Here is a 55,323-nt window from a genome sequence, read left to right as displayed (position 1 = left end):
CACAGTTGATCCGCCGGGGCCGAGCCGCCCTTGGACAGGATCGTCTCCTCCAGCCGCCGCGCGGTCGCCGGATCGAAGATGTCGCCGGTCTCCTGGAAGGCGGCGAAGGCGTCGGCGTCCATCACCTCGGACCACATATAGCTGTAATATCCGCTGGCATAGCTGTCGCCGCTGAAGACATGGCTGAAATGCGGCGTGGCGTGGCGCATCGGGATCGCGGCGGGCGCGGCCAGGTCCGCCAAAGCCCGGCCTTGGGCGGCCAGGGGATCGGCGGGCGGGTCGCCCCGGTGGAAGGCCAGGTCGACAAGCGCGCTTTCCAGGTATTCGGTCGTGGAAAAACCCGCATCCGCCTTGCCCGCCGCCAGCAGCCGGTCGCGCAGGTCGGCGGGCAGCGGTTCCCCGGTTTGGTAATGCCGCGCATGGGCGTCCAGCACGGCGGGCTGTTCCAGCCAGTGTTCGTAAAGCTGGCTGGGCAGTTCCACGAAGTCCTGCGCGACCGAGGTGCCCGAGATCGACGGCCAGGTCACGTCGGACAGGATGTGATGCGTCGCATGGCCGAATTCATGGAACAGCGTGCGGGCGTCGTCCCAGGACAGGAAGGCGGGCGCGCCCGATGCCTCGGGCGGGGTGAAATTGCAGACATTGACGACGATGGGCCGCTGGCCCGCGCCGATCTTGTGCTGAACTTGCAGCGACGAACACCAGGCCCCCGACCGTTTCGAGGGGCGGGCGAAGTAATCGCCCACGAAGATCGCCATCAGCCTGCCGTCACGGGTGATGCGCCAGGCGCGGGCATCGGGCGACCAGAGCGGCGCTTCAAGGGGCTGGAACTCCAGCCGGAACAGGCGGTGCGCGACATCCATCATCGCGCCCAGCATCGCGTCCAGCGTCAGATAGGGCTTGACCTGGTCGGCGTCGAAATCGTGATCCTGCCGCCGCAGCCGTTCGGCGTAATGCCGCCAGTCCCAGGGTTCCAGGGCGCCGTTCACGCCGTCGTCGCGCAGCATGGCGGTCAGCCGGGCTTCGTCCGCAGAAGCGCGGGCGCGGGCGGGTTCCCAGACCTGGCTCAGCAATTCGGCCACACGGTCGGCGCTGCCCGCCATTTCGGGTTCCAGCTTGTAGGCGGCGAAATCGGCATAGCCCAGCAGCCGGGCGCGTTCGTGGCGCAGGGCCAGGATCTCGGCCACCAAGGGCAGGTTGTCGGTCGCGGCGCCGCCCGCGCCCTGCCCTGAGCCGCGCGCGGTCCAGGCCCGGAACGCCACCTCGCGCAGCGCCCGGTCACCCGCATGTTCCAGGAACGGCACGATCAGAGATCGGTTCAGCGTCACGATCTGCCCGTTCAGCCCCCTCGCCTTGGCCGCCGCGCGCAGGGACGCGATCAGCCAGTCGGGCAGCCCCGCCAGCCGGTCGTCGGGGATGGGCAAGACATAATCGCGTTCATCGGCCAGCACGTTCTGGGAAAACTGCGTGGTCAACACGGCCATCCGGGCGCGGATTTCGGCCATGCGGTCGCGCGCCGCGCCGTCAAGCCCGGCGCCGGATCGGGTCAGGCCGCGCAGCGCCAGTTCGGTGATGCGCCGGTCCTCGGGCGGCAGGTGGTCGGCCGTGGCCGCCACCGCCCTGACGCGGGCATAAAGGCGGGGGTCCATGCCGGTCTTGCTGTTATAGGCGGCAAGACGCGGGGCGAAGTCGCGTTGCAGCGCCTCTCTCGCGGGGTTCGAATCGACATTCGCCAGCGTATAGAAGATCGACAGGACGCGGTTCAGCCCGTCCTCGGCCGTTTCCATCGCGGCGACGGTATTGGCGAAGCTGGGCGGTTCGGGGTTGGCGGCGATCGCCTCCATCGCGGCTTCGGCGGCGGCCAGTTCGCGGTCGAAGGCGGGGGCGAAGTCGTCGTCCGCGATCAGATCGAACCGGGGCAATCCCTCGGGGCCGGTCCAGCGGGTCAGTTCGGGGTTCATGGCGCCTCCTTGGTTGCAACGAACCTAAGGGGCAGAGGCGCCGCCTTCCAGACCCGATCCGCAGACCGGGCAATCCGGCCGCCGCGCGGTGCCGATCATGCGGCTTTCGCCGTAAAGCCCGTCGAAGATCAGCATCCGCCCGCGCAGGCCCTGCCCGGCGCCGGTCAGGTGCTTGACCGCCTCCATCGCCATCAGGCTGCCGACGACGCCCGGCAGGGGGCCGATCACGCCGGCCTCGGCGCAGGGCGGGGCAAGGCCGGGCGCGGGGGCGGTGGGGAACAGGCAGGCCAGGCACGGGCCGCCGCGCGCCGGGTCGTAAATCGTGACCTGCCCTTCCCATTGCGCGATGGCCCCGGCGATCAGCGGTACGCCCGCCGCGACGCAGGCGCGGTTGATGGCCTCGCGCGCGGCGAAGCTGTCGGTGCCGTCCAGGACCAGATCGTGTTCGGCAACCAGTTCCACGTCATCCGCCGCGATCCGGCGCGGCAGGGGTGTCGCCTGCACATGCGGGTTCAAGGCGCGCATCGCGGCGGTGGCGGCCTGGGCCTTGCCCTGCCCCTGCTGGTCGCTGCGAAAGATCACCTGGCGTTGCAGGTTGGACAGGCTGACCGTGTCGTCATCGGCCACCGTGATCCGCCCCACACCCGCCGCCGCAAGATACAGGCAGACCGGCGACCCCAGCCCCCCGGCGCCCACCACCAGCACCCGCGCGTCGCGCAAGCGCATCTGGCCCGGCCCGCCGATCTCTCGCAGCACCAGATGGCGGGCATAGCGGTCCAGCTCGGCATCGCTGACCGCAGGCGGCGGGGACGCGGCTTGGTCAACCGGCAGCGCGCGCGCCCGCAGCCAGGACAGTCCCGCGCGATAGGCCAGGATCAGCGCCGCAAGCCCGCCCGCGACCAGCCAGCCGCGCGCCGATCCGCCGAACAGGCCGATCCCGGCCAGATGCGACAGCACGATCCCCACCCAGGCCAGCGCCAGCACCGCCAGCAGCCAGCGGCGCGGCAGGCCGAAGACCCAGCCCCCTGCGGCAATCGCCGCCAGCAGCCAGACCCCCGTCACCGGATCACGCCCCGGTCGAGCCGAAGCCGCCCGCCGCCCGTGCCGTTTCCCGGCTGAAACTGTCCACCACCGTGAAGGGGGGCCGCAGCACCGGGACGAAGATCATCTGCGCGATCCGCTCACCCGGCTGGACGGTGATGGGGGGGCCTCCGGCAAGGTTGCGGTTCCAGGTGCTGATGAGGATTTCGCCGGTATAGTCGGCGTCGATCAGCCCGATCGAATTGCCCAGCACCAGCCCGCGCTTGTGACCCTGCCCCGACCGGGGAAGGATCAGCCCGGCAAAGGAGAAATCGCCGAAGGACAGCGCGATCCCGGCGCTGATCAGCACGGCCGGCGCCTGGGGGGCGATGTCCAGCGGTGCGTCGACGCAGGCGAACAGATCCACCGCCGCCGATCCCGCCGTCTGGTAATCGGGGATCCCCCAGTCGCGAATCCGCGGGTCCAGTATCCTGACTTCCATGACGCCCCCTTTCTTCCGGGTCCGCCATAGCGGATGCGGGTCAGACCTGCCAGCGCGGCTTGCGCTTGTCGAAGAAGGCCGCGATGCCTTCCGGGGCCTCGTCCCCTTCCCAGACGGCGACAAGGCGGTCGATGCTGTCCTCGATCACGGCCTGGTCGATGCGCGGGCCAAGGGCGCGGCATTGCGCCTTGGCCGCCGCCACCGCGCCGGGGGCCGCCAGCAGGAAGGGCGCGACCTCGGCTTCCACCGCCGCGTCCAGATCGCCGGGGGCGACGGCGCGGGCGGCAAGGTTCAGCGCCACCGCCTCGTCCGCGTCAAACAGCCGGGCCGAGAAGAACACCCGCCGGGCCTTGTCCTCTCCCATCCGGGCCAGGACATAGGGGCCGATGGTGGCGGGGATCAGGCCCAGCTTCACCTCGGTCAGGCCGAAGCGCGCGGCATCGGCGGCAATGGCGATGTCGGCCACCGCCATCATGCCCACGCCGCCGCCGAAGGCATTGCCGTGGATCCGTGCGATCAGCGGCTTGGGCAGCAGGTTCAGCGCCGACAGCATCCCCGCCAGCACGCGCGCGCCCGCCCTGCGGGTGTTCGCATCGGCGTCCATCTGCGCGCGCATCCAGGCCAGGTCGCCGCCCGCGCAGAAGCTGGTGCCTTCGCCCGCCAGCACGACGACACGCACCGCCGGATCAGCGCCGAGTTGCGCGGCCGCCTGAGTCAGTTCCTCCATCATTCGCTGCGACAGGGCGTTGTGCTTGTCGGGGCGCGCCAGCCACAGGGTCGCAACCCCCCGCGGGTCCGTGTCGATGCGGATCGTTTCAAACATGGGCCGTCCCCCTGAGGCTGCGGGCGAAGGCGGCGGCCTTGTCGATCATCGCCATGTCGAGCCCATGCACATATCCCCGCGCAGCCAGATGCGCGGCGACCTTTTCCGTGGCGACATTGCCCGCCGCGCCCGGCGCATAGGGGCAGCCGCCCAAGCCCCCCACGGCGGCGTCGAAGACCCGCAGCCCGCGCGCCAGGCTGGCGTCGATATTCTGCAAGGCCCGGCCCGCCGTGTCGTGGTAATGCCCCGCCAGCCGGTCTGCGGGCAGTTCATCAAGCACGGCGGCCAGCATGGCGTCGACGGTCTCGGGGCGGCCCTGGCCGATGGTGTCGCCCAGGCTGATCTCATAGCAGCCCATGTCGCGCAGCGCCGCCGCCACCCGGGCGACATGGGCGGGGGGGGTGGGACCATCGAAGGGGCAGTCCGTCACCACGCTGACATAGCCGCGAACCGGGATGCCGTCATCCCGCGCCGCCGCCGCGACCGGAGCCAGCCGTTCCAGGCTTTCGGCGATGGTGGCGTTCAGGTTGGCGCGGCTGAACCCTTCCGAGGCGCTGGCGAAGATCGCCACCTCGCTGGCGTGCGCGGCCCTGGCGCCCTCATAGCCCTTCATGTTCGGCGTCAGCACGGCATAGCGGACGCCGGGTGCGCGATGGATGCCCGCCATGACCTGCGCCGCGTCGCCCATCTGCGGCACCCATTTCGGGGACACGAAGCTGGTGACTTCTATGCGCCGGAAACCGGCCTGCGACAGCAGGTCGACCAGGGCGATCTTGTCCGCCGCCGGGATCAGGCGCTTTTCGTTCTGGAGGCCGTCGCGCGGCCCCATCTCGAAGATTTCGACGGTGTCAGGCATCGGGAAGCTCGTAGAAATCGCGTTCGTAAAGCTGCGGCTCGCCTTCCTGCGGCAGAGCGCGCTGAAAGGCAGGGCGCCCGGTGCAGCGGTCGGCATAGGCTTGCAGCGCGGGCGTCAGCCGGGTGAAGCGGCCCGCCGTCCAGACCGACCAGCCCACGGCGCAGTCCACGCCCGAAAATCCCTGCCCCATCAGCCAGTCCTGCCCCTCGACCGCCTGTTCCACCAGCCGCAGCGCGCGGGCCAGGCGCGCGGTTTCCAGCTTCATCACGGTCAGCGACCGCGTGGCAGGATCGCGCAACATCAAATGGCTTTGCGTCAGGTTGGCGATATGCTGGCCGATGGTTTCGGCGAAATGCAGCCAGTCGAGCCAGCCCAACCGCCCCTCGGCCCCCGGCGCGCGCCACAGTTGCGGGCCGCGCGTTTCGCACAGGTATTCGACCATGGCGCCGGATTCGTGGATCACGCTGCCGTCGATCTGCAAGGCGGGGGCGCGGCCGACCGGATGGATGGCCGCGTATTCGGCGGCGCGCATGTCCTTGCCGCGCAGGTCCATCACGCGCAGGGTGAAGGGCAGGTCCAATTCGTTCAGCAGCCACAGGATGCGCATCGACCGCGACAGGGGGACGTGCCACAGGATGATCTCGGCCGTGTTGTCCTTGACCGGGCCGCCCCGGGCCGGGGGCGGCGCGTCGGTAGGGGTGGGATCAGGCATCCTCGTCCTCCAGCCGGATCAGGGGGGCGCCGGCTTCGACCTGATCGCCCGCATTGGCCAGCACCTCGGCCACCACGCCGTCGCGGGCGGCGGTCAGGCTGTGTTCCATCTTCATCGCCTCCAGCACGGCCAGCCGGTCGCCCGCCTTCACCGCCTGGCCCGCCTCGACATGGACGGATTTCACCAGCCCCGGCATGGGCGACAGGGTCAGCGCCGCCCCTGCCCCGGCATCCGCCTGCCGGTCCAGCGGATCAAGCGGCGCCAGATGCAGGCTGCCCGCGCCGAAGGTGCTGACGCCCGCCTCATGCGCGGTGATGCGGTGGCGGCAGAGGGCGCCGTCCACCCACCAGCGGTCGCCCTGCCAGCGGACATCAAGCGGCTGACCGTCCAGCGTGACCCGCGCGGCGCCAGGGCCAAGCACCTCCAGCACGGCCTCTCCGCCCTGCCAGGCGACGGTGCGGCGCAGGGGCTGCCACAGGGTCATGCCGCCCTTGACGGCCGGATCGGCCAGCCCCGCAAGCCCGATCACCGCCAGAGCGCGCGCGGCCGCATCGGACCCCGAGGCCGCCACCAGCGCATCCAGATCGCGACCGATCAGGCCGGTATCGACCTGGCCCGCGCGGAATCCCTGATGCCGGGTCAGGGCGATCAGGAAGTCGATATTGGTGACGGTGCCCGCGACCTCGGTATCGACCAGGGCGGCCTCGAGCTTGCCCAGGGCGATGGCGCGGGTCTTGCCCCAGGTGACGACCTTGGCGATCATCGGATCATACCAGGGGCTGATCGTATCGCCCTGCCGGACGCCGGTCTCGTTGCGAGCATCCTCGGCGAATTTCAGATGGGCCAGCCGCCCGGTGGCGGGCAGGAAACCGGCGGGCACGTCCTCGGCATACAGCCGCGCCTCGAAGGCGTGGCCGTGGATGGCCAGATCCTGTTGCCGGGCGGGCAGCCCCTCGCCACTGGCGACGCGCAGCTGCCATTCAACCAGATCGACGCCGGTGATGGCCTCGGTCACGGGGTGTTCGACTTGCAGGCGGGTGTTCATCTCCATGAACCAGAAGCCGTCGGGGCGCAGGCCGCGGCTGCCATCCACGATGAACTCGATGGTGCCCGCGCCGGAATAGCCGATGGCTTCGGCGGCACGGACCGCCGCGTCGCCCATAGCCTGCCGCATCTCGGGGGTCATGCCGGGGGCGGGGGCTTCCTCGATCACCTTCTGGTGGCGGCGTTGCAGGGAACAGTCGCGTTCGAACAGGTGGACGGCGCGGGCGCCGTCGCCGAAGACCTGGACCTCGATATGGCGGGGCTGCTGGATGTATTTCTCGACCAGCACGGCGGGGTTGCCGAAGGCGGTCGCGGCCTCGCCCTGCGCGGATTGCAGAGCGGCGGCGAAATCGGCCGGGCGTTCGACAAGGCGCATTCCCTTGCCGCCGCCGCCCGCCACGGCCTTGATGAGGACGGGATAGCCGATCCGGCCCGCCTGTTCCTCCAGATGGGCGGGATCCTGGTTGTCGCCGTGATAGCCGGGCACCACCGGCACGCCCGCGTCGGCCATCAGCGCCTTGGCCGCGTCCTTCAGCCCCATCTTGCGGATGGCGCTGGCGGACGGACCGATGAAGACCAGCCCCGCCGCCGTCACCGCATCGACGAAATCGGGGTTTTCCGACAGGAAGCCATAGCCCGGATGAATGGCTTGGGCGCCGGTATCCAGCGCCGCGCGGATGATCGCGTCCCCGCGCAGATAGCTGTCCTTTGGCGCGGGTCCGCCGATATGGACAGCCTCGTCCGCCATGGCGACATGGCGGGCGGCGCGGTCGGCGTCGGAAAACACAGCGACCGTGCGCACACCCAGCCTGCGGCAGGTGTCGATGACGCGGCAGGCGATCTCGCCCCGGTTGGCGATCAGGATTTTCTGGAACATGGCGGCACCTGCATGTGGCGGGCCAAGCCGGGGGCTTCGCGCCCCCGGACCCCCGCGGGATATTTGGACAAAGGTGAAGGAGCCATCGGCTCTACATCCTGAAGACGCCGAAGCGAGTCGGCTCGATGGGCGCATTCAGGCTGGCGCGCAGGGACAGGGCCAGCACCTCGCGGGTCTTGCGAGGGTCGATGATGCCGTCGTCCCAGAGCCGGGCCGAGGCGTAGAGCGGATGGGACTGGCGATCGAACATTTCTATGGTGGGGCGCTTGAATTCGGCCTCTTCCTCGATCGTCCAGGTGCCGCCCGCGCGTTCGATGCCCTCGCGGCGGACGGTGGCAAGGACGCCCGCCGCTTGTTCGCCGCCCATGACGCTGATGCGCGAGCTGGGCCAGGTCCACAGGAAGCGTGGCGAATAGGCGCGGCCCGCCATGCCGTAATTGCCCGCGCCGAAGCTGCCGCCCACCAGCATGGTGATCTTGGGGACATTCGTCGTCGCCACCGCCGTGACCATCTTGGCGCCGTGGCGGGCGATGCCTTCGTTTTCATATTTCCGGCCCACCATGAAGCCTGTGATGTTTTGCAGGAACACCAGCGGGATCGACCGCTGCGAACAGAGTTCGATGAAATGCGCGCCCTTCTGGGCGGCTTCGCTGAACAGCACGCCGTTGTTGGCGACGATGCCGACGGGGCAGCCCTCGACATGGGCGAAGCCCGTCACCAGCGTTTCACCGAAGCGGGCCTTGAACTCGTCAAAGCGCGAGCCGTCAACGACGCGGGCGATCACCTCGCGGATGTCATAGGGGGTGCGCAGGTCGGCGGGGACGACGCCCAGGATTTCCTCGGGGTCAAAGGCGGGGGGTTCGGGGGACTGCCAGAGGACCGTCTCGGGCAGGCGGCGGTTCAGGTTGGCGATGGCGCGGCGGGCCATGGCCAGCGCATGGGCATCATCCTCGGCCAGGTAGTCGGCCACGCCCGAGAGCCGGGTGTGGACATCGCCGCCCCCCAGATCCTCGGCCGTCACGACCTCGCCCGTGGCGGCCTTGACCAACGGGGGACCGGCCAGGAAGATCGTGCCCTGGTTGCGCACGATAATCGTCACGTCGGACATGGCCGGGACATAGGCGCCCCCTGCCGTGCAACTGCCCATCACCACGGCGATCTGCGGGATGCCCTTGGCGCTCATCTGCGCCTGGTTGAAGAAGATGCGGCCGAAATGGTCGCGGTCGGGAAAGACCTCGTCCTGGTTGGGCAGGTTGGCGCCGCCGGAATCGACCAGATAGACGCAGGGCAGATGGCATTCCTGGGCGATTTCCTGCGCGCGCAGGTGCTTTTTCACCGACAGGGGGTAATAGGTGCCGCCCTTCACGGTGGCGTCGTTGGCCACGACCATCACGTCTTGGCCGTGGACACGGCCCACGCCCGCGATCACGCCCGCGCCGGGGGCCGCGCCGTCATACAGGCCATGCGCGGCGGTGGCGCCGATTTCCAGAAACGGGCTGCCGGGATCCAGCAGGTTCGCCACCCGGTCGCGCGGCGGCATCTTGCCGCGGCTGGTATGGCGCTCCATCGCGCGCGGACCGCCCCCGGCGGCGGCGGCAAGGGCCGCGTCGCGGGCGACCTCGATCAGCGCCAAATGCGCCTCGCGGTTGGCGCGGAAGGTGTCCGATGTGGTCAGGGCCGAGGATGTCAGCTTCATGGGCAGGCTTTCCCGACAGGGGCGCGGCGTATTGCCGCAGCCGAGCTTATGTTCACAGTGGTTTGATCCAGATCATGTTTTCGGCGCCCCGCCGGGTCCATGCCACGCCTTGCAACCTTTGAAGGAGCCGTATGATGAAAACTCTGTGCATCGCTGCCGCAGCCGCGCTGGCGGTCGTCTCTCCGGTGGCCGCGCAGCAGGCGGGGGACTGGACCGTGGGTCTGGGCCTTGCCAATGTGAACCCGAAATCCGACAACGGCACCCTGGCGGGCGGGACGGTTCCGGTCAGTATCGGCGACAATACCCGGCCCTCGGTCACGGTCGAATATTTCATCCGCGACAATATCGGGGTGGAGTTGCTGGGCGCCCTGCCCTTCAAGCATTCGATCAAGTCGAACGGGGCCGAGATCGGCACCGTCAAGCACCTGCCCCCGGTCGTGTCGCTGCAATACCATTTCGACGCCACGCCGCAGTTGAAGCCCTTCGTGGGCGTGGGCGTGAACTTCACCGGCTTCTATGACGCCGAATCCAGGGGCGATCTGGCCGGCAACGATCTGCGCGTGAAGAACAGCTGGGGCCTGGCCGCGCATCTGGGCGCCGATTACTGGATCAACGACCGTTCCGCCGTTCGCGCGGATGTCCGCTGGATCGACATCGACGCCGACGTGACGCTGAACGGCGCCGATATCGGCCAGGTCGAGGTGGACCCGGTGGTCGCCGGCGTCAGCTATGTGATGAAGTTCTGATCGGCCGAACCCAAGGGACCGATTCTTCCGGCGCGCCTCGCAGCGGGCGCGCCGTTTTGCTGTCCGGGCGCGCGCCATGGTCATGGTTGCCGCATGGCGCGCAGTTCCAGCGCGCGGCGCGCGGTCTGGCGCATCCGGCAATCCGCGCTGGCGATGGTCCGCATCGAGCCGCCGTCCCAGCGGTCATAAGCCAGAGTGCATTCGGCATCGCGGAAGGCGATCCAGGCGCGCTGCGCGGCCAGAAGCGTATCCGCCAGTCCCCGAGTCTGGCTGAAATGCGCGCGGGTCTCGGCATATTCGCGGTTCAAGATCTCGTCCCAGGCGTCATGCTCGGCCATCAGGCAGGCGCTGATGCCCAGGGTCGTCTCGCCGTCGGGCGCGGTCTGGCACAGTTTCGCGGCCAGACCGATGCAGTCGGTTTGGGTCTCTCGCGGCGGGGTCTGGGCCAGGCAGGCCTGGACGACAGCCGAATCCAGGGGAACCGAGACGGGCTGTGACAAGGCGGCGGCGGGAACGGCCAAGGCCAGGATCAGGGCGGGCGCGGCAGTTCGCATGGCCTATTCCTCCGGCTCCCAGGCGCGCAGGCGGAGATATTGCTGCGCGGTCAGGTGCAGGCTGCAATCGACGCCTGCCGGACCGGCGCCGGTGCCGCCGCCCCAGCGGCTGCCCTCGTACGAGCAGGCCGAATCGCGGAACGCGATCCAGTCGCGCTGCATCCGGCGCAGCAGCGGCTCCTGCTTTTCGGCGGCCGATCCCAGTTCCGCCATCTCGGCATCGGCGGCCTTGGCGGCTTCCAGCACGCGGGCATAGCTGTCGTTCAGCTTCTTGTCCCAGACGGCCAATTCCTCGGACAGGCAATAGGACATGGCCACGGTGCTGTATCCGTTCGGGCTGTCGATGCAGGGGCCTGACGCCGCGCCGACGCAAGCCATTGGATCGGGCGCATCGGAACCCGCTTTCCGGGCGCCGTCCAGACAGGCGTCGATCAGCCCGGCGTCGAAGGGCGGCCATTCGGGTTCATCCTGCGCCCAGGCGGGAGACGCCGCCAGCAGCGCCACGGCCAGCCAACGCATCAGACCAGCCCCATCAACTCGCGCCCGATCAGCATCCGGCGGATTTCGCTGGTGCCCGCGCCGATCTCCATCAGCTTGGCGTCGCGGAACAACCGGCTGACCACGCTGTCGTTCAGGAAGCCCGCCCCGCCAAGCGCCTGCACCGCCTGATGGGCCTGCACCATCGCCTGTTCGCTGGCATAAAGCACCGCGCCCGCCGCGTCCTGCCGCGTCACCTTGCCCGCGTCGCAGGCCTTCGCCACCTCATAGACATAGGCGCGGGCGGTGTTCAGCGCGACATACATGTCGGCGATCTTGGCCTGCATCAGCTGGAAATTCCCGATCGGCTGGCCGAACTGCTTGCGGTCGCGGATGTAAGGCATCACCTCGTCCAGGCAGGCGGCCATGATGCCAGTGCCGATGCCCGACAGCACCAGCCGTTCGTAATCCAGCCCCGACATCAGCACGCGGACGCCCCGGCCTTCCTCGCCCAGGACATTCTCGAACGGAACTTCGCAATTCTCGAAGATCAGCTCGCCCGTGTTCGATCCGCGCATCCCCAGCTTGTCGAAATGGGGCGAGGTCGAAAATCCCGCCATGCCGCGTTCGACGATAAAGGCGGTGATGCCCTTGCTGCCCGCCTCGGGGTCGGTCTTGGCATAGACGACCAGGGTCTGCGCGTCGGGCGCATTGGTGATCCAGTATTTGCTGCCGTTCAGCACATAGCGGTCGTTCTTCTTGTCCGCCCGCAGCTTCATGCCCACGACATCGCTGCCCGCCCCTTCCTCGGACATCGCCAGGGCGCCCACGGCCTTGCCGCTGCACAGGTCGGGCAGGTATCTGCGGCGCTGTTCGTCGGTGCCGTTCAGCTTGATCTGGTTCACGCACAGGTTCGAGTGCGCGCCATAGGACAAGCTGACCGAGGCGCTGGCCCGCGCGATCTCCTCGGTCGCGACGACATGGGCCAGATAGCCCATGCCCGCGCCGCCGAAGTCTTCGGGAACGGTGATGCCCAGCAGGCCCAGATCGCCCATCTCGGTCCACAATTCGTTCGGGAAGGCGTTGGTCCGGTCAACCTCGGCCGCGATGGGCTTCACGCGGTCCTGCGCCCAGCGATGCACCATGTCGCGCAGCGCGTTCACATCCTCGCCCAGATCGAATTCCATCCCCCGCGTGAACATCGGCAATCCCCCCCACCCGATTTATTGAACGACCGTTCATTTCCGATATAGACCGTCCGCCCCCCGGCCGTCAAGGCAAAGCCTGCGCCGGAAGGGCGGGCCGGTCAACATCCCGCCTCAGCGGGATTGGCGCACCGCGACCGTCTGCGTCAGCAATTCGGTTCCGGTGAAGGTCGTCAGGAACGCCACGTCCACGGCGTCGCGGCCCACGGCGATCAGCGCCATCTGGTCGGCGGTCGCCATGCCGGTCGGGTCGATCAGGTGCCAGGTGCCGTCCAGATAGACCTCTGCGACGGCATGGAAATCCGGCGGCTCGACCTCCGGCGCGAAGACGCTGGCAAGGCGGGCGGGGATCTGCGCGGCGCGGCACAGCGCGATCATCAGATGGGCGTAATCGCGACAGACTCCGCGCCGTTCCAGAAAGGTATCGGCCGCCGTGGTGTTTGAATCGCTGACGCCCGAGACATAATCCAGGCGCTGTTCGATCCATTCGCGAATCGCCAGAACCTTGGCGCCGCCCTGGCTGTCGCCGAACCGCTGCTGCGCGAAGGGCACGAAGCGTTCCGCCGGGCAGTATCGCGACGGCAGAAGATAGCGCAGCGCGTCGCCCGGCATTTCGTCCACCTCGGCCGCGGACATGCGTTCGAAGACCGGACAAGGCCGCGTCACGACCACATCGGCGGAATAGGTGCAGCGCAGATCCTCGGCCGTGCGGATGATGATCTTTTCGCCGATCCCCTCCTCGCCCGGAATGCGGGCCAGGTGCTTGACGGGACCGAAGTCGATGGCCGCGTTGCTGATTTCCTGGCCGAAGGCCCCGGCGGCCTCGACCGCCAGGATCGCCGGCCCAGGGGTCGTGAATTTATAGTGAAGTTCGACTTCGATCCTGATCCGCATCGCATCCGCCTTGTTGCCACCGCACCGAACGATGGCCGGGCCGGATCGGATCCGTGCGGGCGGAAAGATCGCTATTTCCGCCGCATCGCCTCGGCCAGGGCTGCGCCGAAACCGCCCGGACTGCTGCTTTTCGGGGCAGAACTGGCCGACCGTGGCCCCGCCTTGGCCTGGGTCTTCGACGCGGGCTTCGCGGCGTCGGCGCCGCTGCGCATGGTCAGACCGATGCGCTTGCGGGGCACATCGATTTCGGTCACGCGCACCCGGACCACATCGCCGACCTTCATCACCTCGTTCAGATCCTTGACGAAGCGGTCGGCAAGCTGGCTGACATGGACCAGCCCGTCCTGATGGACGCCGATATCCACGAAGGCCCCGAAGGCCGCGACATTGGTGACGGTGCCCTCCAAGGCCATGCCGGGCTTGAGGTCGGTGATCTCCTCGACCCCGTCGGCGAAGCTGGCGGTGACGAAGCCGGGGCGCGGGTCGCGGCCGGGTTTTTCCAGTTCAGCCAGGATGTCGCGAATGGTCGGCAAGCCGAAATGCTCGTCCACGAACTGTTCGGCGCGGATGCCCTTCAGCGCCGCCCCGTCGCCCATGATCGCGCGGATGTCGCGCCCGCAGGCGGCGACGATCTTGCGCGCCACGCCGTAGGCCTCGGGGTGGACGGCCGAGGCGTCCAGCGGCTCCTTGCCGCCCCGGATGCGCAGGAAGCCCGCGCATTGCTCGAACGCCCGCGGCCCCAGGCCGGTGACCTTCTTCAACGCCGCGCGCGACGGGAAGGCGCCGTTCTGATCGCGCCAGGCGACGATGTTCTGGGCCAGCGACGGCCCCAGCCCCGCGACATGGGCCAGCAGCGGGGCCGAGGCCATGTTCAGGTCCACGCCGACCGCGTTCACCGCATCCTCGACCACGGCTTCCAGCGTCCGGGCCAGTTGCCGCTGGTCCACGTCGTGCTGATACTGCCCGACGCCGATGGATTCGGGCGGCACCTTGACCAGTTCGGCCAGCGGATCCTGCAAACGCCGCGCGATCGAGACCGCGCCGCGCAGCGACACGTCAAGCTGCGGAAACTCTTTCGCGGCCAGTTCCGACGCCGAATAGACCGAGGCCCCGGCCTCGCTGACCACCACCTTGGTCGGCACGCGGGCGCCCTTGGGCAAGCGCTTCAGCACCTCGGCCACCAGCCGCTCGGTCTCCCGGCTGGCGGTGCCGTTGCCGATGGCGATCAGGTCCACGCCATGCTTCGCGATCAGCGCCAGCAGCACGGCTTCGGACCCGCGCAGGTCGTTTTTCGGCTGGAAGGGATAGATCGTCGCCGTATCCAGCAACTTGCCGGTGGCGTCGACCACGGCGACCTTGCAGCCGGTGCGGATCCCTGGATCGACGCCCAGCGTCACGCGCGGCCCGGCGGGCGCGGCCAGCAGCAGGTCGCGCAGGTTGCGGCCGAAAACGCGGATCGCCTCGTCATGGGCGCGTTTGCGCAGTTCGGACATCAGGTCGATATACATGGTGTTCGACAGCCTGACCCGCCACGTCCAGCCCGCCACCTGCCGCAGCCACTGGTCGCCCGGCTGGTCGCCCAGGGGGCCGATGGCCCGCGCGACGATCCCCTCGGCCCGCTGGGCGCCGGTCTCGGGATCGGGCGCGATATCGATGGTGACGATCTCTTCCTTGGCCGCGCGCAGGATCGCAAGCGCCCGGTGCGAGGGGATCGCCGACCATCTTTCGCGGTGATCGAAATAGTCGCTGAACTTGGCGCCCGCCTGTTCCTTGCCCGCGATCAGCCGGGCGCCGATGAACGCCTCGGCCCGCATGAAATCGCGCAGCGATCCCAGCAGGGCGGCGTTTTCCGACAGTTCCTCGACCAGGATGTCGCGCGCGCCGTCCAGCGCGGCCTTCGCATCCGGCACCACGTCCGAGACAAAGCCCGCCGCCAGCACGGCGGGATCGGCGGCGCGGTCTGCCTGGATCGCGCGCAGCAGCGGCTCCAGCCCGTTTTCCCGCGCGATCATCGCCTTGGTGCGGCGCTTGGGCTTGAAGGGCAAATAGATGTCCTCCAGCGCGGCCTTCGTCTCGGCCCCCGCAATCGCGCGGGCCAGGTCATCGGTCAGCTTGCCCTGGTCGCGGATGGAAGACAGGATCGCCGCCCGCCGCGATTCCATGTCGCGCAGATAGGCCAGCCGGTCGGACAGGGTGCGCAACTGCGTGTCGTCCAGCCCGCCCGTCGCCTCTTTCCGATAGCGCGCGACAAAGGGCACCGTCGCGCCCCCGTCCAGCAGGTCCGCCGCCGCCGTCACCTGGCTGGGCGAGGCGCCGATTTCGGCGGCGATGGTGCGGGCGATGCGGGCGGCTGTGTCCATGCGATCCTCCGAAAGCGGAAGACAGTTCTAGGCGGGGAAAAGGCCGGGGCCAAGTCCGTAATGCGGGACTGACGGCGGCCGCCCGATGATGCTTCTCAGGAAGGTGTCGGTCCTAGCGGCGGCGGCATCCAAGCTCAAGCGTCGCTGAAAATCGACAAAGGCCGCATCTGACACCTGTTGGCGCTCCTCGGGGTCTCTCAACCATCGGGACGCCGTCTCGGCCCATTCGTCCAGATTATTGCTGACGACACCGTTTCGTCCGTCGAAGAACAGGGCATGATCGCCCTCGTCGCTGGCAATCACAGGAACGCGAGCGTCCAGATAGCCCAGAATCTTTCCAAACGACTTGCCTCGGCTGAACGGGGATGCGGAGATAATCGGCGAGAGCCCCACGGCCACATCGCGCAGCGACGCAAGAAAATCGTCATAAGTCATTGGCGGAATCAGTTCCAGCCGAACAGCCTGGGGAACACGCTGCTTCAACCGTTCCGCATCTTGGGGGCCGGCGACGCCATACAGGCGCAATGTGAACGAAGTGCGCCGCTTTTGCAGTTCTGCGACAAGTCTCAGCACGAGATCCAACTCCTCGTGATAATCGAGAGGCTTTGCCTGCGCCCATGCTAGGATCGGTAGGTTCCCGCTCTGCCGGTCGGGATGCCGGGGTTGCGGAGCCGACGACACCCGCGTTCCCGTCCAGATTACGGTCGTGTTCGGATTTCGCTGGCTGTGCCAGTCACGCAGGAAGCGGCTTCCGGCCATGATGCCAGCGGCATGCCTGCTGGTCCGCTCGAGCCGCTCGGGAAGGTCCGGAATAGTTAAGTAGAAATCGGCGTCGTCTGTATCCAGCACGTAAGGAACGCCATAACGAAGATCCCCGTCGTTGAGGGAATGGCGACACTGCTGGAACACCAGCAGGTCAGGGCGATAGCACCGGATGATGCGCTTGCGGCCCGACAGTTTGACCATGGGGGATACGCAGGCTGTTGCCCATCCAAGCCCGCCAAGCGCGGCCGACAGATCATAAGCGCGCAGAAGGCTGGCGCCTTCGGGCCCTGACGAGGGAAAAAACAGAACCCTCGGGGCCTTGGAATGGGAAAGGCAGGATGCCAAGCCGCGAAGAGAAATCCCAGCTTCGGATGCCATGCGGCGCGACTGGTTGCGCATCTTTGTTGCGATCACGGCTTCACCCATCACGATCATCAAAACCCGTAGTCAGTCTTTGGCCAGAAACCGGCCAAGCGCAAGATGGGTCCGCTCGGTCCTGCCCACGGAACGATACGCTGGTTGACACCGCCGCCCGCCATGCACAGGTGCAGGCGACAGACCAATGAAGGACGTTTTCATGCCGACCCTTTTCGATCCCCTCCAGATCGGGCCGCTGACGCTGAAGAACCGCATCGTCATGGCCCCGCTGACCCGCAGTCGCGCCGGGGCCAGCCGTGTGCCGAATGCGCTGATGGCCGAATATTACGCACAGCGCGCCGGTGCCGGGCTGATCCTGTCCGAGGCGACCAGCGTCACCCCGATGGGCGTGGGCTATGCCGACACGCCGGGCATCTGGAACGATGACCAGGTCCAGGGCTGGAAGCTGGTCACGAAGGCCGTCCATGACGCAGACGGGCTGATCTTTCTGCAACTGTGGCATGTCGGACGGATTTCAGATCCGACCTTCCTGGACGGCGAAACCCCGGTCGCGCCCAGTGCCGTCCGGCCTGCGGGGCATGTCAGCCTGCTGCGCCCGAAAAAGGAATACGAAACGCCCCGCGCCCTGGAAACCGACGAGATCCCCGGCATCGTCGAGGCCTATCGCCAGGCCGCCATCCGCGCCAAGGAGGCAGGCTTCGACGGCGTCGAGATCCACGCCGCGAACGGCTATCTGATCGACCAGTTCCTGCAGGACGGCAGCAACAGGCGGACGGACCAGTATGGCGGCCCGATCCAGAACCGGGCGCGTTTCCTGACCGAGATCGCCGATGCCGTCATTCCGGTCTGGGGCGCGGACCGCGTGGGCCTGCACCTGTNAGCCACGACATGGGCGACAGCGATCCGCGCGCGCTGTTCACCCATGTCGCGAAAGAGATGGCGGCCCGCAGGATCGCCTTCATCTGCCTGCGCGAATATCTGGCGCCGGACAGCCTGATCGACGACATCAAGGCGGCCTTCGGCGGCGTGGTGATCGCCAATGAACAGCTGACGCCGGACAGCGCGCGCGATCTGGTCGCCTCGGGCCGCGCGGATGCGGTGGCCTTCGGCAGGGACTTCATTGCGACGCCCGACCTGCCGGCGCGCCTGCGCAACGGTCTGCCGCTGAACCAGCAGGATCCGGCGACCTTCTATGTCGGCGGCGCCAAGGGCTATGTCGATTATCCGGTGGCAGAAGAAGTCTGATGACCTGGTGGGCGGGCCGATCCGGCCCGCCTGCCCGTCACTTCGCCTTGGCGGCGGCGCTTTCCGGCAATTCCTCGTCGAACAGGCGCTGATAGAATTCGGCGACGGTCTGGCGTTCCAGCTCGTCGCATTTGTTCAGGAAGGTCAGGCGGAAGGCATAGCCGATATTGTCGCCGAAGATCCGCGCGTTCTGCGCCCAGGTGATGACCGTGCGCGGCGACATAACGGTGGACAGATCGCCCTGCATGAAGGCCGTCCGCGTCAGATCGGCCAGCGTCACCATCTGGTTGATGGTCTTGCGGCCCTTTTCGGTGTTATAGGTCGGGTTCTTGGCCAGCACGATCGCGGCCTCGGCGTCGTGCGACAGATAGTTCAGGGTGCTGACCAGCGACCAACGGTCCATCTGGCCCTGGTTGATCTGCTGGGTGCCGTGATAGAGGCCCGTCGTGTCGCCCAGGCCCACCGTGTTGGCCGTCGCGAACAGCCGGAAATAGGGGTTGGGCGTGATCACCTCGTTCTGGTCCAGCAGGGTCAGCTTGCCGTCGGTTTCCAGAACCCGCTGGATCACGAACATCACGTCAGCCCGGCCCGCGTCGTATTCGTCGAAGACGATGGCGGTCGGGTTGCGCAGCGCCCAGGGCAGGATGCCTTCGTGGAACACGGTGACCTGCTTGCCGTCCACCAGCTTGATCGCGTCCTTGCCGATCAGGTCGATCCGGCTGACATGGCTGTCCAGGTTCACCCGCACGCAGGGCCAGTTCAACCGCGCCGCCACCTGTTCGATATGGGTGGATTTCCCGGTGCCGTGATAGCCCTGGATCATCACCCGGCGATTATAGGCGAAGCCCGCCAGAATCGCCATCGTGGTGTCGGGATCGAACTTGTAGGTGCTGTCGACCTCGGGCACCCGGTCGCTGCGTTCGGCGAACCCCTTGACCTTCATGTCGCTGTCCAGACCGAACACCTCGCGCAGGTCGATCTCCTCAGTCGGTTTGGCGTTCATGTCCAGCATCGCAAGGCCCTTTCATCGTATCGTTGCCTTGATTGCGCATAAGTCCGCCATGCGCAAGCCGCCCCTGCGTTGACGGGGGCGGGACGGCTGCTAAGTTGGCCGCGCAACCACAAGAGGATCGTGGCCAGTGCCGGACGCTCATCACAAGATGCTGTCGGATCTGATCGGCCGCGTCGCCAAGGCCGACCGCCGCGCCTTCGACGCGCTGTATCAGGCCAGTTCGGCCCGGCTGAACGCGCTGTGCCTGTCGATCCTGAAGGACCGCCGAGAGGCCGAGGAGGTTCTGGAACAGGTCTATATCGGCATCTGGAAGGACGCCGCGCGCTTCCCGGACAGCGGGCTTTCGCCGACCGCCTGGCTGGCCATCCAGGCCCGCGACCGGGCGATGCAGCGTCGCGGCGCGCTGGCCCTGCCCCCGGTCCTTGCCGCGGGCGGAGCGGCAGATGCCCTGGCGCTGCTGCGCGCCGCCTATCTGGAGGGCCTGGATTATCGCCAGCTTGCCGACCGCCATGGCATCTCCACCGACGAAGCGCGCCACGCCCTGCACGAGGGGCTGGAGCGGCTGGCCGGCCATGCCGCGGACGACGCCGACAGCGTGGCGGCCGCCGAACAGGCGCTTGGGCTGCGCCAAGGCGAGCGGACGGACAGCGCGCAGCTTGCCGACTGGCGGGAACGGCTGGCGCGGTTCGCCGACGACCTGACGCCGGTCATGGCCCCGGCCCGCGCCTGGCAGCGGATCCGCGAAAACCTGGGGCACGGCGTGGCGCCCCTGTCGGTCGATCCGCTGGAACGCGCGCCCTGGTGGCGCGGCACCGGCGGCATCCTGGCCCTGATCCTGTTGGCCGCCGTGGCGGCCTGGTTCCTGTGGGGCCGCTGACCGTCAGGCGTTGAACAGGAAATGCAGCACGTCGCCGTCCTTGACGGCATAGGTCTTGCCCTCGACCCGGAACTTGCCCGCCTCGCGCGCGCCCGCTTCGCCCTTGTAAGCGACGTAATCGTCATAGGCGATGGTCTCGGCCCGGATGAAGCCGCGTTCGAAATCACCGTGGATCACGCCCGCCGCCTGCGGGGCCAGCGTGCCCTTGTGGATGGTCCAGGCGCGCGCCTCCTTGGGGCCGACGGTGAAATAGGTGTCCAGGCCAAGCAGCTTGTAGCCCTCGCGGATCAGCCGATCCAGGCCCGCCTCGTGCAGGCCCATCTCCTCCAGAAACATCGCGGCTTCCTCGGCGGGAAGCTGGCTGATCTCTTCCTCGATCCTGGCCGAGATCACCACATGGCCCGCACCCTGCGCGCGCGCCATCTCGGCCACGCGGTCGGACTGGGCGTTGCCGGTCGAGGCCTTGTCCTCCTCGACATTGCAGACGAACAGCACGGGCTTGGCGGTCAGCAGTTGCAGCATATCCCAGGCGCGCCGATCCTCATCGGCGACTTGCACGGTGCGGGCGGGCTTGCCCGATTCCAGCGCCGCCTGCGCGGCCTTCAGCAGCTTTTCCTGCGCCACCGCGTCCTTGTCGCCGCCCTTCAGCTTGCGGGCGATGTTGGCAAGACGGCGTTCTACCGATTCCAGGTCGGCGATCATCAGCTCGGTCTCGATGGTCTCGGCGTCCGCGATGGGATCGACGCGGCCTTCGACATGGGTCACGTCGCCATCCTCGAAGCAGCGCAGCACATGGGCGATGGCGTCGACTTCACGGATATTCGCCAGGAACTGGTTGCCCAGCCCTTCGCCCTTGCTGGCGCCCTTCACGAGGCCCGCGATGTCCACGAAGGTGATACGGGTCGGGATGGTCTGCTTGCTGCCCGCGATGGCGGCCAAGGTATCAAGACGCGGATCGGGAACCGCGACATCGCCCACGTTCGGCTCGATGGTGCAGAAGGGGAAATTCGCGGCCTGCGCGGCGGCGGTTTTCGTCAGCGCGTTGAACAGCGTCGATTTGCCCACGTTCGGCAAGCCGACAATTCCCATGCGAAAGCCCATGACGCGCCCCTTTCGTTGAAGTCAGGGCGCGTTCTAGGCAAGCGGCAGGGGTTTCGCAAGCGTCAGCGGAACAGCACCAGCGACCCCGGAGACCAGGCCAGCCGGGTGCGGGTGCCCACATCCTGCACGTCGCGGCCGAAGACGTTGCGCATGGAAATCCGCACCGGCCGGGCCTTGCCGTCCATCGCCGCCGCGCCGTCCAGCCGCAGATCGTAATAGGTCATGTCGCCGTAATAGACGACCTCGTCGATGGTCGCGTTCGTCTCTCTCGGCTGGGTATGGGTCTGGTTCGACCCCACCAGGGTCATGGTCTCGGGACGGAAGCCGATCGTCGGGCCGTCGTCGTCCGGATTCGCGCGGCTGACCTGCCGGGCGGGCAGGTCGACCACGCCCAGGCCCGGAGCCTCGGCCGTGACGATCCCGTCCTTCTCGCCCAGAATCCGCGCGGGCAGGAAATTCATCACGCCGATGAAATCCGCGACGCGGCGGTTGGCGGGCCGGGCATACAGCGCCTCGGGTCCGTCAAGCTGGGCGATCTCGCCCTCGAACATGACGGCGATGCGGTCGGACATGACCAAGGCTTCCTCTTGATCATGAGTCACCAGCACGAAGGTGATGCCGACCTGGCGTTGCAGCTTGATCAGTTCGACCTGCATCTGCTCGCGCATCTTGCGGTCCAGCGCCGACAGCGGCTCGTCCAGCAGCAGCACCTTGGGCTTGAGGATCAGCGCGCGGGCCAGCGCGACCCGCTGGCGCTGCCCGCCCGACAGGGCGTGAGCCGCGCGGTTGCCATAGCCGCGCAACCCGACCATCGCCAGCGCGTCCTCGACCAGGGCGGCCTTTTCAGCCTTGCCGCGCGGATCGCGGCGCAGCCCGAAGGCCACGTTCTGCGCGACCGTCAGATGCGGGAAGATGGCATAGGACTGGAACACCATGTTGGTCGGACGCTTGTTCGCCGGAACCTCGTCCATGCGCTTTTCGTCGATCAGGATGGCGCCGTCGGAAATATCCTCGAACCCGGCGATGGTGCGCAGCAGCGTGGTCTTGCCGCAACCAGAGGGGCCGAGCAGCGAAAAGAACTCTCCGGCCCGGATGGTCAGATCGATGCCGCGCAGGGCATGATAATCGCCGTAATGCTTGTGAACGCCGCGACATTCGATCATCGGCGTAGCGGCATCCAGCCGATCGTATCGGGTCTCGCTCACAGGAAGCCTCCGGTCGGATTGCCGCCCATGCGGGCATTGCCGCGGCGGCGGAAATATTCGCCCAGGGCCAGCAGCACGATGGACAGCGCCACCAGGGCCGTGCCCAGGGCCATGATCATCGGGATCTGCTTGGGAAAGCGCAACTGGCTGAAGATATAGGTGGGCAGCGTCGGCTGGTTGCCCGCCAGGAAGAAGGCGATGATGAATTCATCCAGGCTGATCGTGAAGGAAATCAGCAGCGAACTGATGATGCCCGGCATGACCAGGGGCAGCGTGATCAGGCGAAACGCGCTCCACCGGGTTTCGCCCAGGTCATAGGCCGCTTCTTCCAGCGACTTGTCCAGGCTGGAAAAGGCCGTGGTCAGGATGGCGATGGCATAGGGCATGCAGATCAGCGTATGCCCGACGATCACGGTCAGGATCGACAGCTGCACGCCCATGCCCAGCAGCACCACCAGCAGCGACATGGCGACGATGATTTCCGGCAGCACCATCGGCAGCAGGATGAATCCCATCATGCCGCCCTTGCCCGGAAACTCGAACCGGGTCGAGGCGCGGGCCGCGAAGATGCCAAGGCAGGTCGCCAGGATCGAGGCGCTGACCGCGATGATCAGCGAATTGGTCAGCGCGGTGCGCAACGTGGCATTGGCCCACATCTGCGCGAACCAGCCGGTCGTGAAGCCTTGCAGCGGAAAGGCGATGATCGTGCCGGAATTGAAGGCGAATAGCGGCAGCAGGATGATCGGCGCATAGAGAAACAGCAGGTAGAACAGCGCATAGACCTGCAAACCGCGCCCCTGCCCCTTCACGACCGCACCTTCAGGAAGCGGCGGTTGATGAACAGGAAGACCACGCTGACAAGCGCCACGATGGCCATGGCCGTCACCGCCAGCGCCGATCCCAGCGGGCGGTTGTCCAGGGCCAGCATCTGCACCTGGATCAGGTTGGCGATCATCGGGATCTTGCCGCCGCCGATCAGTTCGGGCGTGACGTAATCGCCGATGGTCGGGATGAAGACGATCAGCACCGCCGCCAGGACGCCCGGCATCGCCAGGGGCAGCGTCACCCGCCAGAAGGTCATCGCCCGGCTTTCGCCCAGATCCCGCCCGGCCTCCAGCAGCGAACGGTCGATCTTTTCCAGGGCGACGAAGATCGGCAGGATCGCGAAGGGCGCATAGGCATGGGCCAGCGTGATGACGATGGAGTTGACGTTATACAGGATGAAGGTCAGCGGTTCGTCGATGATCCCCAGCCCGGTCAGGCTGGAGTTGATGACGCCGTTATAGCCCAGGATCACCTTCCACAGGAACACGCGGATCAGATAGCTGGTCCAGAAGGGAATCGTGATCAGGAACAGCCAGGTCGCCTTCTTTTCGGGCCGCACCATGAAGCTGACGTAATAGGCCACCGGAAAGGCCAGCAGCACCGTGACCAGCGTCACCAGGGCCGAGACCGTCAACGACCGCATCATCACCGTGCGGACGATGGGATCGGTCCAGACCTGGACGTAATTGGCAAGTGTGAAGTCGCGCACGACCTCAAGGTAGCCGTCCGTCAGGAAGCTGTAGGTCAGGATGGTCAGCAAGGGCGCGGCCAGGATCAGCAGCGCATACAGGAACGGCGGCGCGATCAGGGCATAGCCCTGCCTGGCCTGTGCATCCAACCCCTTGGCCATACGATCCTTCCTGCCGCGCGCCCGTCCAATTCCTTTCATATCGGGGAAAGGGTGAAAAGAGGGTTTATGCGGCCGATTTTATCCGCCCTGCCGCCACCAGCGTCCGGTCAGCACCAGCCAAGCCAAAGAAGAACGGCGCTGAAACGGCGTTATTTCAATTGGTTGTTGATAGGAGTTGATGTCGCCTCGACGAACCGTCTCCAGAAAGGGCAGGATGCGCGGACCGGGATACAGCGCCGCCGCTGCCCGCTTTGGCAGCATGGCCCGCGACCGGGCCGCGCGGGCCAGAGCCTCGCGCGCCAGGCCCGCCAGGGCGGCGGTCTCTGCGGTATCCTCGGCGGCCAGTCCCAGGCCGATCGGTTGCAACCGGGGCAGCGCGCGCAGCCAGGCAGCCAGCCCCGCGCCCAGCCCCTGGTGGGCGGCAACATCCAGTGCCGCGCCCTGCGCGCCCAGCCGTTCGGCGGCCCTGACCATCAGCCGTCCCGCCGTATCCGCGACATAGGCCGCGACGGCATCGGCGCTGTCGAAGGGCTGTCTTTCGCAATCGCGGCGGCGCGCCTCGGCCAGCGGCGCCAGCCGTCCGGCATCGGCTCCCCACGCGTCCCACAGGGGCGTCAGCACATCGTGCAACGGCGGCGGCTGACCCGTCCCCATCTCCTCCAGCCGGTCGATCCACCATTGCAGCCGCATCTCGGCCAGCATGGGTTCGGCGGACTGGAACGGCGCCCGCGCGATTTCGAGGTTCAGCGCATAAAGCGTTATCAAGGCAGGGCGATCCGGCGGCGCGGCGACCAGAGTCGCGCCAAAGCGGTCGGGATCCTGCGTCCGCACCAGATCGGTGCAGGCGTCCAGCGTCACGTCAGCAGCCGCTCGGCAATGCGGACGACATCCTTCTGGACGGTTGTCGGGCGCACCAGCAGTTCGATCCCCGCCTTGGACATGCGCACCTCCAACCCGGCGGCGGTCAGGTCGGATTTGGCCTGATCCAGATGCGAGAAATCCTTGCTGTCCATCGCCTGCGCGCGGATCGCCGCCAGCCTGTCCTGCAAGGCGGTCAGGATCTGGTCGAAATCCTTGTAATCCGCCTGGCTGTCGAGCGCCTGGTAATCGGCCCGCATCCAGTCGTCGTCGCCCGCCTGCAACAGCCCGATGAACCGGGCCGAGGCCAGCAGCGTGGCCGGATCGTCCTTCAGCCGGTGCAGCACGGCGATGGCGCCGGGGGTGTTGAGGTCGTTGGCGATGGCCTCGACCACCTCGGGATGCGGCGCGGCGGCGGGTTCCGCGTCCTTGGTCAGCAGCCGCCATTGCCACAGGATGTCGCGCGCCTCGTCGGCCTTGGCCTGGGTCCAGTCCATCGGCTTGCGGTAATGGGTGGACAGCAGGACATAGCGGATCACCTCTCCGGCGATGCGGCGGTCCAGCAGGTCGCGGACGGTGAAGAAATTGCCCAGGGATTTGGACATCTTCTTGCCCTCGACCTGCAACATCTCGTTATGCAGCCAGACACTGGCGAAGCCGGCCCCCGGATGGGCGCAGCAGCTTTGCGCGACCTCGTTTTCATGGTGCGGGAATTGCAGGTCGATGCCGCCGCCGTGGATGTCGAAGCTGGGCCCCAGCAGCGCCTCGGACATGGCCGAGCATTCGATATGCCAACCCGGACGGCCCCGACCCCAAGGACTGTCCCATCCGGGCTGATCGGCATCCGAGGGTTTCCACAGCACGAAATCCATCGGATCGCGCTTGAAAGGCGCGACCTCGACCCGCGCGCCAGCGATCATGTCATCGACCGACCGGCCCGACAGGCGGCCATAATCCGGGAAGGACCGCACGTCGAACAGCACATGACCCTCGGCCTTGTAGGCGTTGCCGCGCGCAATCAGGGTTTCGATCATGGCGATCATCTGCACGATATATTCAGTCGCGCGGGGTTCATGGTCGGGGCGCAGCGCGCCCAGGGCGTCCATGTCCTGATGATACCAGGCCACCGTTTCCTCGGTGATTTCACGGATGGTGCGGCCGGTGGCGGCGGCGCGGGCGTTGATCTTGTCGTCCACGTCGGTGATGTTGCGGACATAGGTCACTTGATCCGCGCCATAGACATGGCGCAGCAGCCGCACCAGCACGTCGAAGACCAGCACGGGCCGGGCATTGCCCAGATGCGCGCGGTCATAGACGGTGGGTCCGCAGAGATAGAGGCGCACGTTCCGCGGATCCAGCGGCGTGAAGGGCTGCTTTGCTCGGGTGCGGGTATTCGTCAGCCGGATGTCGACCATGATGCGCCTTTCTTCCAACGCTGCGGGCTTAGCCCATCGGCGCGTGGCTTTCCACCCATTCGATCTGGCGGGGCAGGCTGTGGCGATGCAGGTCATAGCCGTCCAGGATCGTCGCCCGCGCCGCCGCCCGCAGCCGGCCGGCGTCGGGATCGCCCGCAAGGCCCCCGACCAGGGCGGACGACAGCGCCGCCACGTCGAAGAACGGCACCAGCCGCCCGTTTTCCCCGTCGCGGATCAGTTCGCGCACGGGTTCCGTGTCCGAGGCCACCACATAGCCGCCCGCCGCCATCGCCTCGGTCAGGGACCAGGACAGCACGAAGGGATAGGTCAGATAGCAATGGACGCGCGCGACCTGGATCAGCGCCAGATAGTCGTCATAGGCGACGCGCCCCAGGAAATGCACCCGCGACAGATCCAGATCGCCCAGTTCCGCCAGCATCCGCGCCTTCCAGCTGCCGCCTTCCTTGGGCGCGTTGCCATAGCTGGTGCCCTCGGCGCCAACAACGACCACCTGCGCCTGCGGGCGGGCGGCCAGCACGGCGGGCAGCGCGCGCATGAAGATGTGAAAGCCGCGATAGGGTTCCAGAGAGCGGCTGACATAGGACAGAACCTCGTCCCCGGCGCGCAGCACCGGCCCGCCCGGCAGTGTCAGGCGGGCAGCCGGATTCGGGCGAACGCGGGCGGTGTCGATGCCGTCATGGATCACGGTGATCTTGCCGCGCAGTTCGGGCGGAAAGCTGTCGGCCTGGTATCGGGTGGGGGCGATGGCGGCATCCGCCTGGACAAGACCCTGGACCAGATGGGCCGACCGGGCGATGGCCAGCATGCGGGATTCGTCGGTGGTTTCCTGGAATTCGGGATCGAATCCGACATCGTGGCCGCGCGTGCGGTACAGAAGCTCGGCATAGATCAGCAGCCGGGCGTCGGGCCAGATCTCGCGCAGGAACAGCGTCTCGCCCCAGCCGGAATGGCCGATGATCAGATCGGGCGTGAAGCCGTGCCGGTCGCGCAAGGCCCGCGCGCCGCGCGCCGCCAGATAGCCGCGTTCGGCGTGACCGGCATAGCTGCGGCCCAGCCCGTTCACCTGCACCGCATCGGGCGTCTTGTAGCGGACGGTCGGGACCGGGCTGGGCCGCTGGTTCTTTTCGTCCGTCAGCGCCAGAACCTGATGGCCGCGCGCCGCCAGGGCCGGGGCCAGATGCGGAAACTGGCCGGGGAAATTCTGGTGGACGAACAGGATCTTCATGCGCTGCGGTCGCGGAACGCCGCCGCCAGAAGCGCGCGGGTGTAATCCTGCTGCGGGCTGTCGAAGATGTCGGCGGTCGCGCCCTGTTCGACCACCTCGCCCGCGCGCATGACCATGATCTTGTGTGACATGGCGCGGACCACGCGCAGGTCGTGGCTGATGAACAGGAAGGCCAGCCCGTATTTCCGCTGCAATCCGCGCAGCAGACCGACGATCTGCACCTGCACCGTCATGTCCAGCGCACTTGTCGGTTCGTCCAGCACCACCACCTTGGGGCGCAGGATCATGGCGCGGGCGATGGCGATGCGCTGGCGCTGCCCACCGGAAAATTCGTGCGGATAGCGGTGCATGGTGTCGGGGTTCAGCCCGACCTCGGCCATGATGTCGGCGACCATTCGTCGGCGCTCGCTGCCCTTTTCGACGCCGTGGACGCCCAGGCCCTCGGCGATGATCTGTTCGACGGTCATGCGCGGCGACAGGCTGCCGAAGGGATCCTGGAACACGATCTGCATGTCGCGGCGCAAGCGGCGCAGCTGGCGCGACTGCCAGCGGGAAATGTCCTGGCCCAGGAACAGGATCGGCCCGTCGCTGGCGATCAGCCGCATGATCGCCAGGGCCAGCGTGGTCTTGCCGCTGCCCGATTCACCGACGATCCCCAGCGTTTCCCCGGCCCGCACGGTCAGGGTGGCGCCGTTCACGGCCTTCACATGGCCCACCGTCCGGCGCAGCAGTCCCCGCTGGATCGGAAACCAGACCTTGAGGTCGCGCGTCTCGACCATCGTCTCGGCGCCCTCGGGCACGGGATCGGCACGGCCGGTCGGCTCGGCGGCCAGCAGCTTGCGGGTGTATTCGTGCTGCGGATCGGCGAAGATCGCCTCGACCGGGCCTTGTTCGACGATCTCTCCGTCCTTCATCACGCAGACGCGGTCGGCGATGCGGCGCACGATGCCCAGATCGTGGCTGATGAACAGCATCGACAGCCCCTCGTCGGCCTTCAGTTCCGCCAGCAGGTCCAGGATCTGCGCCTGGATCGTCACGTCCAGCGCGGTGGTGGGTTCATCGGCGATCAGCAGTTCCGGGCCGTTGGCAAGCGCCATGGCGATCATCACCCGCTGCCGCTGCCCGCCGGACAGTTGGTGCGGATAATCCGCCAGCCGCGATTCGGGATCGCGGATGCCAACGCGGGTCAGCAAGTCCACTATCCGCGCCCGAGCCCGCGCGCCGGTCAGCCCCTGGTGCAGTGCCAGGCTTTCGCCCAACTGCTTTTCCAGCGTGTGCAGCGGGTTCAGGGATGTCATCGGTTCCTGAAAAATGAAACTGATGTCGTCGCCGCGAATGTCGCGCAGCACCTTTTCGGGCGCATCGACCATCTCGCGCCCCGTGTATTTCACCGACCCCTCGATGACGGCGGAATCGCCCAGCAGGCGCACGGTGGACAGCGCCGTGACCGACTTGCCCGACCCGGATTCGCCGACCAAGGCCACGGTCTCGCCCTTGCCGATCTGGAAGCTGACGCCCTTCACGGCGGGCACGACCCTGCCCTCTTGGCGGAAGCTGATGCGCAGGTCTTGGACCGACAGGACGGCTTCGGTCATTTGAAGGTCTTTCGGGGATCGAAGGCATCGCGCACGCCTTCGAAGATGAAGACCAGCAGCGACAGCATGATGGCAAAGGTGAAAAAGGCGGTGAAGGCCAGCCAGGGCGCTTGCAGGTTCTGCTTGGCCTGCAACGCCAGTTCTCCCAGCGACGGGGCCGAGGCGGGCAGGCCGTAGCCCAGGTAGTCCAGCGCGGCCAGCCCGCTGATCGTGCCCGTGACGACAAAGGGCAGCATGGTCAGCGTGGCGACCATGGCATTGGGCAGGATGTGGCGGAACATGATGGTGCGGTCGGACACGCCCAGGGCGCGGGCGGCGCGGACATATTCGAAATTCCGCGCCCGCAGGAATTCCGCCCGCACCACCCCCACAAGCGCGGGCCAGCCGAACAGGATGGTCACGAAGACCAGCAGCCAGAAGCTGCGCCCCAGAATCGCGAACAGGATGATGATGACGTAAAGCGACGGGGTGGAGGCCCAGATCTCCAGAACCCGCTGGAACACCAGATCCGTGCGCCCGCCGAAGTATCCCTGGATCGCCCCCGCCGCGATCCCCACGGTGGACGCCACCACCGTCACGATCAGCGTGAACAGGATCGAGATGCGGAAACCATAGATGACCCGCGCCAGCACGTCGCGGGCGGTGTCGTCGGTGCCCAGCCAATGCGTGGCGTCCGGGGCGCTTGGCGCGCTGCCGACATTGTTGATGGTGGAATAATGGAACGGGATCGGGGGCCAGATCATCCAGCCCTGCTGGTCCTTCGGAATGTCGCTGGTGCCTGCGTCCACGGCGGCGACCAGATCCTCGGGCGTGTCCCAGCAGTCCTGACTGCCGCCGGTGACGATCAGGCATTGCACGGCGGGGTCGGTATAGATCGCCTCGGTCCCGAAATCGCCGCCGAAGGCCGTTTCGGGATAGAAGTTGTAGGCCGGGAAATAGAGTTCACCGCGATAGCTGGCGACGATGGGTTTGTCGTTGGCGACGATTTCCGCGAACATCGCCAGCACGAACAGCACCGAAAAGATCACCAGCGACCAGAAGGCCCGGCCGTTGCGGCGGAAATTGCGCCAGCGGCGGCGGTTGAGTTCCGACAGCGCCATCAGCCGGCCTTCGATTCAAAGTCGATGCGGGGATCGACAAAGACATACATCATGTCCGACAGGATCCCCACGACCAGGCTGAGAAGGCCGAAGACGTAAAGCGTGCCGAAGATCACCGGATAATCGCGCTGCACCGCCGCCTCGAAGCCCAGGCGGCCAAGGCCGTCCAGTGAAAAGACCGTCTCGATCAGGATGCTTGCCCCGAAGAACACGCCCAGGAAGACGGCTGGAAAGCCCGCGATCACGATCAGCATGGCGTTGCGGAAGACATGGCCGTACAGCACGCGCCGTTCGGTCAGGCCCTTGGCGCGGGCGGTCATGACGTATTGCTTGTTGATCTCGTCCAGGAAGCTGTTCTTGGTCAGCAGGGTCAGCGTGGCAAAGCTGGAAATGGTCGAGGCGACGACCGGCAGCGTCGCGTGCCAGGCATAGTCCTTGATCTTGCCCCACAGCGACAGGTCCGCGAAGTTGTCGCTGGTCAGGCCGCGCAGCGGGAACCACTGCCAATAGCTGCCGCCCGCGAACAGCACCATCAGCAGCACCGCGAACAGAAACGCCGGGATCGCATAGGCCATGATGATGACCGCCGAGGTCCAGGTATCGAAGCGCGACCCGTCCCGCATCGCCTTGCGGATCCCCAGCGGGATCGAGATCAGATAGGCCAGCAGCGTCGACCACAGCCCCAGGGTGATCGACACAGGCATCTTCTCGATCACCAGGTCGATGACGCTGATCGACCGGAACCAGCTGGTGCCGAAATCGAAGGTCAGGTAATTGCCCATCATCGTCAGGAAGCGTTCCAGCGGAGGCTTGTCGAAGCCGAATTCCTTCTCAAGCTGGGCGATGAATTCGGGGGGCAGGCCGCGCGCGCCCTCGTATCCCTCGACCACGCCGGTATCGGCGCCTGCGCCCGCGCCCGAGATGTTGCTGAAGGCGTCGCCCGATCCCTGAACCTGGGCCGCGATCTGTTCGATGGGACCGCCGGGGACGAATTGCGTCAGGGTGAAGTTCACCACCATGATCCCGATCAGCGTCGGGATGATCAGCAGCAGCCGCCGCAGGATATAGGCGCCCATCGGATCGACCTTGCCCCTTCCGGGCCTTCGCGGCCCTGTTTCCTTATCCCGCCCTTGTGGGTCGGGACCGGCTGGAAATCAAGTGCGCCCCGGTCAGCGGATCGCGCCCTTGGCCTTCAGCTCGGCCTCGCGCGCGGTATCGGCCCACCAGAAATCCAGCGTGCCAAGCGCATAGGGCGGCATGGCCTGGGGATGGCGATAGATGTCGTAATAGGCCAGCGTGTATTCGGCCTTGAACCATTTCGGCACCCAGAAGCGCAGGCTGCGCAGCGCCCGGTCAAGCGCGTTGATGGCGGTGATGTTGTCTTCCTGCGTGGTGGCCTGCTGGCCGATCTCCAGCAGCCTGTCGATGGCCGGGTTCGCCAGGCCCATCGGGTTGAACACGTCGTCCTTGTCCTCGGACCCGAAGACCTGGCCCGCATAGCCGCCGATGGCATAGGACTGGCCCAGGCTGTCTTCGACCATGTCGAAATCCTTGGACCGGGTGCGAAGCTGCATCTCGGCATTGTCCACGCGGCGGTTCATGGCGTCGATGCCGATGGCGCGCAGATTCTGGATGAAGGGGTTGATGATGCGGTCGTTGCCCACGTCGTCGTTCAGGATCTCGACCGTCAGGGTCTGGCCGTCGGCGTTGCGGCGCATCCCGTCGGTTCCCACGGTCCACCCGGCCTGATCCAGCAGGGCCACGGCGCGGCGCATGTTCTGGCGGTCAAGCTGGCGTTCGCCGGACACGGGCTGGACCACCGCGTCGTCGGTCAGGATGCCATCGGGCAGATCGCCCGCGACGGGTTCCAACAGCGCCCGTTCCGCGTCGGACGGGGGGCCGTCGGCGCGGAATTCGCTGTTGTCCCAGAAGGAATTGACGCGGGTTTCCAGGCCGTACAGCAGCGTCTGGTTGGTCCATTCGAAGTTGAACATCAGCCCGATCGCTTCGCGGACGCGGATGTCCTGGAACTTCTCGCGCCGCAGGTTGAAGACCCAGCCGTCGCCGGTGGCGATCGTGCCATCGGCCAGTTCCTCGCGCACCACCGCGCCCGAGGCGAGCGCCGGAAAGTCATAGCGCGTGGACCAGTGCATCGAGGAGGTCTCGTTGCGGAACGTGTATTCGCCCGCCTTGAACGCCTCGAACGCGCTGTCGAAATCGCCGAACATCTCGTACCGGATGCGGTCGAAGTTGAAGCGGCCCTTGTTGATGGGCAGATCCCTGCCCCAGTAGTCGGGGTTGCGCTTGACGACCATGGTGCGGCCCATGTCGGCGCGGTCGAACATATAGGGGCCAGAGCCGATGAATGGGATGTTGCTGCTCTGCTCCAGATCGCGGTTATTCTCCTCGAAGTCCTTTTTCGAGAAGACGATCTGGTTGCCCATCTGGGAAATCACGTCGCGGCGGGGATAGCCTTCGGCGAAGGTGAACTTGATGCGGTGGTCGTCCAGAACCTCGGCCTTGGCGATCATCTGCCGCATCGCCATCCGGAAGGACGACAGGCCCTTGTCGCGCAGGGTTTCGAAGCTGAACAGAACGTCATGGGCGGTCAGGGGCGTGCCGTCGCTGAACTTCGCTTCGGGGCGCAGGTTGAAGATCACCCAATCCTTGCTTTCGGGATATTCCAGCGTCTCGCACAGCAGGCAGTAATCCACCCCCAGTTCGTCCGCCGGGCTGTCCATCAGCCGTTCCAGCTGGATCACCGACAGCGCGATGGCGCGGCCCCGATGGGTGAAGGGGTTGAAGCTGTCAAAGCCGCCGACCGCGCCGAAGGAAATCTCGCCCCCTTTCGGCGCATCGGGATTCACATAGGGGTAATGCGGAAAATCGGCGGGCAGCGCCGGTTCGCCGAACAGCGCGATGGCGTGGGTCTTGATGACCTTCTCGCCCCCTTCGGCCGCCGGTGCCTCTTGCGACAGGGCGGCAGAGGCCGGGGCAAGGGCAAGGGCGGCGATCAGGGCAAGGCGGCGCATCGGCGAACTCCGGCTGTGATGTCTGCTGCACGCTAGGCAGCGCCGGGGGCGCGATCAAGCCGCGATTTCGTGAAATCGGCGCGAGCGCGGGCCATGAAAAAGGCGCATCTCGCGATGCGCCTTCGGGTCTTGCCGCAGGCCCGGCTTACTGCTGGGATTCCAGATAGGCGATGATGTCGGCGCGGTCCTGCGGATCCTTCAGGCCCGCGAAGGACATCTTGGTGCCCGGCACCACGCCCTTGGGGTTGGCCAGGAATTCCTGCAAGGCTTCATGCGTCCATTCCGGCGCCTCGGCGGCGTGTTCGACCATGGCGGGCGAATAGCTGAAACCGCCGACCGAGGCGACTGCGCGGCCCACCACGCCGTTCAGGTGCGGGCCGACGCCGTCGGTGCCGTCCAGCTTGTGGCAGGCCTTGCACTTGCCGAAATCCTTTTCGCCCGCCGCGACATCGGCCGAGGCCATCAGCGCGGCAAAGTCGATGGTCTCCTCGACCGCTTCTTCGCCGCCCGCCGCGTCCTCGACCGGGATGGTATAGGCCTGCGCGTGCTCTTCGCCCTCGCCGCCGTGGCCGGCGGCGCCGACGTGATACAGGCCGCTTGCCGCCCAGTTGGCCAGCATCAGGAACAGCAGCGCGCCGATCAGCGCGCCTGCGGCCTTGGTCACGGTCATGGTGTTGAACATCGCGTGCGATCCCCGCATTGGTAAGCTCGTCAATTCGACGGGTATCTATCCGCTTTCGCTTTGAAGGATCAAGGTATAGTTACCGCGCCACCAGTCAAAATTCGGACAGCGGCCCATGACGACCCCCACCAACCGCATCGCCTTCCAGGGCGAACCCGGCGCCTACAGCCACGAGGCCTGCCGCAAGGCCCGCCCCGACATGGAGGCCCTGCCCTGCCGCACTTTCGAGGACGTGATCGAGGCCGTGCGCAGCCACCAGGCCGACCTGGCCATGCTGCCGGTGGAAAATTCCACCTATGGCCGGGTGGCCGACATCCACCACCTGCTGCCTGAATCCGGCCTGCACATCGTCGAGGAAGCCTTCGTCCGCGTCCATATCAGCCTGCTGGCCGTCCCCGGCGCCGCCCTGTCCGAAGTGCGCGAGGCGATGAGCCACACGGTTCTTCTGGGCCAGTGCCGGGGCTTCATGCGCCGCCACGGCATCCGCGCCGTGACCGGGGCCGACACCGCCGGATCCGCCAAAGAGGTGGCGTCCCGCGGCAATCCGTCGCTGGCGGCCCTGGCCTCGCCCCTGGCGGGCGAGATCTATGGCCTGGACCGACTGGCCGACCAGATCGAGGACCGGCAGAACAATACCACCCGCTTCCTGATCATGTCGCGCCAGCCCGATTACAGCCGCCGGTCGGACCGGATGCTGACCAGCTTCGTCTTCCGGGTCCGCAACATTCCCGCCGCGCTCTACAAGGCGATGGGCGGGTTCGCGACGAACGGCATCAACATGACAAAGCTGGAAAGCTATATGGTCGACGGCGTGTTCACCGCAACGCAGTTCTATGCCGATGTCGAAGGCCATCCCGAGGATCCCGCCCTGCAACGCGCGCTGGAAGAACTGCGCTATTTCACCTCGTCCCTGGACATGCTGGGCGTCTATCCCGCCGATCCCCTGCGCGAGGCGCAGCGCCAAGACGCCTAGACGGCGCGCAGGTAGGCCACGAAATCGGCGATCCGCTGGTCGTATTTGCGGTCCAGCTGCGCCTTGCCCAGCTTGGCGGTTTGCAGCAGCAGGCGGGCGCGCATGGTGCGGGGGCGGATTTCGGTTTCGAACAGCAGGCGCGATTTCACCCGGCTGAGCGCGACGACGGTAAGGTTGATCGCCAGGTCGAACTGGTCGGAGTGCCCGTCCAGCGTGATATGCGACGGCCGGTCGAAGCGCGTCACGTCCATCCGCACGATGCGCAGCCCGCCCCGCCAGTGGAACCGGATCACCCAGCCCAGGCCGGTGCCGGGTTCAAGGGACGGATCGATCCGGCGGACCTGGGCACCTCGGGCGGCCAAGGCGCGTTCGCTTCGGGAAAAGTCGCCGATGAGGTCGAAAAGCTCGGCCGACGATCTGTCGGTGTCGATGCGGGACGAAAATTTCATGCCTGCCTTGACCCTCCTCCCGACCCCGGCGCGGCTGCCGCGACCCTGGGTTCATAAGGCACCGGAGGCGTCGTGTTCAACCGCAAGGACGGCGCCCCGCAGAGACCCGCCGATCGCATCCCCGCGTCTGTGACGAATATGCTCCGACCCCGGCATTAATCGTCCGCTTTGACAATCTAGGGTTGAGAAGATGCACTCCCTCCGGGTAGGTTACGGTTTGGCGCGGATGCCAAGCCGGTCTGTAATCGGGGTTTTTTGTGATGCGGGACGCAACGGACGAGATCTGCGCATGCGATCTTTCTGCCGGTGCCGCCGACCCTGTCGCCCTGCGGATCCTGGCCACCACCGACATGCACATGAAGCTGCTGCCCCACGACTATCTGGCAGACCGGCCCTGCGCGCGGGGCAGCCTGGCGCAAATCGCCTCGCTGGTGGACAGGCACAGGGCGGCGGCGCGTAACACGCTGCTGCTGGACAACGGCGATTTCCTTCAGGGAACGCCCCTGGGCGATCAGGCGGCGCGCGCGGGCACCAAGAGCCATCCCGCCATCGCCGCCATGAACCTGATGGGCTATGACGCCGCCGCCATCGGCAATCACGACTTTGCCTTCGGGCTGGACGTGCTGCAATCGGCGGCGCGGCAGGCGCGGTTTCCCTTTCTGGCGGCCAACCTGAGGTTGCGGAGCCGGGCGGATTTTCCCGGCTTCACTATCCTGGACAAGCCGGTCCTGACCGCATCAGGACGTCGCCTGGTGCTGCGCATCGGCGTGGTTGGCTTTCTGCCGCCGCAGACGACCGCCTGGGACCGCGACCTGTCGCGGCAGATGGCCTGCGCCGACATCCTGGAGACCGCGCGCCGCGTCCTGCCCCGGATCCGCGCGGAGGGCGCGGAACTGGTCGTGGCCTTGGCCCATAGCGGGATTTCCGACCGCCCGTCCCGTCCCGGCGCGGAAAACGTCGCAGCCGACCTGGCCGCCCTGGACGGGGTGGACGTGATCGTCGCGGGCCACACGCACGAGGTTTTTCCACGCGCGGGCAGCGGCGCCGCAGGCGCCACCCTGTCGGGCAAGCCCGCCGTGATGCCCGGTTTCGGCGGATCGCATCTGGGGGTCATCGACCTGTCGCTGACTCATGACCAGGAAACGGGATGGCGCCTGTCCCACGCCTCTGCCCGGTGCGAGAGGGTGGCGCCCGACCAGCCCGCCTCGCCCGCCGTCCTGCGCGCGGTGGCGGCCACGCATCGGCTGACCCAGACCCATCTGCGCCGCCGCATCGGCCACAGCGACCGGCGCATCAGCAGCTATTTCGCCCTGGTCGGAGTCGATCCGGCGTTGCGCCTGGTGAATATGGCGCAACGCTGGTTCGTGCGCAAAAGCCTGAAGGGCACGCGGCTGGACGGAATCCCGGTTCTGTCCGCCGCCGCGCCTTTCCGGGCAGGGGGCCGGGGCGGTCCTGACCATTACACCGATGTGGCGCCGGGGCGGCTGCGGCTGGGCAACCTGACCGACATCTATTCCTTTCCGAACCGCATTTGCGCCCTGCTGGTCACCGGGGCGGACTTGCGCGGCTGGCTGGAGCGGTCGGCCAGCCTGTTCCGGCAGATCCGGCCTGGCTGTTCTGACCAGCCGCTGACCGATCCGGGCTTTCCGGCCTATCAGTTCGATGTCATCCAGGATCTCTGCTGGGACATCGACCTGTCCCGCCCCCCCGCCTTCGCGCAGGACGGCCGCGCGACGGGCGGCAGTCGGGTGCGCGACCTGACCTGGCGCGGCGGCGCCCTGGCCGACGACGATCGCTTCGTGCTGGCGACCAATTCCTATCGCCTGGCGGCCTGCGGGCTGTTCGCGCCGCTGACGGCGGGAACGCCAGTGATTCTGCCGCCCGGACCGCCGACCCGCGACGTGATCCGCGATTACCTGCGCCAGCGCCGCCACCTGTCGATCGAAGCCGCCCCCGCCTGGCATTTCCTGCCGATGCCCGGAACCTCGGCCCTGTTCGAGACCGGACCCCAGGCCCTGCCCCTTCTGCCCGAAATCTCCGCCCGCTGCGGCAGGCGCATGGAGCATGTGGGCAGATCCGACGGCGACTTCGCGGTGGTGCGCCTGCATCTTTGACGGTTGCATCGCGCCGCGCGGCGCACTATCTATCCGCCTGAGAGGTTGGCGCGGGCAGGCGCCTCGCCAACCCGGTCAGGTCCGGAAGGAAGCAGCCGTAACGAGCCCCGCTTGGGTCGTTGTCCAGCCTCTCACCCCTCCCCCCCATCCGAACGACCGCAGCGCGCAGCACTTCGGCGCCCGTTGGTTTGCAGATTTTCATTTTTCTCTTTGGATGAAAAACATAGTTTGCAAATTTTCTTGATTTTGCTTCCCTGCCCTTCCCCGCCTGACTAGGCTTCGGCGCAACAAGCGGGAGGTGCTGCGATGAAGGATATTCTTCAGGAACTGGAAGACCGCAGGACGCAGGCCCGCTTGGGCGGCGGGCAGCGGCGGATCGACGCGCAGCACGCACGGGGCAAGCTGACGGCGCGCGAACGCATCGAAATCCTGCTGGACGAAGGCAGCTTCGAAGAATTCGACATGTTCGTCACCCACCGATCCACCGATTTCGGGATGGAGGCGGACCGCCCCTATGGCGACGGGGTGGTGACCGGCTGGGGCACGATCAACGGCCGCATGGTCTATGTGTTTTCGCAGGACTTCACCGTCTTCGGCGGGTCGCTGTCCGAAACCCATGCCCAGAAGATCTGCAAGATCATGGACATGGCGATGCAGAACGGCGCGCCGGTGATCGGACTGAACGATTCGGGTGGCGCCCGGATCCAGGAAGGCGTGGCGTCGCTTGCGGGCTATGCCGACGTGTTCCAGCGCAACATCATGGCCTCGGGCGTGGTGCCGCAGATCAGCGTCATCATGGGGCCTTGCGCGGGCGGCGCGGTCTATAGCCCGGCAATGACCGACTTCATCTTCATGGTGAAGGATACCTCTTACATGTTCGTGACCGGCCCGGACGTGGTCAAGACGGTGACGAACGAGGTCGTGACCGCCGAACAGCTTGGCGGGGCGTCCACCCATACGAAGAAATCCTCGGTCGCCGACGGCGCCTTCGAGGACGACGTGGAAGCCCTGACCGAAATCCGCCGCCTGTTCGATTTCCTGCCGCTGAACAACCGCGACAAGGCGCCGGTGCGGCCCTTCTTCGACGACCCCGCACGGATCGAGGAGAGCCTGGACACCCTCATTCCCGACAATCCGAACCAGCCCTATGACATGAAAGAGCTGATCGTGAAGGTCGCGGACGAGGGCGACTTCTACGAGATCCAGAAGGATTTCGCGGGCAACATCATCGTGGGCTTCATCCGTATCGAGGGCCGCACAGTGGGCGTCGTCGCCAACCAGCCGATGGTGCTGGCCGGGTGTCTGGACATCGACAGCTCCCGCAAGGCCGCGCGCTTCGTGCGCTTCTGCGACGCTTTCGAAATTCCGATCCTGACCTTCGTGGACGTGCCGGGCTTCCTGCCGGGCACGGGACAGGAATATGGCGGCGTCATCAAGCACGGCGCCAAGCTGCTGTTCGCCTATGGCGAGGCGACGGTGCCGAAGGTCACGGTCATCACCCGCAAGGCTTATGGCGGCGCCTATGACGTGATGGCGTCCAAGCATCTGCGCGGCGATTTCAACTATGCCTGGCCCACGGCGGAAATCGCGGTGATGGGCGCCAAGGGCGCGGTCGAGATCCTGTATCGCAGCGAACTGGGCGACAGCGACAAGATCGCCGCCCGGACCCGCGATTACGAAGGCCGCTTCGCCAATCCCTTCGTGGCCGCCGAAAAGGGCTTCATCGACGAGGTGATCCAGCCCCATTCGACCCGCAAGCGCATCGCCCGCGCCTTCGCCAGCCTGCGCACCAAGCAGCTGTCGAATCCCTGGAAGAAGCACGACAACATTCCTTTGTAAGGTGCTAACGGTGTTGCACAAACGCGTGAATGATGCAGGCTGGCCACAGGCTGCGGGACATTTGATGCCCGCCGCCCGGCCCGCCTGTCTGCGCCTGCGTGCCGCCGCTATCATGCCCGGCGGGGCGGTGCATGAAGACATCCCCCTGAACCCGAGCAGACGGGCGCAGCCGCGCCCGCTTTACAGGAGCGTGACGACATGTCGAAGAAAATCATCCTCAGCCTCGTGCTGGTCTCGGCCTTTGCGGCGTGCCAGCGTCAGGCCCCCGAACCCGAAGTCTATGTGCCCGCCGCCAACCCGGTCACGACCGAGCCGGTCTATCAGGGCAAATACGGCGCCAACTGAGCCGAACCGACTGACATTGCGCGGGCGGTCCGGCTGCCCGCGCCTTTCCGGCCCGGCCCGCCCCGACAAAAGGGGCACATCATGCTGAAACACCGGGGCTTTCCGGGACGCCTTCCCGGCACCGATTTCCAATTCGTCATCCGCCGCGAAAACCGCAAGAAGGGCGCGACGCCGATCACCCGGCGCGAACGCTTCCGCGACCGCAAGCCGGCCGACCGCCGCGCCGATGCCGGTTTCCTGGCCGCGCTGATCGAACATTTCGGAGACGAACCCTTCGTTCGCGGCAACCTGGACGCAGGCCGCCTGGGTTGGCTGATCGGGCGCGAGGTCAAGCCCGTCGGCGCCTTCGATCCCGCCGATTACGACCAGTTGCTGCAAGTCGACATGGCCGCCGCCGAGGCGTCTTTCCCCGAACTGTTCGCCCAGGACAGCCCGCCTGATTTCGGCTGGGAGGAAGACGATTGGGACGACGGCGACGACGACCATCCGGCGGATCGTTGAGAATGCGCAATTTGCTGCCTAGGGCCTTGAAGTCACACCCATGTCAGTTTGACCTTGCCCCCGGCTGTGCGATAGTCGGTCACCATCCTTCAACGGCCGGTCATCCGGCCCACTATACAGGCAAATCCTTATGCAGACTTCGCTGTTCACCCGTGTCGCCGCTGGCGCTTTCGTTCTTCTGGGCCTGGCGGCCTGCGACCAAGGCTATGGCACCGCGACCGGCCTGTCGCCCGATGCGCAGCGCGCGGCTGGCGGCGCCGTCGCCGGTGCGGTCATCGCCAAGGCCCTGGATGAGGATCTGGCAACCGGCGCGGCTATCGGCGCCGTGGGCGGCGCGCTGTGCGACGACGCCGGCGTCTGCCAGCGTCGTTACTGAACCTGACCGGCTGGGCGGGCGTTCCCGTCCAGCCAATCACCTCACAGGAAGACAGACATGTCCAAATTCCTTGCCATTGCCGCCCTTGTCGGCGCGACTGCCGTTGCGGGCTGCACCCAGGGCATCAACCCGACCGACACCGACCGCGCGCTTATCGGCGCGGGCGTGGGCGCGACCGTCGCCCATGTCGGCGGCCACAACGTCGTCAAGGGCGCTGCCATCGGCGGCGCGGCCGGTGCGCTGTGCAACGACGTGCGGCTTTGCCAATAACGCGCTGATCCCGGCGCGCACGTCGCGCCGCGACCCATCGATCGCCGCCCGGGGCCTTGCGCCCCTGGGCGGCTTTTTCATGCCTGGCCGGGGGGGCCGCCCATGTTCAAGAAAATCCTGATCGCCAACCGGGGCGAGATCGCCTGCCGCGTCATCAAGACCGCCCGCAAGATGGGCATCGCCACCGTCGCCGTCTATTCCGACGCCGACCGCAACGCGCTGCATGTCAAGATGGCCGACGAGGCCGTCCATATCGGCCCGCCCCCCGCCAACCAGTCCTATATCGTGATCGACAAGATCATGGACGCCATCCGCCAGACCGGCGCCGAGGCCGTCCATCCCGGATACGGCTTCCTGTCCGAGAACATGAAATTCGCCGAGGCGCTTGAGAAGGAAGGCGTGATCTTCGTCGGCCCGCCGTCCCCGGCGATCGAGGCGATGGGCGACAAGATCACCTCGAAGAAGATCGCGCAGGAGGCCGGGGTTTCCACCGTGCCGGGCTATATGGGCCTGATCGCGGACGCGGACGAGGCGGTGAGGATCAGCGATCAGATCGGCTATCCGGTGATGATCAAGGCGTCTGCGGGCGGCGGCGGCAAGGGGATGCGCATCGCCTGGAACGCCGAGGAAGCGCGCGAGGGCTTCCAATCCTCGAAGAACGAGGCGGCCAGCAGCTTCGGCGACGACCGCATCTTCATCGAGAAATTCGTGACCCAGCCGCGCCACATCGAAATCCAGGTGCTGGCCGACAAGCACGGCAACGCGGTCTATCTGCACGAACGCGAATGTTCCATCCAGCGCCGCAACCAGAAGGTCATCGAAGAGGCGCCCTCGCCCTTCCTCGACCCCGAAACCCGCCGTGCGATGGGCGAAGAGGCGGTCGCCCTGGCGAAGGCGGTGGGCTATACAAGCGCGGGCACGGTGGAATTCATCGTGGACGGCCAGAAGAACTTCTATTTCCTGGAGATGAACACCCGGCTTCAGGTGGAACATCCGGTCACCGAACTGATCACCGGCATCGACCTGGTGGAACAGATGATCCGCGTCGCCGCAGGCGAAGCCCTGCCCTTCGCGCAGTCGGATCTGAAGATCAACGGCTGGGCGATGGAAAGCCGCCTGTATGCCGAGGATCCCTATCGCAACTTCCTGCCCTCGATCGGGCGGCTGACCCGCTATCGCCCGCCGGTCGAGAAGGCGGCCGGGCCGATGCAACAGGCCGACCGCTGGGTGCCCGCCCATCCCGGCGACACGCCTGCCGTGGCCCAGACCGGGGTGCGCAACGATACCGGCGTCTACGAGGGCGGCGAGATCAGCATGTTCTATGACCCGATGATCGCCAAGCTGTGCACCTGGGCGCCGACGCGGGCCGAGGCCATCGAAGGGATGCGCGTCGCCCTGGACGAATTCGAGGTCGAGGGGATCGGCCACAACCTGCCCTTCCTGTCGGCGGTGATGGATCATCCGAAATTCGTCTCGGGCGACATCACCACGGCCTTCATCGCCGAGGAATATCCCGATGGCTTCCAAGGCGCCACGCTGCCTGGGGACGAACTGGCCCGCGTCGCGGCGGCGGCATCGGCCATGCACCGCGTGGCCGAGATCCGCCGCGCCCGGATCAGCGGGCGGCTGGACAACCACGAACGCCGCGTCGGCGAAAACTGGGTGGTCTTCGTCGGTGACCGCGAGGTGCCGGTGCGCATCCGCGCCGACCGCGACGGCGCGACGGTCGCCGTGAACGGCCGCGACCTGCGCGTCGAAAGCGACTGGAAGCCCGGCCAGACGCTTGCCCGGCTGCTGGTGGACGGCCGCCCGCTGGTGTTGAAGGTCGACAAGATCCCCGCCGGTTTCCGCCTGCGCACGCGCGGCGCCGACCTGAAGGTGCAGGTCCGCCGTCCCCGCACCGCCGAACTGGCCCGGCTGATGCCCGAAAAGCTGCCGCCGGATACGTCGAAGTTCCTGCTGTGCCCGATGCCGGGCCTGGTGGTGAAGATCAACGTGGCCGTCGGCGACGAGGTTCAGGAAGGCCAGGCGCTTGCCACGGTCGAGGCGATGAAGATGGAAAACATCCTGCGCGCCGAACGCAAGTCGGTGGTGAAGTCGGTCAATGCCGAACCGGGCCAAAGCCTCAAGGTCGATGACGTGATCCTGGAATTCGAATGAGCGTCGCCGCCACCCTGTCCGACGCCCGCGTCGTCGCCGCCATGATCGGCGGCGCGGTGGTCGCGGGCGGCTGGGTGGTGACGCATCTTCTCAGCGCGGCGCGGGACCGTGCCGCGCGCGCCGAACGCGTCCGCGACGTGCAGGGCGCGCTTTACGCCGAAATCCGCGTGCATGTCGCGACGCTGAAGGGCCAGAACCTGCCCCGCTATGGCGCCGAGATCGAGGCGCTGATCCTGAAGGGCGGCGGCTTCTTCCCGGTGATCCCGACCGAACACAACGACCGCCTGTTCAGCGCCATCGTCGAGGACATCCACGTCCTGCCCTTCCGCGTCGTCGATCCGGTGGTGCAGTATTACAACCAGCTTGCCACCATCGGCGCGATGATCGCCGATCTGCGCGCCTTGCGGCTGAACCGGATCGGCGCGCAGAGGGCCGCGCGGATGTATCGCCACTATATCGAGATGAAGATCGAGGCGATCGACCTGGGCGAAGAAGCGATGGCCTTCCTGCTGGCCCATCTGACCGGCGGCAGCGAGGCCGTCGCCAGGCTGAGCGATTCGCGGCAAAAAGCCCGCCTTGCGGAAACCAAAGCGGGCGTCACAACGTGGATTCAGGCTGAAAAGACGCGGCTCAGCGCGGGGAATAACCCGGCATCGGGCCGGTTCGGCCAGTAATGGGGCGCGGGTTGTAGGATGTCGTGCTCATGTCGAACCTCCTTGTCCTTCGGGTTGAATATAGGCGGCGCGCGCCTGCATTTCAATCCTCATGGCAACAGCCCCGCCCGGCCGATCTCTTGCCGGCGCAGGGGCAGCTTGTCGATGGCGCGGCTGATTTCGCGCACGTCCCAGGGCAAGGGGCGGCGCTGCTTCACCTGCCCGTCCTTGTCGATGATGACCAGCGAAAAGCCGCGCGGATGCAACTGCTGCCGCCAGGCGCTGTTGGCCTGCGGATCGCTGTCGGCTATGATCACCACGTCGCGTTCGACCAACGCCTCGCTGCGGCCTTCCAGGGCGCGCATCTGCTGGCGGAAGGCCGGATCGTCTGGCGTGTCGGCAAAGACCACCACCGGACGCGCGTTCCACAGGAAATCGACCGGGCTGGCGTCGGATGCGGACAGGATCCGCAGCTCCGCACGCGGTTCCGGCGCCACCGGATCGGCCGGAACCTCCTCGGGACTGGCGGGCTGGGCCTCGACCTGGGGCGGGGGCGCCTCCCTGGCCGGTCCCATGGCTGCGGCCAGCATCGCGAATATCAGCAATTTCAACTTCATCGGCACCCCTTCCTGTTCTGAATATAGGGCAGGCCGCGCCGTGCGAAAGGATGGATCATGACGAAACCCACGCTGGACGACTGGCAGAAGCTGGCGGCGAAGGAATTGAAGGGGGCCAACCCCGACAGCCTGACCTGGAACACGCTGGAAGGCATCCCCGTCAAGCCCCTGTATACCGAGGCCGACCTGGAGGGGCTGGACCATCTGGGTTCCCTGCCCGGCATCGCCCCCTTCACGCGCGGGCCGCGCGCGACGATGTATGCGGGCCGCCCTTGGACCATTCGCCAATATGCGGGCTTTTCCACGGCCGAGGAATCGAACGCCTTCTATCGCAAGGCGCTTGCCGCCGGTCAGCAGGGCGTGTCGGTGGCCTTCGATCTGGCCACGCACCGGGGCTATGACAGCGACCATCCGCGCGTGGTGGGTGACGTGGGCAAGGCGGGCGTCGCCATCGATTCGGTCGAGGACATGAAGATCCTGTTCGACGGCATCCCGCTGGACAAGGTGTCGGTGTCGATGACCATGAACGGCGCGGTGATCCCGATCCTGGCGAACTTCATCGTCACCGGCGAGGAACAGGGCCATTCCCGCTCGGTGCTGTCCGGGACCATCCAGAACGACATCCTGAAAGAGTTCATGGTCCGCAACACCTATATCTATCCGCCCGAGCCTTCGATGCGGATCATCGCGGACATCATCGAATACACCAGCAAGGAGATGCCCAAGTTCAACTCGATCTCGATTTCCGGCTATCACATGCAGGAAGCGGGCGCGAACCTGGTGCAGGAACTGGCCTATACGCTGGCCGACGGGCGCGAATACGTGCGCGCGGCGCTGTCGGCGGGGATGGACGTGGACCAGTTCGCGGGGCGGCTGTCCTTCTTTTTCGCCATCGGCATGAACTTCTTCATGGAGATCGCCAAGCTGCGCGCCGCGCGGCTGCTGTGGCACCGGATCATGTCGGACTTCAATCCCAAGAAGGACAGCAGCCTGATGCTGCGCACGCATTGCCAGACCTCGGGCGTGTCCTTGCAGGAACAGGATCCCTATAACAACGTGATCCGCACCGCCTATGAGGCGATGTCGGCGGCGTTGGGCGGCACGCAGTCGCTGCACACCAACGCCCTGGACGAGGCCATCGCCCTGCCGACCGAGTTCAGCGCGCGGATCGCGCGCAACACCCAGCTGATCCTACAGGAGGAAACCGGCATCACCCATGTCGTCGATCCGCTGGCGGGGTCGTATTACATCGAGAGCCTGACCGCCGAGCTGGCCGAAAAGGCCTGGGCGCTGATCGAGGAGGTCGAGGCCATGGGCGGCATGACCAAGGCCGTCGCCAGCGGCATGCCCAAGCTGCGGATCGAGGAAACGGCCGCGCGGCGCCAGGCGCTGATCGACCGGGGCGAGGACGTGATCGTCGGCGTCAACAAGTATCGGCTGGCCCAGCAGGATCCCATCGACATCCTGGACATCGACAACGTGAAGGTCCGCGACAGTCAGATCGCCCGGCTGGAGAAGATTCGCGCCACCCGCGACCAGGCGGCCTGCGACGCGGCGCTGCTGGAACTGGGCCGCCGCACGGTCGAGGGCGGCAACCTGCTGGAGGCGGCGGTCGAATGCGCCCGCGCGCGGGCCAGCGTCGGCGAAATCAGCCTGGCGATGGAAGCCACGTTCGGGCGCCACAGGGCGGAGGTGAGGACTTTGGCAGGGGTTTACGGAGCCGCTTATGAAGGCGACGAGGGTTTCGCGGCCATTCAGCGCGACATCGAAGCCTTCGCCGAAGAAGAAGGCCGCCGCCCTCGGATGCTGGTCGTCAAGATGGGCCAGGACGGCCACGACCGGGGCGCCAAGGTGATCGCCACGGCCTTCGCCGATATCGGCTTCGACGTGGACGTGGGACCGCTGTTCCAGACCCCCGAGGAAGCCGCCCAGGACGCCGTGGACAACGACGTGCATGTGGTGGGGATCAGTTCGCAGGCGGCGGGCCACAAGACCCTGGCGCCGAAGCTGATCGAGGCGCTGAAGGCGCAGGGGGCCGAGGATATCCTGGTGATCTGCGGCGGCGTGATCCCGCAGCAGGATTACGATTATCTGCGCAAGGCTGGCGTCAAGGCGATCTTCGGGCCGGGCACCAACATCCCGGCGGCAGCGGCCGATATCCTGAAGCTGATCCGGGAAAACCGCGCGGCCTGATTGCGTCCCGCGATAGCCGGGGGACTTCACGTCCCCCGGACCCCCTGTGGGATATTTGGACAAAGGTGAACAGGCGTTGCCTTACCTGGCCGGCTGTGAAACCCTGCCGGAAAAACAAGGAAACAGCGGATGGACGTGCGGGAGATCAGGCAGGTCGACTGCATCAAATGGAGCACGAAGTTCGGGCCGCAATACGTCAACCGGCTGCACGGGATGATCGGGCGCGACATCACGCCGCCCGTCCGGCTGCTCGGCCTTACGGATGACGGGGCGGGGCTGCATCCCGACATGGCTGTCAGGCCGGTGCCGGTTTTTGCAGGCACCCTCGACCTCTCCCGTGCCAGCGAAGAACGCTGCCACAAGAACGAAAACCGTCGTCGGGCGCCGAGATATCTGCGGCGGGCCTTTTCCGGGCGCCGCTGCGAAAGCCTGTCCCGGCACTTGCGCCATGACCTGCTGTCCGCGACCCAGGTCCGGGGGCTGTCGCGCGAATAGCCATGGCCCTGCCCCGCGCCCCCGACCGCCTATCCGACGAGATGGCAGCGGCCATCGGCCATGCCGTGGCGGGCTTCGGCTTTCTTGAGGAGGCGTTGAAGCGGGCGATCTTTTCCCTGTCCCGCCAGCAACTGGGCGAGGAGGCGGACGACAAGGCGTTGCAGCGCTGGCTGCGGCGGATGGAGGAGATCGCCGACGATACCCTGGGCACGCTGATCGACAGTTTCGCGGCCTCGATGCGGCAGGCCGAAGTCCAGGGCCGTGACCGGCTGGCCGAGGATCTGCGCGCCATCCGCCTGAACCGCAACCTGCTGTGCCATGCCTCGTGGCGTCCGGGGCGCAAGCCCGGCCATTGGCATCCGACCTTCATCAACACGCGCGGCGAACGCTATCCCGACGAGATGGACCCGGCAGCCGTCCACGCCATCCATGCCGAAACGCTGCGGGCCGCGCGCCGGGTCGTGTCGATCATGCGCGGAACGGGCATCGACGGGGAATGGGCAGGGCTTGACGAAGGCGGCTGACTCGCGCGTTGCATGACGGCGCGGCCCGCGCTAACAGCAGGCAGTCGCAGACAAGAGGCCTTTATGTCGTCCCCCCTTCGCCCCGATCCCCTCAGACTTGGCATCGCCGGGCTTGGCACCGTCGGGATCGGTGTCGTCAAGATCGTCCAGAAACACAGCGATCTGCTGGCGCGCCGCACGGGCCGCACCGTGGCGATCACCGCCATCTGCGCGCGCGACAGGCGCAAGAACCGCGATGCCGACCTGTCGTCCTATCGCTGGGAGGACGATGCGATGGCGGTGGCCACGGCGGATGACGTGGACGTCTTCGTCGAACTGGTGGGCGGCGACAGCGGCATTGCCAAGGACAGCATCGAGGCCGCCTTGCGGTCGGGCAAGGATGTCGTCACCGCGAACAAGGCGCTGCTGGCGGTCCACGGACAGGCGCTGGCGGAACTGGCCGAGAGCCTGGGCCGCACCCTGCGCTTCGAGGCGGCGGTGGCGGGCGGCATCCCGGTCATCAAGGCGATGACGGAATCGCTGGCCGGCAACGAGATCCGCCGCGTCATGGGCGTGATGAACGGCACCTGCAACTATATCCTGACGCGGATGGACAGCGCGGGCCTGCCCTATGACGCCGTGTTCGAGGAAGCGCGGCAGCTGGGATACCTGGAAGCCGACCCGACGCTGGACGTGGGCGGCATCGACGCGGGGCACAAGCTGGCGATCCTGTCCTCGATCGCCTTCGGCACCCGGGTCAATTTCGAGGCCGTCGAGATCGAAGGGATCGAGCGCGTCAGCATCGACGACATTCGCCGCGCTGCCGACATGGGCTACAAGATCAAGCTGCTGGGCGTGGCGCAGATGACGCCGCGCGGCCTGGAACAGCGCATGTCGCCCTGCCTGGTTCCCGCCGACAGCCCCCTGGGGCAGTTGATGGGCGGCACCAACATGGTGGTGGTCGAAGGCGACAGCGTGGGCCAGCTTGTGCTGCGCGGCGCGGGCGCGGGCGAAGGCCCCACCGCCAGCGCGGTCCTGTCCGACGTGGTGGAAATCGCGCGCGGCGTGCGGATGCCGGTTTTCGGCCAGCCCGCCACGACCCTGAAGGCCGCCCAGCCCGCGCGCACCGCCGTTCCGGCGGCCTATTACATCCGCCTGGAATTGCAGGACAAGCCGGGCGCCCTGGCCAAGGTGGCGACGGTCCTGGGCGATGCCGGGATCTCGATCGACCGGATGCGGCAATACGGCCAGCACAGCCCCGACAGCGTGCCGGTGCTGGTCGTGACCCACAAGACCACGCCCGAGGCGATCGACTTTGCCATCGAGACCCTGCCCCGCACCGGCGTCCTGGCGGGCGAGCCGGTCGAATTGCGGATCGAGGAAGTGTGACGAAGAAAGGGGGCGCTCGCGCCCCCTCTTGCGCGGGGCGCAATTCACCCGCGAGGATATTTGGACACAGAAAAGGCTTCAGCCGCCCGCAATGATTCGCACATAGTTGCGGGTTTCGCGATAGGGCGGGATGCCGTTGTATTTCTGCACCGCGCCCGGCCCGGCATTATAGGCGGCAAGCGCCAGGCGCCAGTTGCCGAACTGGTTGTACATCATCCGCAGGTAGCGCGCGCCGCCATGCAGGTTCTGCACCGGGTCATGCGGGTTCACGCCCAGCTTGGCAGCCGTTCCGGGCATCAACTGCGCAAGGCCGGTGGCGCCTTTGTGAGACCGGGCGCTTGGGTTCCAACCCGATTCCTGCTGGACCAGCCGCAGGAACAGATCCTCGGGGATGCCATAGCGCCGGGCGGCGGCGCGGGCGTGCGGGATGAAGTCGCTGCGCTTGCCGCGATAGGCGGGGATGTTCGCCGAAAGCTCGATCTCGACCGAACTGGAGGCGCCGCCGCGCGGCTGGAGCCGTGCCGATTGCTGGTATTGCCCGGCCAGCCGCGAATCCATCAGCCGGGTCTGGCGGGCGAACTGTTCGGCGCGCGATTTCGACGAACTGCCCGACAGGCGCAGCCCCTCGGCCCCGGCGGGCAGCGCAAGGCCGGCGACCAGCATCGCGCACAGACCCGCCTTGATGGTAGGGATGAATGTCATGTCCCGTCCCTCGTTGTTCTGGGTTTTGCGGGGACTATACAGAAATCGGGCCGCATCGCCAGCATCGCTTTTCGGCCAGGCAGCACGCGGCGGCAAAGCGCGCATTTGCATCGCGGCGGGGGCTGCGCTAGACCCGTCGCAAGACCATCTTTGCAGGAAAACGTCATGGCAGGCAGCGTCAACAAGGTCATCCTGATCGGCAATCTGGGCGCCGATCCCGAAATCCGCACCTTTCAGAATGGCGGCAAGATCGCGAACCTGCGCATCGCCACCTCGGAGACGTGGAAGGACCGCAATACCGGCGAACGCAAGGAGCGGACGGAATGGCATTCCGTCGTCATCCATTCGGAACCTCTGGTCCGCGTGGCCGAGCAATATCTGAAGAAGGGCAGCAAGATCTATGTCGAGGGTCAGCTTGAGACCCGGAAATGGCAGGATCAGTCCGGCGCCGACCGCTATACGACCGAGGTCGCCCTGCGCCCCTATCGCAGCGAGTTGACGATGCTGGAAGGCCGGGGCGGATCCGGCGGTGGCGGCGGCGGCCGAGACAGCGGCGGTTATGACGATTACGACCGGGGCGGCTCGTCCTCGGGCGGCGGCAACAAGGGCGGCAGCAGCCGCAGCGATTACGACGACGAAATCCCGTTCTGATCTGCGGTCGGGGCGCCCTAGCGGGCGTCCCGCAGCACGGCAGCCAGGGTGTCGGGCTGCACGTCGTCGCTGACGAAAGCCTCGCCGATGCCGCGCGCCAGGACGAATCGCAGGCGGCCGTCAAGGACCTTCTTGTCCTGCCCCATCAACGCGATCAGCGCCGCATCGTCGGGCAGATCGCCCGGAATATCGCGGATCGCGGCGGGCATTCCCATCCGGCGCAGGTGTTCCAGCACCCGCGACGGCGCTTCCTGGCTGCACAGACCCATCCGGGCCGACAGATCGAAGGCCAGCGCGCAGCCGACCGCCACGCCTTCGCCATGCAACAGGCGGGACGAATAGCCGGTCGCGGATTCCAGCGCATGGCCGAAGGTGTGGCCCAGGTTCAGCAGCGCCCGTTCGCCCTGTTCCGTTTCATCGCGCGTGACGATCCCGGCCTTCATGGCGACCGAATGGGCCACGGCGTGCTGGCGCAGCGCCATGTCGTCGCGCAGGCGGGGGGCGTTCGCTTCCAGCCATTCGAAGAAATCCGCGTCGCCCAGCAGGCCGTATTTCGCAACCTCGCCATAGCCCGCGAGGAAATCGCGCGGGCTCAGCGTGTCCAGCACCGCGATGTCGGCCAGAACCAGCGAGGGCTGGTGGAAGGCGCCGATCAGGTTCTTGCCATGCGGGCTGTTGATGCCGGTCTTGCCGCCGACGCTGCTGTCCACCTGCGCCAGCAGCGTGGTGGGGATCTGCACGAAGCGCACGCCCCGACGCAGGATCGCGGCGGCAAAGCCCACCAGGTCGCCGATCACGCCGCCGCCGAAGGCCACCACGATGTCGCGGCGTTCGACCCGCTGGTCCAGCAGCCATTCGACGCAGGCGGTCAGGTGCGGCCAGCTTTTCGTGGCTTCGCCCGCAGGCAGGGTCAGCGCCTCGGACGCGATGCCTTCGGCCTTCAGCGCGGCTTGCAGGCGCGGCAGATGCAGCCCGGCCACGGTTTCGTCGGTGACGATGGCCACGCGGGGGCGACGCAGCAGGGGCGCGATTTCCCTGCCCGCGCGGTCGATCAGGCCGGGGCCGATGCGCACATCATAGGCGCGGTCGCCCAGGGGAACATGGACGGTAACGGGATCAGAGGTCATGGCGTCTCGGTCACAAGGGCGGGATCGGCGGTTCGGATGGCGTCCAGCAGCCGCGTCGTCGCGGCATCCACGCTGTCGCCGGGGCGGGCGGGAAAGGTCAGTTCGGCCAGGGCATAGGTGGGGTTCCGCTCGGCCAGCAGCCGCGCCAGCGTGCCCTTGGGATCGGCGGTTTGCAGCAGGGGCCGGGTGCTGCGCTGGCGGACGCGGTGCCACAGCGTGTCCAGGTCGCAGGACAGCCAGACCGACATGCCTGCCGCGCCGATGGCCGCGCGGTTGCGGTCCTGCATCCAAGCCCCTCCTCCGGTCGAGATCACGCGCGGCGATTCCCGCAGGATCCGGGCGATCACCTGCGCCTCTCGGTCGCGGAAGAAGGCCTCTCCATCGCGGGCGAAGATTTCGGAAATGGACATGGCGGCCGCCGTCTCGATCTCGACATCCGAATCGGTGAAGGGGACGTGCAGCCGCCGGGCCAGTTCCGACCCGAGCGCGGTCTTGCCCGCCCCCATCATTCCGACCAGCACGATATGGCGCCCCAGACGCTGGCGCATGTCTGTCCCCCGTTTCTTGGCCCGACTGAATGGCGTGATCTTTCGGAAAATGCCATATATATTCCGGTCAGGCCGGCAAAAGACCGGCCGCAAGCGCAAACGACAAAGAAACGAGGCGAATTCGATGCGGCTGCTCAAGGTTCTGGTGGTGCTGATCGTGGCGGCGGTGGTCGGCCTGGCGGGCTATGCCTATTTCGGCGACATGCAGCCGGTCCGGTCAGAAGTGCGCAGCCCCGTCAGCGGCGCCCCGGTGGCCCCCGCCGCCCCCGCAACCGGGACCGCGACCGAGTGAGCCATCGCCTGCTGCCCCTTGCCCTGGCGCTTGGTCTGGCCCTGCCCGCCCAGGCCCAGCAACCTCTGTCGGCCAGCGACTGGCTGTCGGGCAGCGTGCGCGGGCCCGACCGCGAAAGCTCGGCCTGGCGGCCCGGCGATGCGCCGCCTCCCGGCGTTCCGGGCGCGCCCGGTCCCAAGCCGGTGGCCACCACGGGCGAGGTCGGGCCGGTCCAGGTCACGCGCCTGGGCATCGGCAACCCCGACACGGTGGGCCTGAAAACGCCGCGCAAGGCAGGGCTTCCGGCCGATCTGTGGGCGGGCAGCAGCGCCGCCACGCTGGCCGGGCTGATCCTGCGCACCCCGGCCCGGCTGCCCGCGATGAACGCGCTGCTGGACCGCCTGCTGACCACGCAGCTGACCCCGCCCAGCCAGGCCGACACGCCGCCGGGCACGCTGTTCCTGGCCCGCGCCGACCGCCTGCTGGACGCGGGCGCGGTGGACCGGGCGCAGGCCCTGCTGACCGCCGCCGGACCCACCACGCCCGAGATCTTTCGCCGCCTGTTCGACATCGCCCTGCTGGAGGGGGACGAGGCGCGCGCCTGCGAGATCATGAACACCACCCCCGGCATCGCCCCCAGCTTCGCCGCGCGGATCTTCTGCCTGGCGCAGACGGGCGACTGGGCCGCCGCCGCGATCAGCCTGCACGGGGCCGAAACGCTGGGCCTGCTGGATCAGGGCCAGGCGGTGCTGCTGACGCATTTCCTGGACGACGCCTATGTGGACAGCGACCAGATGCTGCCGCCGTCGGACCGCATGACGCCCCTGGATTTCCGCATCCACGAGGCGATCGGCCAGCCGCTGCCGACATCCTCGCTGCCGATCGCCTTCGCCCATTCCGATCTGCGCCCGAACAACGGCTGGAAGGCCCGGCTGGACGCGGCCGAGCGGCTGGCCCGCGCCGGGGCGATGTCCCCCGCCGCGCTGCGGGCGCTGTACAGCGAACAGAAACCCGCCGCCTCGGGCGGGGTCTGGGAACGCGCGGGCGCGATGCGCACGCTGGAGGCCGCCTTGGCGGGCGGCGATCCCTCGCCGGCGCTGCCGGCTGCCTTCGACGAATTCCGCAAGGCGGGCATGGCCGATGTGCTGGCCGCGATGATCGCCGCCGACCTGCCGCAGGGGGGCGAAGGCCGGTCGGCCGAGATCGCCACGATCCTGCGCCAGTGGCAGGGGCTGCCGGTGCCGGTGCCGCTGGTCCTGGACCCCGCGCTGAACGCCGAAGCCGTCGAGCCGCCCTCCACCCAAAGGGGCGAGGCGCTGCTGACCGCCATGGCCGATGTGGACGCTGGCCTGGACGGCGACATGGCCCGCGCCGGGCGCGGTCTGGCCATGCTGCGCGCCTTGGGCCTGGGGGCCGAGGCCGACCTGGCCGCCGCGCAACTGTCGCTGCTGCCCGTCATGCGGCCCAGCCCGTGATTGCCGATCATCGCGCCATATCGGCCTTTCTGGACGCCAAGGCCGCCGAATCCGGGTCGGCGCGCAACACCGTGCTGGCCTATGGCCGCGACCTGCGCGACCTGTCCGACTGGCTGGCCGCGCGCAGGCTGGCCTTGGCCGACCTGACCCGCGAACGGGTCGAGGATTACCTGACCCATTGCGACGCTCAGGGCCTGTCACGGGCCACGCGCGCCCGGCGGCTGTCCTCGATTCGGCAGTTCACCCGCTTCGCGCTGGAGGAAGGCTGGCGCGACGACGATCCCGCGATCCGCATCAGCGGGCCGGGCCGGGCCAAGCGCCTGCCCAAGACGCTGGACCGGGACGAGATCGACGCCCTTCTGGCCGCCGCACCCCGGATCGGGCGTCACCCCGCCGATCAGGCGCGCAACCTGTGCCTGATCGAGCTTCTGTATGCGACCGGGATGCGCGTCAGCGAGCTGGTGTCGCTGCCCGCCGCCGCCTGCCGGGGCGACCCCAATGTGCTGCTGATCCGCGGCAAGGGCGACAAGGAACGCATGGTGCCCCTGACGCCGCCCGCCCGGCGCGCCCTGTCGGCCTGGCTTGCGATCCGCGACAACGCGCCCAAGGACAGCCCGCTGGGCCGCCTGGTCGCGGGCAAGGGCGCGCGCTGGCTGTTTCCCGCCCCCGGCGTGGCGGGGCACATGCCGCGCCAGACCTTCGGTCGGCTGCTGAACGACATGGCGGTGGCGGCGGGCGTGTCCCCCGCCCGCGTCACGCCGCATGTGATCCGCCACGCCTTCGCCACGCATCTGCTGCAAGGCGGGGCCGACCTGCGGTCCATCCAGACCCTGCTGGGCCATGCCGACCTGGGCACGACCGAGATCTATACCCATGTCCTGGACGAACGGATGCGCGACCTGGTCCTGACCCATCACCCCTTGGCCCAGGCCCCCGCCGTCTCTAGGAAGGCGGGACGGGAAGCGGGGGAATAGGGAATGCAGGTTCTGGCGCGGGCCTTTGCCCTGATGGGGCGGAAAAACCCTGCGACGGGCAGGCCCGCCAACGCGCAGACGGCGGGCATCGCCCTGATCCTGGCCGCGATCCTGGGATTTACGCTGATGGACGCGACCGCCAAGCACCTGACCCAGACCTATCACCCGGCGCAGGTGGTCTGGGCGCGCTTCGTCGGCAACCTGGCGATCTTCGCGGTGATCTTCCGGGACGCGATGTTTCCGCTGATGCGCACCCGCCGCCCCTGCCTGCAATTTTCCCGCGCGCTGATGCAGCTTGGCTCGGTCGGGCTGTTCTTCAGTTCGCTGCAATATATCGGCCTGGCCGAGGCGACCGCGATCATGGACCTGAACCCCGTCCTGATCACCCTGGGCGCCGCACTGTTCCTGGGCGAGAGGATCGGCCCCCGGCGGCTGGCGGGCATCGGCGTGGCGTTGATCGGCGCGCTGATCATCATCCGCCCCGGCCTGGGCGTCTTCCAGCCCGCCGCCCTGCTGCCGCTGGCGGGGGCCTTCACCTATGCCGCGGGCGCGCTGCTGACGCGGATGGCGCGGGCGGATTCGGTCGCGACCTCGGTCATGTGGTCGGCGGTGGTGGGCAGCGCGCTGACATCGCTGGTGGTGCCCTTCGTCTGGCAGCCCATCGCCATGGCCGACCTGTGGGCCTTCGCGCTGCTGGGGATCTTCGGCACGCTCAGCCAGTATCTGCTGGTCCGCGCCTTCGCCACGGCCGAGGCGGGCGTGCTGGCCCCCTTCGGCTATACCGG

General features: G+C 67.2%; 54 protein-coding genes and 1 other RNA gene (2 of these 55 cut by a window edge). 23 read left to right on the top strand and 32 right to left on the bottom strand.

Annotated features, from left to right (window positions below; all coding sequences use genetic code 11):
* The 8 genes from ACTJI6_RS09290 to ACTJI6_RS09255 form a co-directional block, all read right to left on the bottom strand.
* Nucleotides 1-1,961 carry the 5' portion of a M3 family metallopeptidase gene (locus ACTJI6_RS09290; RefSeq protein ID WP_440800036.1) on the bottom strand. 64 nt of this gene lie to the left of the window's left edge, so the window shows 1,961 of its 2,025 coding nt (coding positions 1-1,961); its start codon is at nt 1,959-1,961; the stop codon falls past the left edge of the window.
* Between the two features lie 24 nt (nt 1,962-1,985).
* Nucleotides 1,986-3,023 carry a HesA/MoeB/ThiF family protein gene (locus tag ACTJI6_RS09285; RefSeq protein ID WP_440800034.1) on the bottom strand — a complete coding sequence of 346 codons (1,038 nt, stop codon included), beginning with the start codon at nt 3,021-3,023 and terminating at the stop codon, nt 1,986-1,988.
* Between the two features lie 4 nt (nt 3,024-3,027).
* Nucleotides 3,028-3,483 (bottom strand): dUTP diphosphatase, encoded by a 456-nt coding sequence (gene dut / locus ACTJI6_RS09280; protein ID WP_440800032.1) that lies wholly within the window; start codon nt 3,481-3,483, stop codon nt 3,028-3,030.
* Nucleotides 3,484-3,523: 40 nt separating this feature from the next.
* The gene (locus ACTJI6_RS09275) at nt 3,524-4,306 is read right to left on the bottom strand and encodes a crotonase/enoyl-CoA hydratase family protein (protein WP_440800030.1); all 783 of its coding nucleotides are present in this window, start codon (nt 4,304-4,306) and stop codon (nt 3,524-3,526) included.
* Nucleotides 4,299-5,162: a hydroxymethylglutaryl-CoA lyase gene (locus ACTJI6_RS09270; RefSeq protein WP_440800028.1), complete on the bottom strand. Its 864-nt coding sequence runs from the start codon at nt 5,160-5,162 to the stop codon at nt 4,299-4,301. The genes ACTJI6_RS09275 and ACTJI6_RS09270 overlap by 8 nt, the downstream gene beginning before the upstream one ends.
* Nucleotides 5,155-5,874 carry a glutathione S-transferase family protein gene (locus ACTJI6_RS09265; protein ID WP_440800026.1) on the bottom strand — a complete coding sequence of 240 codons (720 nt, stop codon included), beginning with the start codon at nt 5,872-5,874 and terminating at the stop codon, nt 5,155-5,157. The genes ACTJI6_RS09270 and ACTJI6_RS09265 overlap by 8 nt, the downstream gene beginning before the upstream one ends.
* Nucleotides 5,867-7,795, bottom strand: coding sequence for an ATP-binding protein (locus ACTJI6_RS09260; RefSeq protein WP_440800024.1), 1,929 nt, complete (start codon nt 7,793-7,795; stop codon nt 5,867-5,869). Before ACTJI6_RS09260 ends, ACTJI6_RS09265 begins: the two co-directional genes overlap by 8 nt.
* Before the next feature lie 91 nt (nt 7,796-7,886).
* The gene (locus ACTJI6_RS09255; RefSeq protein WP_440800022.1) at nt 7,887-9,491 is read right to left on the bottom strand and encodes a carboxyl transferase domain-containing protein; all 1,605 of its coding nucleotides are present in this window, start codon (nt 9,489-9,491) and stop codon (nt 7,887-7,889) included.
* 131 nt (nt 9,492-9,622) lie between these two features.
* Here ACTJI6_RS09255 and ACTJI6_RS09250 point away from each other — a divergent pair, with 131 nt between their 5' ends.
* A complete protein-coding gene (locus ACTJI6_RS09250) occupies nt 9,623-10,237 on the top strand; it encodes an OmpW/AlkL family protein (RefSeq protein ID WP_440800020.1) in 615 nt (204 codons plus the stop codon).
* An 80-nt stretch (nt 10,238-10,317) separates the two neighbouring features.
* Here ACTJI6_RS09250 and ACTJI6_RS09245 read toward each other — a convergent pair whose 3' ends face one another.
* The 6 genes from ACTJI6_RS09245 to ACTJI6_RS09220 all read right to left on the bottom strand — a co-directional run bounded on the left by ACTJI6_RS09245 (nt 10,318) and on the right by ACTJI6_RS09220 (nt 16,927).
* Nucleotides 10,318-10,791 (bottom strand): lysozyme inhibitor LprI family protein, encoded by a 474-nt coding sequence (locus ACTJI6_RS09245; protein ID WP_440800018.1) that lies wholly within the window; start codon nt 10,789-10,791, stop codon nt 10,318-10,320.
* Between the two features lie 3 nt (nt 10,792-10,794).
* Nucleotides 10,795-11,310 (bottom strand): lysozyme inhibitor LprI family protein, encoded by a 516-nt coding sequence (locus ACTJI6_RS09240; protein ID WP_440800016.1) that lies wholly within the window; start codon nt 11,308-11,310, stop codon nt 10,795-10,797.
* A complete protein-coding gene (locus tag ACTJI6_RS09235) occupies nt 11,310-12,470 on the bottom strand; it encodes an isovaleryl-CoA dehydrogenase (RefSeq protein WP_440800014.1) in 1,161 nt (386 codons plus the stop codon). Before ACTJI6_RS09235 ends, ACTJI6_RS09240 begins: the two co-directional genes overlap by 1 nt.
* A 117-nt stretch (nt 12,471-12,587) precedes the next feature.
* Entirely contained in the window at nt 12,588-13,367 is a 780-nt protein-coding gene (locus ACTJI6_RS09230) for a transglutaminase-like domain-containing protein (protein ID WP_440800012.1), read from the bottom strand.
* A gap of 71 nt (nt 13,368-13,438) precedes the next feature.
* On the bottom strand, nt 13,439-15,727 hold the full coding sequence (locus ACTJI6_RS09225) for a Tex family protein (protein WP_440800010.1): 2,289 nt from the start codon (nt 15,725-15,727) through the stop codon (nt 13,439-13,441).
* A gap of 27 nt (nt 15,728-15,754) precedes the next feature.
* On the bottom strand, nt 15,755-16,927 hold the full coding sequence (locus ACTJI6_RS09220) for a glycosyltransferase (protein WP_440800008.1): 1,173 nt from the start codon (nt 16,925-16,927) through the stop codon (nt 15,755-15,757).
* Between the two features lie 127 nt (nt 16,928-17,054).
* Here ACTJI6_RS09220 and ACTJI6_RS09215 point away from each other — a divergent pair, with 127 nt between their 5' ends.
* Together ACTJI6_RS09215 and ACTJI6_RS09210 are read left to right on the top strand one after the other, a co-directional pair.
* Nucleotides 17,055-17,867, top strand: a complete 813-nt coding sequence (locus ACTJI6_RS09215; protein ID WP_440800006.1) for an alkene reductase — start codon at nt 17,055-17,057, stop codon at nt 17,865-17,867.
* A complete protein-coding gene (locus tag ACTJI6_RS09210) occupies nt 17,807-18,115 on the top strand; it encodes an oxidoreductase (protein ID WP_440800004.1) in 309 nt (102 codons plus the stop codon). The genes ACTJI6_RS09215 and ACTJI6_RS09210 overlap by 61 nt, the downstream gene beginning before the upstream one ends.
* A gap of 37 nt (nt 18,116-18,152) precedes the next feature.
* On the opposite strand, the gene cobS is transcribed toward ACTJI6_RS09210, so the two are convergent.
* The gene (gene cobS, locus ACTJI6_RS09205; RefSeq protein WP_440800002.1) at nt 18,153-19,127 is read right to left on the bottom strand and encodes a cobaltochelatase subunit CobS; all 975 of its coding nucleotides are present in this window, start codon (nt 19,125-19,127) and stop codon (nt 18,153-18,155) included.
* Nucleotides 19,128-19,254: 127 nt separating this feature from the next.
* On the opposite strand from cobS, the gene ACTJI6_RS09200 reads away from it, so the two are divergent.
* The gene (locus ACTJI6_RS09200; RefSeq protein ID WP_440800000.1) at nt 19,255-20,004 is read left to right on the top strand and encodes a sigma factor; all 750 of its coding nucleotides are present in this window, start codon (nt 19,255-19,257) and stop codon (nt 20,002-20,004) included.
* A gap of 3 nt (nt 20,005-20,007) precedes the next feature.
* Here the strand turns inward: ACTJI6_RS09200 and ychF are convergent, their stop codons facing one another.
* From ychF to ACTJI6_RS09140, 12 genes are all read right to left on the bottom strand, one after another.
* Nucleotides 20,008-21,105, bottom strand: coding sequence for a redox-regulated ATPase YchF (gene ychF / locus ACTJI6_RS09195; protein WP_440799998.1), 1,098 nt, complete (start codon nt 21,103-21,105; stop codon nt 20,008-20,010).
* 62 nt (nt 21,106-21,167) lie between these two features.
* A complete protein-coding gene (locus ACTJI6_RS09190; protein ID WP_440800220.1) occupies nt 21,168-22,268 on the bottom strand; it encodes an ABC transporter ATP-binding protein in 1,101 nt (366 codons plus the stop codon).
* A 38-nt stretch (nt 22,269-22,306) separates the two neighbouring features.
* Nucleotides 22,307-23,119 (bottom strand): ABC transporter permease, encoded by an 813-nt coding sequence (locus ACTJI6_RS09185; RefSeq protein ID WP_440799996.1) that lies wholly within the window; start codon nt 23,117-23,119, stop codon nt 22,307-22,309.
* Nucleotides 23,116-23,985, bottom strand: a complete 870-nt coding sequence (locus tag ACTJI6_RS09180) for an ABC transporter permease (protein ID WP_440799994.1) — start codon at nt 23,983-23,985, stop codon at nt 23,116-23,118. The genes ACTJI6_RS09185 and ACTJI6_RS09180 overlap by 4 nt, the downstream gene beginning before the upstream one ends.
* A gap of 78 nt (nt 23,986-24,063) precedes the next feature.
* Complete coding sequence (locus ACTJI6_RS09175) at nt 24,064-24,843, bottom strand: squalene/phytoene synthase family protein (protein ID WP_440799992.1); 780 nt, start codon at nt 24,841-24,843, stop codon at nt 24,064-24,066.
* On the bottom strand, nt 24,840-26,258 hold the full coding sequence (cysS, locus tag ACTJI6_RS09170) for a cysteine--tRNA ligase (RefSeq protein ID WP_440799990.1): 1,419 nt from the start codon (nt 26,256-26,258) through the stop codon (nt 24,840-24,842). The genes ACTJI6_RS09175 and cysS overlap by 4 nt, the downstream gene beginning before the upstream one ends.
* Nucleotides 26,259-26,286: 28 nt before the next feature.
* Nucleotides 26,287-27,504, bottom strand: a complete 1,218-nt coding sequence (locus tag ACTJI6_RS09165) for a glycosyltransferase (RefSeq protein WP_440799988.1) — start codon at nt 27,502-27,504, stop codon at nt 26,287-26,289.
* Complete coding sequence (locus ACTJI6_RS09160; RefSeq protein ID WP_440799986.1) at nt 27,501-29,099, bottom strand: ABC transporter ATP-binding protein; 1,599 nt, start codon at nt 29,097-29,099, stop codon at nt 27,501-27,503. The genes ACTJI6_RS09165 and ACTJI6_RS09160 overlap by 4 nt, the downstream gene beginning before the upstream one ends.
* On the bottom strand, nt 29,096-30,199 hold the full coding sequence (locus tag ACTJI6_RS09155) for an ABC transporter permease (RefSeq protein WP_440799984.1): 1,104 nt from the start codon (nt 30,197-30,199) through the stop codon (nt 29,096-29,098). Before ACTJI6_RS09155 ends, ACTJI6_RS09160 begins: the two co-directional genes overlap by 4 nt.
* The gene (locus ACTJI6_RS09150) at nt 30,199-31,275 is read right to left on the bottom strand and encodes a microcin C ABC transporter permease YejB (protein ID WP_440799982.1); all 1,077 of its coding nucleotides are present in this window, start codon (nt 31,273-31,275) and stop codon (nt 30,199-30,201) included. The genes ACTJI6_RS09155 and ACTJI6_RS09150 overlap by 1 nt, the downstream gene beginning before the upstream one ends.
* Before the next feature lie 93 nt (nt 31,276-31,368).
* Complete coding sequence (locus ACTJI6_RS09145) at nt 31,369-33,231, bottom strand: extracellular solute-binding protein (protein WP_440799980.1); 1,863 nt, start codon at nt 33,229-33,231, stop codon at nt 31,369-31,371.
* Between the two features lie 145 nt (nt 33,232-33,376).
* Entirely contained in the window at nt 33,377-33,913 is a 537-nt protein-coding gene (locus tag ACTJI6_RS09140; protein ID WP_126154906.1) for a c-type cytochrome, read from the bottom strand.
* Between the two features lie 115 nt (nt 33,914-34,028).
* Between ACTJI6_RS09140 and ACTJI6_RS09135 the strand changes: the two genes are divergently transcribed.
* Entirely contained in the window at nt 34,029-34,886 is an 858-nt protein-coding gene (locus ACTJI6_RS09135; protein WP_440799978.1) for a prephenate dehydratase, read from the top strand.
* On the opposite strand, the gene ACTJI6_RS09130 is transcribed toward ACTJI6_RS09135, so the two are convergent.
* On the bottom strand, nt 34,883-35,335 hold the full coding sequence (locus ACTJI6_RS09130) for a hypothetical protein (protein ID WP_440799976.1): 453 nt from the start codon (nt 35,333-35,335) through the stop codon (nt 34,883-34,885). The two genes, ACTJI6_RS09135 and ACTJI6_RS09130, sit on opposite strands and share 4 nt — an antisense overlap.
* A gap of 260 nt (nt 35,336-35,595) precedes the next feature.
* Here ACTJI6_RS09130 and ACTJI6_RS09125 point away from each other — a divergent pair, with 260 nt between their 5' ends.
* The 9 genes from ACTJI6_RS09125 to ACTJI6_RS09085 all read left to right on the top strand — a co-directional run bounded on the left by ACTJI6_RS09125 (nt 35,596) and on the right by ACTJI6_RS09085 (nt 43,614).
* A complete protein-coding gene (locus ACTJI6_RS09125; protein WP_440799973.1) occupies nt 35,596-37,449 on the top strand; it encodes a bifunctional 2',3'-cyclic-nucleotide 2'-phosphodiesterase/3'-nucleotidase in 1,854 nt (617 codons plus the stop codon).
* Between the two features lie 39 nt (nt 37,450-37,488).
* An RNA gene (ffs, locus tag ACTJI6_RS09120) (signal recognition particle sRNA small type) lies at nt 37,489-37,585 on the top strand.
* 170 nt (nt 37,586-37,755) lie between these two features.
* Nucleotides 37,756-39,288, top strand: coding sequence for an acyl-CoA carboxylase subunit beta (locus ACTJI6_RS09115; RefSeq protein ID WP_126154825.1), 1,533 nt, complete (start codon nt 37,756-37,758; stop codon nt 39,286-39,288).
* 198 nt (nt 39,289-39,486) lie between these two features.
* Nucleotides 39,487-39,633, top strand: coding sequence for a hypothetical protein (locus tag ACTJI6_RS09110; RefSeq protein ID WP_164555228.1), 147 nt, complete (start codon nt 39,487-39,489; stop codon nt 39,631-39,633).
* A gap of 81 nt (nt 39,634-39,714) precedes the next feature.
* Complete coding sequence (locus tag ACTJI6_RS09105; RefSeq protein WP_440799968.1) at nt 39,715-40,134, top strand: hypothetical protein; 420 nt, start codon at nt 39,715-39,717, stop codon at nt 40,132-40,134.
* A gap of 130 nt (nt 40,135-40,264) precedes the next feature.
* A complete protein-coding gene (locus ACTJI6_RS09100) occupies nt 40,265-40,510 on the top strand; it encodes a hypothetical protein (protein ID WP_103173705.1) in 246 nt (81 codons plus the stop codon).
* Between the two features lie 57 nt (nt 40,511-40,567).
* Nucleotides 40,568-40,780, top strand: a complete 213-nt coding sequence (locus ACTJI6_RS09095) for a hypothetical protein (RefSeq protein WP_440799964.1) — start codon at nt 40,568-40,570, stop codon at nt 40,778-40,780.
* A 102-nt stretch (nt 40,781-40,882) separates the two neighbouring features.
* Entirely contained in the window at nt 40,883-42,940 is a 2,058-nt protein-coding gene (locus tag ACTJI6_RS09090) for an ATP-binding protein (protein WP_440799961.1), read from the top strand.
* Nucleotides 42,937-43,614 (top strand): hypothetical protein, encoded by a 678-nt coding sequence (locus tag ACTJI6_RS09085; protein ID WP_126154821.1) that lies wholly within the window; start codon nt 42,937-42,939, stop codon nt 43,612-43,614. Before ACTJI6_RS09090 ends, ACTJI6_RS09085 begins: the two co-directional genes overlap by 4 nt.
* A gap of 89 nt (nt 43,615-43,703) precedes the next feature.
* Here ACTJI6_RS09085 and ACTJI6_RS09080 read toward each other — a convergent pair whose 3' ends face one another.
* The gene (locus tag ACTJI6_RS09080; RefSeq protein ID WP_440799957.1) at nt 43,704-44,210 is read right to left on the bottom strand and encodes a DUF4174 domain-containing protein; all 507 of its coding nucleotides are present in this window, start codon (nt 44,208-44,210) and stop codon (nt 43,704-43,706) included.
* Nucleotides 44,211-44,267: 57 nt separating this feature from the next.
* On the opposite strand from ACTJI6_RS09080, the gene scpA reads away from it, so the two are divergent.
* The 4 genes from scpA to ACTJI6_RS09060 all read left to right on the top strand — a co-directional run bounded on the left by scpA (nt 44,268) and on the right by ACTJI6_RS09060 (nt 48,790).
* Nucleotides 44,268-46,403 carry a methylmalonyl-CoA mutase gene (scpA, locus tag ACTJI6_RS09075; protein WP_440799954.1) on the top strand — a complete coding sequence of 712 codons (2,136 nt, stop codon included), beginning with the start codon at nt 44,268-44,270 and terminating at the stop codon, nt 46,401-46,403.
* 129 nt (nt 46,404-46,532) lie between these two features.
* Nucleotides 46,533-46,898, top strand: a complete 366-nt coding sequence (locus tag ACTJI6_RS09070) for a hypothetical protein (RefSeq protein WP_440799951.1) — start codon at nt 46,533-46,535, stop codon at nt 46,896-46,898.
* 2 nt (nt 46,899-46,900) lie between these two features.
* On the top strand, nt 46,901-47,422 hold the full coding sequence (locus ACTJI6_RS09065; RefSeq protein WP_126154817.1) for a hypothetical protein: 522 nt from the start codon (nt 46,901-46,903) through the stop codon (nt 47,420-47,422).
* A 63-nt stretch (nt 47,423-47,485) separates the two neighbouring features.
* Nucleotides 47,486-48,790 (top strand): homoserine dehydrogenase, encoded by a 1,305-nt coding sequence (locus ACTJI6_RS09060; protein WP_440799948.1) that lies wholly within the window; start codon nt 47,486-47,488, stop codon nt 48,788-48,790.
* 78 nt (nt 48,791-48,868) lie between these two features.
* Here the strand turns inward: ACTJI6_RS09060 and ACTJI6_RS09055 are convergent, their stop codons facing one another.
* Nucleotides 48,869-49,492 (bottom strand): lytic transglycosylase domain-containing protein, encoded by a 624-nt coding sequence (locus tag ACTJI6_RS09055; RefSeq protein WP_126154815.1) that lies wholly within the window; start codon nt 49,490-49,492, stop codon nt 48,869-48,871.
* Between the two features lie 165 nt (nt 49,493-49,657).
* On the opposite strand from ACTJI6_RS09055, the gene ssb reads away from it, so the two are divergent.
* Entirely contained in the window at nt 49,658-50,143 is a 486-nt protein-coding gene (gene ssb / locus ACTJI6_RS09050) for a single-stranded DNA-binding protein (RefSeq protein ID WP_440799945.1), read from the top strand.
* 17 nt (nt 50,144-50,160) lie between these two features.
* On the opposite strand, the gene aroB is transcribed toward ssb, so the two are convergent.
* The gene (aroB, locus tag ACTJI6_RS09045; RefSeq protein ID WP_440799942.1) at nt 50,161-51,270 is read right to left on the bottom strand and encodes a 3-dehydroquinate synthase; all 1,110 of its coding nucleotides are present in this window, start codon (nt 51,268-51,270) and stop codon (nt 50,161-50,163) included.
* A complete protein-coding gene (locus ACTJI6_RS09040; protein ID WP_440800218.1) occupies nt 51,267-51,857 on the bottom strand; it encodes a shikimate kinase in 591 nt (196 codons plus the stop codon). The genes aroB and ACTJI6_RS09040 overlap by 4 nt, the downstream gene beginning before the upstream one ends.
* 85 nt (nt 51,858-51,942) lie before the next feature.
* Between ACTJI6_RS09040 and ACTJI6_RS09035 the strand changes: the two genes are divergently transcribed.
* The 4 genes in view from ACTJI6_RS09035 to ACTJI6_RS09020 are tightly spaced (at most 3 nt apart) and all read left to right on the top strand, a layout consistent with a single transcriptional unit that may run on beyond the window.
* Nucleotides 51,943-52,110: a hypothetical protein gene (locus ACTJI6_RS09035; RefSeq protein WP_440799939.1), complete on the top strand. Its 168-nt coding sequence runs from the start codon at nt 51,943-51,945 to the stop codon at nt 52,108-52,110.
* Complete coding sequence (locus ACTJI6_RS09030; protein WP_440799936.1) at nt 52,107-53,564, top strand: hypothetical protein; 1,458 nt, start codon at nt 52,107-52,109, stop codon at nt 53,562-53,564. Before ACTJI6_RS09035 ends, ACTJI6_RS09030 begins: the two co-directional genes overlap by 4 nt.
* Complete coding sequence (locus ACTJI6_RS09025) at nt 53,561-54,538, top strand: site-specific tyrosine recombinase XerD (RefSeq protein WP_440799933.1); 978 nt, start codon at nt 53,561-53,563, stop codon at nt 54,536-54,538. Before ACTJI6_RS09030 ends, ACTJI6_RS09025 begins: the two co-directional genes overlap by 4 nt.
* A gap of 3 nt (nt 54,539-54,541) precedes the next feature.
* Nucleotides 54,542-55,323: the 5' portion of a DMT family transporter gene (locus ACTJI6_RS09020; RefSeq protein ID WP_241232787.1), read on the top strand. The gene runs 142 nt beyond the window's last position; only the first 782 of its 924 coding nucleotides appear in the window; it begins with the start codon at nt 54,542-54,544; its stop codon lies beyond the right edge, outside the window.

It is taken from the genome of Paracoccus sp. 22332 (genome assembly GCF_052045125.1).
Lineage (GTDB): Bacteria > Pseudomonadota > Alphaproteobacteria > Rhodobacterales > Rhodobacteraceae > Paracoccus > Paracoccus haematequi_A.
The sequence above is the reverse complement of the archived record's forward strand: the minus strand, read 5'-3'. Positions and strand labels throughout refer to the sequence as shown.

What these genes read in the sequence shown, in the direction of transcription:
- ACTJI6_RS09265 (WP_440800026.1), bottom strand. Translation starts at nt 5,874, where the DNA reads ATGCCTGATCCCACCCCTACCGACGCGCCGCCCCCGGCCCGGGGCGGC.
- ACTJI6_RS09155 (WP_440799984.1), bottom strand. Translation starts at nt 30,199, where the DNA reads ATGGCGCTGTCGGAACTCAACCGCCGCCGCTGGCGCAATTTCCGCCGC.
- ACTJI6_RS09110 (WP_164555228.1), top strand. Translation starts at nt 39,487, where the DNA reads ATGTCGAAGAAAATCATCCTCAGCCTCGTGCTGGTCTCGGCCTTTGCG.
- ACTJI6_RS09145 (WP_440799980.1), bottom strand. Translation starts at nt 33,231, where the DNA reads ATGCGCCGCCTTGCCCTGATCGCCGCCCTTGCCCTTGCCCCGGCCTCT.
- ACTJI6_RS09055 (WP_126154815.1), bottom strand. Translation starts at nt 49,492, where the DNA reads ATGACATTCATCCCTACCATCAAGGCGGGTCTGTGCGCGATGCTGGTC.
- ACTJI6_RS09035 (WP_440799939.1), top strand. Translation starts at nt 51,943, where the DNA reads ATGCGGCTGCTCAAGGTTCTGGTGGTGCTGATCGTGGCGGCGGTGGTC.
- ACTJI6_RS09125 (WP_440799973.1), top strand. Translation starts at nt 35,596, where the DNA reads ATGCGGGACGCAACGGACGAGATCTGCGCATGCGATCTTTCTGCCGGT.
- ACTJI6_RS09070 (WP_440799951.1), top strand. Translation starts at nt 46,533, where the DNA reads ATGGACGTGCGGGAGATCAGGCAGGTCGACTGCATCAAATGGAGCACG.
- scpA (WP_440799954.1), top strand. Translation starts at nt 44,268, where the DNA reads ATGACGAAACCCACGCTGGACGACTGGCAGAAGCTGGCGGCGAAGGAA.
- ACTJI6_RS09150 (WP_440799982.1), bottom strand. Translation starts at nt 31,275, where the DNA reads ATGGGCGCCTATATCCTGCGGCGGCTGCTGCTGATCATCCCGACGCTG.
- ACTJI6_RS09060 (WP_440799948.1), top strand. Translation starts at nt 47,486, where the DNA reads ATGTCGTCCCCCCTTCGCCCCGATCCCCTCAGACTTGGCATCGCCGGG.
- ACTJI6_RS09115 (WP_126154825.1), top strand. Translation starts at nt 37,756, where the DNA reads ATGAAGGATATTCTTCAGGAACTGGAAGACCGCAGGACGCAGGCCCGC.
- ACTJI6_RS09225 (WP_440800010.1), bottom strand. Translation starts at nt 15,727, where the DNA reads ATGGACACAGCCGCCCGCATCGCCCGCACCATCGCCGCCGAAATCGGC.
- ACTJI6_RS09135 (WP_440799978.1), top strand. Translation starts at nt 34,029, where the DNA reads ATGACGACCCCCACCAACCGCATCGCCTTCCAGGGCGAACCCGGCGCC.
- ACTJI6_RS09270 (WP_440800028.1), bottom strand. Translation starts at nt 5,162, where the DNA reads ATGCCTGACACCGTCGAAATCTTCGAGATGGGGCCGCGCGACGGCCTC.
- ACTJI6_RS09275 (WP_440800030.1), bottom strand. Translation starts at nt 4,306, where the DNA reads ATGTTTGAAACGATCCGCATCGACACGGACCCGCGGGGGGTTGCGACC.
- ACTJI6_RS09255 (WP_440800022.1), bottom strand. Translation starts at nt 9,491, where the DNA reads ATGAAGCTGACATCCTCGGCCCTGACCACATCGGACACCTTCCGCGCC.
- ACTJI6_RS09210 (WP_440800004.1), top strand. Translation starts at nt 17,807, where the DNA reads ATGGCGGCCCGCAGGATCGCCTTCATCTGCCTGCGCGAATATCTGGCG.
- ACTJI6_RS09245 (WP_440800018.1), bottom strand. Translation starts at nt 10,791, where the DNA reads ATGCGAACTGCCGCGCCCGCCCTGATCCTGGCCTTGGCCGTTCCCGCC.
- ACTJI6_RS09260 (WP_440800024.1), bottom strand. Translation starts at nt 7,795, where the DNA reads ATGTTCCAGAAAATCCTGATCGCCAACCGGGGCGAGATCGCCTGCCGC.
- ACTJI6_RS09180 (WP_440799994.1), bottom strand. Translation starts at nt 23,985, where the DNA reads ATGGCCAAGGGGTTGGATGCACAGGCCAGGCAGGGCTATGCCCTGATC.
- ychF (WP_440799998.1), bottom strand. Translation starts at nt 21,105, where the DNA reads ATGGGCTTTCGCATGGGAATTGTCGGCTTGCCGAACGTGGGCAAATCG.
- ACTJI6_RS09140 (WP_126154906.1), bottom strand. Translation starts at nt 33,913, where the DNA reads ATGTTCAACACCATGACCGTGACCAAGGCCGCAGGCGCGCTGATCGGC.
- aroB (WP_440799942.1), bottom strand. Translation starts at nt 51,270, where the DNA reads ATGACCTCTGATCCCGTTACCGTCCATGTTCCCCTGGGCGACCGCGCC.
- ACTJI6_RS09240 (WP_440800016.1), bottom strand. Translation starts at nt 11,310, where the DNA reads ATGCGTTGGCTGGCCGTGGCGCTGCTGGCGGCGTCTCCCGCCTGGGCG.
- ACTJI6_RS09220 (WP_440800008.1), bottom strand. Translation starts at nt 16,927, where the DNA reads ATGATCGTGATGGGTGAAGCCGTGATCGCAACAAAGATGCGCAACCAG.
- ACTJI6_RS09090 (WP_440799961.1), top strand. Translation starts at nt 40,883, where the DNA reads ATGTTCAAGAAAATCCTGATCGCCAACCGGGGCGAGATCGCCTGCCGC.
- dut (WP_440800032.1), bottom strand. Translation starts at nt 3,483, where the DNA reads ATGGAAGTCAGGATACTGGACCCGCGGATTCGCGACTGGGGGATCCCC.
- ACTJI6_RS09065 (WP_126154817.1), top strand. Translation starts at nt 46,901, where the DNA reads ATGGCCCTGCCCCGCGCCCCCGACCGCCTATCCGACGAGATGGCAGCG.
- ACTJI6_RS09105 (WP_440799968.1), top strand. Translation starts at nt 39,715, where the DNA reads ATGCTGAAACACCGGGGCTTTCCGGGACGCCTTCCCGGCACCGATTTC.
- ACTJI6_RS09130 (WP_440799976.1), bottom strand. Translation starts at nt 35,335, where the DNA reads ATGAAATTTTCGTCCCGCATCGACACCGACAGATCGTCGGCCGAGCTT.
- ACTJI6_RS09160 (WP_440799986.1), bottom strand. Translation starts at nt 29,099, where the DNA reads ATGACCGAAGCCGTCCTGTCGGTCCAAGACCTGCGCATCAGCTTCCGC.
- ACTJI6_RS09190 (WP_440800220.1), bottom strand. Translation starts at nt 22,268, where the DNA reads ATGATCGAATGTCGCGGCGTTCACAAGCATTACGGCGATTATCATGCC.
- ACTJI6_RS09095 (WP_440799964.1), top strand. Translation starts at nt 40,568, where the DNA reads ATGTCCAAATTCCTTGCCATTGCCGCCCTTGTCGGCGCGACTGCCGTT.
- cobS (WP_440800002.1), bottom strand. Translation starts at nt 19,127, where the DNA reads ATGCTGGACATGAACGCCAAACCGACTGAGGAGATCGACCTGCGCGAG.
- ACTJI6_RS09080 (WP_440799957.1), bottom strand. Translation starts at nt 44,210, where the DNA reads ATGAAGTTGAAATTGCTGATATTCGCGATGCTGGCCGCAGCCATGGGA.
- ACTJI6_RS09250 (WP_440800020.1), top strand. Translation starts at nt 9,623, where the DNA reads ATGATGAAAACTCTGTGCATCGCTGCCGCAGCCGCGCTGGCGGTCGTC.
- ACTJI6_RS09230 (WP_440800012.1), bottom strand. Translation starts at nt 13,367, where the DNA reads ATGCGGATCAGGATCGAAGTCGAACTTCACTATAAATTCACGACCCCT.
- ACTJI6_RS09100 (WP_103173705.1), top strand. Translation starts at nt 40,265, where the DNA reads ATGCAGACTTCGCTGTTCACCCGTGTCGCCGCTGGCGCTTTCGTTCTT.
- cysS (WP_440799990.1), bottom strand. Translation starts at nt 26,258, where the DNA reads ATGGTCGACATCCGGCTGACGAATACCCGCACCCGAGCAAAGCAGCCC.
- ACTJI6_RS09085 (WP_126154821.1), top strand. Translation starts at nt 42,937, where the DNA reads ATGAGCGTCGCCGCCACCCTGTCCGACGCCCGCGTCGTCGCCGCCATG.
- ssb (WP_440799945.1), top strand. Translation starts at nt 49,658, where the DNA reads ATGGCAGGCAGCGTCAACAAGGTCATCCTGATCGGCAATCTGGGCGCC.
- ACTJI6_RS09165 (WP_440799988.1), bottom strand. Translation starts at nt 27,504, where the DNA reads ATGAAGATCCTGTTCGTCCACCAGAATTTCCCCGGCCAGTTTCCGCAT.
- ACTJI6_RS09235 (WP_440800014.1), bottom strand. Translation starts at nt 12,470, where the DNA reads ATGTTCACGCGGGGGATGGAATTCGATCTGGGCGAGGATGTGAACGCG.